Origin of the sequence: Cryptosporangium sp. NPDC048952 (assembly GCF_043197895.1) — a bacterium.
GTDB lineage: Bacteria > Actinomycetota > Actinomycetes > Mycobacteriales > Cryptosporangiaceae > Cryptosporangium.
On the sequence record NZ_JBICTY010000008.1, the window covers coordinates 436832 to 477264 of the forward strand.

Genomic DNA, 40433 nt, shown 5'->3' on the forward strand with positions numbered 1-40433 from the left:
TGTCGCGGGAGGTCGCTTTCAGGAACTTCTCGCGGGTGTGCGGCGCGGTTTCGGCTTCCGGCGTGGTCAGCCACACCGAGCCCGTCCACACGCCGGCTGCGCCGAGCGCGATCGAGGCCGCCATCTGGCGCCCGGTCACGATGCCGCCCGCGGCCAGCACCGGTACCGGCGCGACCGCTTCGACGACCTCGGGCACCAGCACCATCGTGGTGACCTCGCCGCAGTGGCCGCCGGCCTCGGTGCCCTGCGCGACGATGATGTCGACGCCGGCCGCGACCTGCCGGATCGCGTGCTCCTTGGCCCCGACGAGAGCCGCCACCGGTACCCCGGCGGCCCGCCCGCGCTCGAGCATCACCGCGGGTGGCACGCCGAGCGCATTGGCGATCAGCTTGATCGGGTGGCTGAACGCCACGTCGAGCAGGTCGTCCGGCGACGGCACGTTCCAGGACGCGGTTCCCTCCGCGGCGGGCCGGACCCCGTGGGACGTCAGGATCTCGTCGACGTAGGCCCGGTGCTCGGCCGGGATCGCCGCCTCCAGCGCACTCATGTCGACGGCGACGCCCGGCTGCATCGCGGCGGCACGCTCCGGAACGATGATGTCGACGCCGTAGGGACGGCCCTGGACGTGCTCGTCGATCCAGGCCAGCTCGGTCTCGAGTTGCTCGGGGGTGAACATCGAGCCGCCGAGGACGCCGAACCCGCCCGCCAGGCTGACTTCGGCGACGACGTCCCGGCAGTGGCTGAACGCGAGGAGAGGCAGGTCGATCCCGAGCATGTCGCAGATGGCGGTCCTCATGCGGACCATCGTGAACGCCGTCGTTCATGTTGTAAAGTCTCGTTCACGATGAGGGTCTACGGCGGATTGAGTCCGGAGGAGCGGGTCGCCCGCCGCCGGGAGCAGTTCCTGGATGCTGGGGTCGAGGTGTTCGCCACCAAGGGCTGGGCCGGCTCCACTGTCGCCGACATCTGCCGGGCCGCGAAACTGTCGCCGCGCTTCTTCTACGACGAGTTCCCGAGCCGCGAAGTGCTGTTCCTCGCGACCACCGACCGCATCGCGTCGCAGGTGGAGCAGGTGGTCCGCACCGCGCTCGCCACCGGTTCCGGCGACGTCCAGGCCCAGGCCCGGCACGTGCTGACCGCGCTGGCCGAGTACTTCATCGCCGATCCGCGGACGGTGCGGGTCGCGTTGATGGAGTCGCTCGCGACGCCGGAGTTCCGCGAGCAGCGGCGGCTGCTGCAGGCGAGCTTCGTCGAGCTCGCGGCCCGTCTGATGCGTCCGCTCCGAACTGCCGATGTCGACGTCGCCAAGCGGAGCGATCTGCTGTCGGCCGGGCTGCTGGTGGGCGGCGTGGTCGAGGTACTGATCGCCGGCGCCACCGCGAACGAATCCGGTTCCGGCCCCACCGACCTCGGCGCGCTCGTGGTGCGGCGGCGCGGCGCCGAGGAACTCGTCGAACACCTCACCGCACTGTTCACCGCTGCTGCCCACCTCGGAGAGGCACGGACATGAGGAACGACCGGCTTCCCGTTCTCGTCGGCGTGGGCGAAGTCCGCGCGAACCGGAAACGGATGGTCGCGGAGGCGCGGGAGCCGCTGGCGCTGATCCTCGAGGCGCTCGACCTCGCGGGCTCGCCGCAGCTCGTGGCCGCTGCCGACGCGATCTACACCGTCCGGACCGCCAGCTGGGCGTACGACGAGCTGTCCGTGGACGTCGCCGTCGCGGTCGGGGCCACGCCGAGCCACCGCGACGACAGCCCGATCGGTGGGCAGTGGCCGATCCGCCTGCTCGACCGGGCGGCGACCCGGATCGCGTCGGGCGAGAGCAGCGCCGCGCTGATCGTCGGAGGAGAGGCGACGGCTTCGGCGACCGCGCTGCTCAAGGCCGGTGTCGACCCGGTCGCCGACCTGGGGTGGAGCACCCGGCCCGGCGGCCCGACGCCGATCGACGGCACCGACCTGGGAAGCCGGGCCATGCAGACCGCCGGGCTCCTGCTGCCCACGCGGGTCTATCCGCTCTACGAGAACCGCCTGCAGGCCGACCTCGGGTTGACGCCGGCGGAGAACGCGGACTGGTCGGCACGCCTGTACGCCGACCTGAGCGCGGTCGCGGCCACGAACCCGGTCGCCTGGAACACCTCCGCGCTGAGCGCGGAGCAGGTCGGCACGGTCACGCCGAAGAATCGTCTGGTCTGCGAGCCCTATCCGCTGTCGATGAACGCGCTCCCGTTCGTCGACCAGGCCGCGGCCGTCATCGTGACGTCCCTGGCTGCCGCGGAAGCCGCCGGAGTGCCGGCCGACCGCATCGTGCACCTGCATGCCGCCGCCGGCGCCGACGACCTCCCCGACGTGCTCGCCCGCCCGAAGCTCGGCCGCTCGACCCCGCTGGCCGACGCGCTCACCGGTGCCATCGACCGCGCCGCGGTGCCGACGGCCGACCTGGACTTCGTCGACGTCTACAGCTGCTTCCCGGTCGTCCCCAAGCTGGCCGGGCTCGCGCTCGGTCTGCCCCGGGAGACGGTGCTCTCGATCACCGGGGGCCACTCGTCGTTCGGCGGCCCGCTGAACAGCTACTCGCTGCATTCGCTGGCCCGGGCGTACGCGCGGCTGCGCGGCACTGACAAGAAAGGCCTGGTGCACGCCAACGGGGGCTTCCTGAGCTATCAGCACGCGGTCGTCCTCGGTGGACGCCCGTCGGGGTCCGAGTACGGAACCGGCGAGGTGACGACCCGCGCGGACGGACTCGAGGTGGCGGACGCCCGCGACCTCGGCGGGACCGACGTCGTCGTCGAGACCGCAACCGTCGAGTACGACCGGGACGGCGCCCCGAGGCAGGCGTTCGTCGTCGTCCGCACCGAGGACGGCGTCCGGGCCGCGGTCGCCACGCCGCGCGGGGACGCCACGGCCGCCGCGGAGTGGTCGCTGACGGCCCGGCCGACCCACGTCGGGCAGCAGGCCCTCCTGACGGTCAACGGCGGTGTCCCTCGTCTGGAGGTGCGTGATTGGGCCTCTCGGACATAAATCCGTGATCGCCTAATTCCGTAGAGCCACTTTGGTTAGCGTGCGAGCTGTGATGCGCCAGAGAGTCCTGCTCGCTGCCGTGTGCGGCGTTCTCCTGGCGGTTGCGGCCTGCGGCGGCGAGAAACCGAAGGCTCCGGCCCCGACGACGCCGGCCAAGCCTCCTCCGGCGGCCCCGGAGCCGGTCCTGTTCGATCCGCCGGGCCGGTTCCAGAGCAGTGGCCAGCGGCTCGCCAAAGCCCCGCGCCGCGCCGACGACTTCGGCGCACCGCAGGTCGCGGCCGTCCTCATCGACCAGTCGGTCGTCTACGTCGACGGGGCAACGCTGGCCGGCCGGGACGTCGTCTCCGGCGACGAGGAGTGGGTCACCAACATGCCGGGCGTCTCCAGCGCGGAGGCTTCGGTGGTGACTACGCCGGTGCTGTTCGAGGGGCGCGTCTACGTGGCGGCAGCGATCACGATCACCGGCAGCACCCGGGTCACCGGCTACCGGGCGATCTCGCTGGCCGCGCTCGATCCGCAGACCGGCGCGGTCATCTGGTCGGCGACGATCGACGCGATCCCGGGCGATCCGGTGCAGGACGTCCGGCTGGTCGGCGTGACGCTGGACTCGATCGTCGTCGACACGTCCACCACCACGTACGTCGTCGACGCGCAGACCCGCCGCACCCGCTGGAAGGTGCAGTACTTCGAGCCCACCGTCGTCGACGGCACGGTGGTGGCTGGCCAGCTCGGGGACGAAGCCACCGAGACCAGGACGTCCACGGTCGGGCTTCGCCTCACCGACGGCGTCCAGCTGTGGAAGAGCGAAACACCGCTCCAGCAGGGGCGCTCGTTCCCGCTCGGTCCCGGGCTGATGGGGGTGCAGGGGCGCGAATTCACCAGTGCCGACGCGTACTTCGACTTCGTCGACCCCGTCACCGGTGCGAGCCGCTACTCCGGTGACCCCGCCGACCTGCGTGCGTTCGAATCCTGCTGGTTCGACGCCCGGACGACGGTGGTCTGCTCCGGCACCGCCACGACGCCGGTCGTCGTCGGCTACAACGCGTCCGACCTGCGGGAGATCTGGCAGTTGCCGGTGGGGGAGCGGCGGGCTCCACGGGTCACCGCGGCCTGGCACGGAGCGGTCTACGGCCTGCTCAGCGACAAGCCCACCACTCTGGACGGACGAACCGGCGCTATCCGCGGTACCAATGCCGGAGCGGCGCCGGAGCTCGTCAATGAGTACGCCGGTGTCTCGGCTGCTTCGGGTTCATTGACGCTGTTTCTCGCAGTGGGTTGACACCAATGCCCCGCACGCCAGGACGGTGGCGTACGGGGCATTCGTGATAGATGCTCGCAATTACCGGATGTTCAGCACCCAGGTACCGCGGCAGCGCCAGTCGTTGCTGCCCCACTTGTTCCAGCTCTGGTGCCAGCCCTTGTAACCGCGCTTGGTGAAGTCGCAGTCGTAGGAGTCCCACCAGCCCTTGTGCACGCCGCGCTTACCGGCCGCCTTGCAGGCGCGGTAGCTGTGGTGGAAGCCCTTCACCTGGTCACGCTTCCACTTCGACTTGCCGTGCTCGTGACCCTTGTCGTGGTCCTTGTGCCAGCCCGGGTTCTTGTCGCACTCGTCGTCGCAGTCCGAGCCGTGGCCGTGGTCGTCCTTGACCCAACCGGCCTTGACCTTGCCGGCCGAGTAGTCCTTCTTCTTGTCCGCCGCTGCCCACTTCACCTCGGTCTTCTCGATCTTCGTGTAGGAACCGGCGACCGCGGACGAGGACTCGTGGTCGGAGCCGTACTCGGCCTCGTACCCTCCGGCGGCGTAGTCGTCACCGGCGTGCGTGGACGCGGATGCGGGCGCGGCCATTCCCATCGTGGCGCCGCTGGCCAGTGCCAGTCCCGCAACAGAAAGAGCCGTCCGTCGTGCCTTGCTTCCCATTTACTGCCTCCTCTGGTGTTTCAGGCGGAATGAGCAAAGCAGGCACATCGGTGTTAATTCAGCCCCGATTGGGCTCTACGGCATTCACTAATTGCGTAAATAGGGAGGTTTGCCCGGCAGAGTGATCCGCGCAGATCCGTTCGGAAGGAAGCGGATGTCCGTTCGGTCGATTTTTCCAGGATGCCCGTTACCTCACCGGATGCGGAGTCCCATTGATCGCGCGTGAGTGCTGTTCATTCGGTCATCGGGCACAAAAAAGACGGGCCGGAGAAGTCCGGCCCGTCTCGAGGGGGAGGAAAGCTAGTCCGCCGCGGAATCGACGACCTGGATCGTGCCGCCGGCGGACGTCGCGTTGTGGAGCAGCGCCCGACGCAGGACGTCGTTGGGGGCCAGGTGCGACCAGGTCGGAACGACGATCCCCGACGCCTCGCGCAGGTAGAGATGGCGCAGACAGGCCGAGAAGCCGGGACGACGCGCGTCGTCGTCGGTGACGTCGTCGCGGTGGACCCGCAGCAGGGTCAGGCCCCGATCGCGGGCGTACCGGGAGATCGCGGCCACCAACGGGGCGGTGAGGTCGTCGTCGACGTCGTCGGTGCCCCTGGCCAGCGCGGTGAGCGCGTCGATCGGCGTCGACGCGGCCCGGATGTAGCCGACCACCACTCGCGACACGTCAGCGAGCGGGGGTGCGGCCTCGGGCAGCGGCATCGCTGCACCGGTGTCGACTGAGGTCAGTAGACGGAACGGGCCCACCGGGCCGTCGGACTCGCCGAGCGCGGGCGTGGGCCACGCGGTCGGGGCCACGGGGGCAGCCGGAAGGGTGACCGGCGCCGCGAGTCGGTGGCCTACGCCGGGGTACATGTACGTCGGTGCTTCTTGCGCGTTCACGGTCGATCGCTCACGTTCTGGCGGGCGCCGGGTCGTCCGACGGCCGCGTGAGAATCCCACTGCAGCGCCGTGGAGCTATCTGAACGTCCGTATGGGACGCGTACACGTAGGCGACAACATTCGTGGCCATTCGGTCTCTCCGGGTCTCGAAGTGCTGGGCACGCGTCATCGCCTGAGCTGTGCACATGCGATGACACCTCGGCGGTCCCGGTAGACGCCGCGGGTCACATGCTGACGACCTCTGTCTCGATAGTGCATCCGTGTCCCCTGCAATGCAACTCCCACTTCGGCGTGGTGGCATATCGAGGCTGGTGTGCCAGTTCGGGTAATGCCACACTCTCGCCGTGTCAGGAAGCCCCACGGTTCGTCGCCGTCGCATCGCCAGAGAACTCCGTCACCTCCGTGAGAAGGCGGGGATGACGCTCGAGCAGGCCGCCCGTCAGCTCGACATGTCCAGGAGCAACCTCTCCCGGATCGAGACCGCCCAAATCGGAATCAAGCCTCGAGACGTCCGGGCCGCGCTCGCCCTGTACGGCGTCACTGGCGAGGATTCCGAACCGCTCATCGAGATCGCACGTGGTGCACAACAGCGAGGTTGGTGGCAGAACTACGGCGACGTGCTGCCGGCGTGGTTCGAGTTCTACGTCGGGTTGGAGGCCGAAGCGGTCAAGGTCAGCACGTACGAGGCCGAGGCCGTCCCGGGTCTGCTCCAGACCGAGGCCTACGCCCGTGAAGCATTCCGTGCCACTGCGGGCGATGACGACGTCGATCGCAAGGTTGCTGCCCGCCTGCGCCGCCAGGACCTCCTCCGGGGTGAATCGCCTGCGGAGTTTTCAGTCGTGCTCAACGAAGCAGTCCTGTTGCGGCCGTTCGGCGGCGTGACGGTGATGTGTGAGCAACTTGAGTACATAGTCGAGCTAGCGGCGCTACCGAATGTAACTATCCAAGTGTTGCCATTCTCAGTCGGCGGGCACCCCGCGATGACGACACCCTATGTCATCCTTAGTTTCCCCGATCCGGACGACAATTCTGTCGTGTACCTGGATAACCTCACTGTGGGTATCGCTCTCGAGGAACCGGATCAGGTGGAGGGGTATACCCTCGTGCACGAAAAGCTATGTGGCATAGCGCTCACACCGGAGCAATCCGTACAACGGATACGCGATGCCGCTGGTGACATGTCGTAGTCGGCAGGAAGCTGAGGCAAGATATGGCAAACATCGATCTCACTTACGCTCCGTGGCACAAGAGCAAGGCGAGCACGGGCAACGGCAACTGTGTCGAGGTTGCACTGATGGAGTCTGTCGTCGCGGTGCGTGACACCAAGGACCGTGGTGGGCCAGCGTTGGTGCTGCCCGCTTCGGGATGGACGTCGTTCATCGCGGGCGCCAAGTCCGGCGAGTTCAACCTGGCCTGAAACAGCAAGAATTACCCAGTCACCTGGGCTCACACGCGGAAACCGTGGCCGGCCGGTCAAGCCGTGGCCGGCCCCGGCGGCGGGGCGGTAGTCGACCAGCCGGGTAGCGCTGGTCGAATACTCCGCCGCCCAGCGGTCAGTTCGCCGGGCGGATCACGAGGTTGCGCAGCGCTGCGCTTCCACCCCAAGCGCTGAAACGCACCGCGCCGCATCCTCCGGCAACCGGAACCGCTTTGCTCGTCATCGGCTGCCCGTCGAACCACACCTCGGCCTTCGAGTCGTGGACGTCGACCCGAACGCTCGGCTCCGGCGCCGCGCTGATCAGCGATCCCACTGTGGTGCCGTCCGCCGTCACGAGGCGAGCCTGCTGGTCCTCCGGCGTGTACAGAATGGAGAGCGGGGGCGGCGTCGCCGGATCGGAACTCGCTCGGATGCCGAGCACCAACCCGGACGGTGCCCCTTGAACCACGGCCACCGCATCCGCGGTGTCTGCCGCAGTGTCCGGTCGCGCGCTCACCGCATCGATTCGGACGCGCGTCTCGAGCCGACCGTCGCAGTACCGGGCATCGGCGATGTACGCGCCGGCGGGGTAGGTGGCCGTCGCCGTCGTCTCCGCCGGGGTCCGCACGCTCAGCCCGCTCTGCGGATCGCCACTGACGACGGCGTCACCGAAGGGCTGTGCGGTCGTCGGCCGCAGCGCGACCGGGGTCTTCTGGTCGTCGGACCGCGGATTCGTCAGGTCGTGGGCCCGTAAGCCCACCATCAGGGCGAGCAGCATGACGATGCCGGCGACGATCGCACCCATTCGAGCGGGTGCGCCGGGGCGCGTGCCGCGCAGACTGAGCAGGACCAGCAGGCAGATGGCCACCACGACCCCTGCCACGAGAATCTGGTCGGACTTGCTCAACGGCTCCACGATCGCCTCCTCGGCTCCCGGAGTTCAATGCCCGCTGAGGCGGCGGTGTTAACGCTTTCACCAGACCGCGGGGCGGAGCCGACCCCGCCCCGCGACCAGTCGGAGATCGTTGGCCAGGGCGGACACCCGCTCCTGTCCCAGGACGTCGATCCAGGATGCGACGGCCTCGGTGGCTGCCTCGTCGGCCGCGCGGGTGCAGGCCCAGCCGTGCCGGGTGAGGACGACGACCTTCGCGCGGGCGTCGGTGGGGTGGCGGTGACGCTCGACGTAACCCTTGCCGACCAGTTCCTCGACGAGTTGGCTCGCGGCCTGCTTGGTGACGCCGAGGTGCTCGGCGATCTCGCTCACGGTGGCACCGTCCGGGGCCAGGCGGGCGAACACGAAGCCGTGGGTGGGGCGGAGGTCGGCGAAGCCGCGCCGGGCCGTGCCCTCGTGGATCGCTTCGACGATCGTGGTGGCCGCGCCGAGGAGGAGCGTCGAGAGCGCGAGTTCGTCTGCCATGGGTTCAGGTTGACATGCTCGTCAGCTTGCTTGACTATTTAGTCAAGCTGCTTGACTAACTGGGAGGTCTGGAATGCCCGTGGTGGATGCCGCTTCGGCGGAGCAGTACGAGGTGCACGGGAGCCGGTTCACGTCCTATGTGCGGCCGGCGACCGGCAGTGCGCAGTTGTGCGCGTGGCGGTTGGACGTGCCGGCCGGGACGACCGGTGTGCCGCACCGGCCGAGCCGCGAGGAGGTGTTGGCGGTGCTGGCCGGATCGGCCCGGGTGACGCTCGACGGCTCGCAGTTCGCCGCGGCTGCGGGGGACGTCATCCTGGTGCCCGCCGGTGCCGAGTTCCAGGTCGACGTCGTCGGCGACGAGCCCCTGCGGGCCTGGGTCACGACAACGGTCGGCCTGACGGCGACATTGGCTGACGGCACCACGATGACGCCCCCCTGGGCCTCGTGACGAGCGGTCCCGTTCGGGCGGGCCCTGACCGGCCCGAACGGGACCGCTTCGCCGGTGGGCCCCGGAGTGGTCCCGTTCGGGCGCGCCCTGGCAAGTCCTAGCGGGACCGCTAGCGGCGGGTCACCACGAGGCGGCCGCGGGTGTTGCCCCAGGCGGAGCGCCAGGCGGAGGCCAGGCGGGCTCGGTCCGCCTGGTCGACCTTGATGCAGCCGAGCGTCCGGTAATGACGAAACGGCGCCCCTGGGGCTCCGCTCGAGTGGATGAACAGGTCGTTGCGCACCGTCTTTCGATTGCGGCAGACGTGATCGGAGACCCGCCAGACGTCGCCCCGCACCGCGGGGTTACCGGCCCGATAGTTCGGCCGGAACCGCACCGTGTACCGCCCGACCGGCAACACGCCCCGATTCTTCGCGCATTCGTCCAGCGTCCCTTGGCCGCTACCTGCCCGCACCGTGACGAACCGGCGTGCCCGATCGAACCGTGATGAGTAGTACAGCGTCAACCGGCTGTTCTGTGGCACACGGACGTTGATGACGTAGTGGAATTGCGGCATGGTCCGCGTCGAATACCGGTCTTGGACGCCGGCGATCTGGGTACCTGCTGCGGCGGGTGCCGCGTCGATCCCCAGGATGGCCACTGCGGTCAGCGCGGCGGCCACGACGGTGCGAATCGTTCTCACCCTGATTCCCGTTCTCTTCGCGCGCACGATTAGCGCGTGAGAGAACAGGACACATCAGGGCGAATGCATCTTCCGGAGCGGGTCGGCGTTCTCGATATGTCGACACGGTACTTTCACCAATGACCCGTACTACGTGACTTTGGAGACGGACATGGCACTGACCAGCACCGCGACCGCGCACTGGGAAGGGAGCCTCTTCGAGGGCAAGGGGTCGGTCAACCTTGACTCCTCGGGCCTTGGCTCGTTCGACGTCAACTGGAAGGCCCGCTCGGAAGGCGCGGCGTCGACCACCACGCCGGAGGAGCTCCTCGGCGCGGCCCACGCGGCCTGCTTCTCGATGGCGTTCTCGAACGGACTGGCCCAGAAGGGCACGCCGGCCACCGCGCTGAACACCACGGCCGACGTGACGTTCCAGCCGGGCACCGGCATCACCGGCATCAAGCTGACCGTCCGCGGTGAGGTTCCCGGCATCTCCGCCGAGGACTTCGCCGCCGCCGCGGCCGATGCAAAGGCCAACTGCCCGGTGAGCAAGGCGCTCGCCGGCGTCGAGATTTCGCTCGACGCCGCGCTGGCCTGATGTGGACGGCCCCGGGTCACGCCCGGGGCCGGTCACAGCACGGGGCTCTCACAGCACGGGCCTCTCACAGCACGGCGAGGATTGCGACGACCGCGTCGTCGATCTCGGCGGCAGCCTGTTTGAAGTCCTGTTCGGTGCCGCCCATCGGGTCGCGGACGTCGAACTCGTCCGGCGGCGGTGGGCGCAGGTAACCACGCCGCATCCCGGCGGCTCGTGGAAGGTTCCGCACGCGGTCGGTGAGGTGCTCGCCGCGCACGATCGTGTTGCCGAGCCCGTCGACGAGCCAGGCCAGTTCCCGCCAGGTGAACACCCGCCCGAGCAGGGGCGGGTTCGCGGCGATGATGCGGTCACGGTGCCGGCGGGTCGCGGTCAGCAGCAGATCGGCGCGTTCCGCGGCCTCCGCCTCTAATCGGCGCGCGGAGAAGTCGCCCGACCCGACGCCACGCTTGGTCAACTCCGCGGCGGCCAGCGGATGGATCGGCTGGCCGACCGGCGCCGACGTGCCGGCGCTGGAGACCACCACGGTGTTCGCGACGTCGCCGTACCGGGCGTGCAGACCGGCGTCCATCAGTCGTTCCGCGATCGGTGACCGGCACAGATTTCCCGTGCAGACGTGCAGTATCCCGCCCATGGCTCGCCTCCCCCCGTTCTGATGGTTACCGACGGACAGGCAGACGTCCACGGCCCCGGGCGGAAAAACTCGGGTGAACTGGACGTGAGTCTCGGCCGTTAACCGGGTAGCCCTTCCAATGCCACCTGGTGAGGAGGGCAGCCATGGAACGGCCGCCAACGCATTTCGACGTCGGGAAGTCCGACGACCGCACGGTCATCTGTGTCGTCGGGGACCTCGACTCGGATTCGGCGCCGCAGCTGCGCACGATGCTCGCCAAGGAGTTCGACGCGGGCCGGAACGTGATCGTCGACCTCGCCGGGTGCCCGTTCCTCGACTCGGTCGGCATCGGCGTGCTCGTCTACGGCTGGAAGGCCGCCGACACCGAGGGAGCGGACTTCCACCTGCGCAACGTCGGACGGTATGCCCAGCGGGTGCTCGACCTGGTGGGGCTCAGCGATCTGATCCCGGTGGCCTGACATACGACAGCGCCGGACCTCGACGAGGTCCGGCGCTGGTTCCCGTCCGCGTCAGTCGAGGTTGAAGAACGACGGCTTGTACTCCGTGGAGTACCGGCTCGGGTGCTGCTCGAACGCCACGACGACGTCGTGCGCGGCCGCCTGCAGCTCGGCGATCTCCTCTTCGCTGAAGACGTGCGGCGTGGAGTCGATCACGCAGTGGGCACCGAGGACCTGACCGGACGGAGCGATCAACGGCGCGCCGGCGTAGGCGCGCATCCCGTCGAGCTCGACTATCGGGTTCGTGCACTGGGCCGGGTCGCGGGTGGCGTCGGTGACGATGTACGGCTCACCGGTCAGGACGGTCTGCGTGCACAGCGACCACTCGGCGGGGCCGCCGGGGCCGCCGCGCAGCCAGCCCTCGACGTTGTGGCCGCCCGCGATCATCGTGGCGTTGTCGAGTACCAGCGTGGTGAGCGCTGTCGGCATGTGCATGTGCATCGCGGTGCGCATCGAGATCGCGTCGAGCTGCTGCTTGAGGTGCGGGTCGTCGACGTCGTAGCGGGCCAGGGCCTCGAGGCGCTCACGACCGGCCAGGCGGTGGTGGAGGAGAGTGCTCATGCGGGGCTCCCGATCAGTTCCCGGTCGGTGGAGATCGCGTCGAAGGCCGCCACCCGGATCGCCAGCGACCGGCCGCACAGAGCGGTGATCGGATCGCCGGATTGCATGGCCTCGATGACCCGGTCGAGCGAGTCCGGGTCGGTCTCGCGTCCGGAGAGCCCCGTCTCGTGCAGGATCTGGGTCCAGATGCGGTCGGTGATCTCGGCGTAGATCTCGGCCAGGGCCTGGTGGGCCTCGTCGAGGTCGGGCCTCGGCAGGCCGTACGGCCCGGACGTCGCGCCGGGCGGGGGGTGCGGCAGATCGATCATGGTCGTCCATCCTCACGTTCCGCCACCAAGAAACTACTAGCGGTTACGAGAATGATCGCCCATTTTCCCGATTTAGCCAACCGTGTAGCGATTCCTAACGCCTGCGACCTGGCAACTGGGCGGTGTTGCCGTAGAACGACTCGATCTGGACTACCACGCCCTCGAACTCGGAGAAGTCGACGGGCTTGGTGACGTAGGCGTTCGCGTGCAGGTCGTACGAGCGCAGGATGTCCTCGTCGGCCGAGGACGTCGTCAGCACCACCACGGGGATGCTGGCCAGCTCGTCGTCCGCTTTCAGCTCCTCGAGGACCTCGCGGCCACCCATCCGCGGCATGTTCAGATCGAGTAGCACCAGATGCGGGCGCGGCGCGTCCTTGTGCTCCCCTTCGCGGCGGAGGAACTGCATCGCGACGACGCCGTCCGGCACCACGTGCAGCGTGCTGCCGATGCCGTGCGTGACCAGCGCCTCTTCGATGATCATCACGTCGCCCGCGTCGTCGTCGACGATCAGTACCTCGAACGGGGTCGGCGGAGAGAGTTGGGCCATCGGGAGCCTCCTACGGGCAGCGGGGCAGGAACGTCCCGCGGCCGCTGCTGGACGGGAGACTGGCGCTCATCGTACGGGCCAGCGGACCCCCGGCGGTATAGCGGTCAACGTTCCTGGGTAGGCCTCTTCGTTGGGCCTTCGACCGGCACGGTGACGACCACGGTCGTGCCCGGATGGCCGTGGCGCACCGTGATGGTTCCGCCGTGTCGGTCGGTGATCGCCTTGGCCAGCGGAAGGCCCAGACCGGTGCCGGTGAGGCCCCGGTCCGTCCCGGCCGTCGACCGGAAGAACCGCTCGAACAGCTGCGGCCGCTCGGCCTCCGGTATACCGATTCCGGCGTCGGTAACCGTCAGCTCGGCGCGTTCACCCTGCCGCTCGAGGCACACCAGGACGTCGCCCCCGTCGGGGGAGTACTTCACCGCGTTCGAGAGCAACTGGTCGACCAACTGCCGCAGTCGCGCCGGATCGCCGCGAACCGGCAGCACCCGCGGAGCGTCGATCTCGATCTTGACGTCGTTGGATTCGGCCGTAGGCCGGATGGCGGTCACCGACGCACCCACCAGTTCCGCGACGTCGACCTGCGCCAGGTCGAGCGGGAGGTCGCCGGACTCGAGGCCGGCCAGGTCGAGCAGGTCGGTGACGATCGACCGCAGTGCGTGCGCGTTGCGGTCGACGGAGGAGAGCAACGTGCGGTTGTCGCCGGTGATGGCGTCCTCGTCAGCGAGCAACAGCTCGGTGTGCGAGACGATCGACGTCAGGGGCGTGCGTAGTTCGTGCCCGACGAGCGCGAGGAAGTCGTCGCGGGTGCGGGTCAGCTCCAGCGCGAGGTCGTGGGCTCTTCGCCGGACCAGGAACTGGCCGACGTGGGCGGCGACGCCGCTCAGCAGCGCGAGCAGCGACTCGTCCGGCTCCTCGACGCACGAGCCGAAGAGGGCCAGCACTCCGATGAACTGCTCCGGTGTCCGGATCGGGACGCCGACCGCCGACCGGAGCCCGTAGCGCCCCGCGGTGGCGACCAGGCTCGGGTGGCCGCTGGTCGTGACGTCGGAGTACCAGCACGGAACGCCGGTCGCCCAGACCTCGCCGGGCAGCCCGGTGCCGCGGGGCAGCCGCTCGGGGAGGGGGTCGGAGGGCTGGTGGCCGGGCGCGACCCAGCGGGCCACCGGGTGCAGGGTCTCGTCCGCGTCGTCGGCCAGCCAGAGCTCGCCGTACGGCCAGGACAGGCGGGTGCCGACCGCCGCCAGTGCGCCGGCGCCCGCTTCGGCCAGCGTCGCTTCGAGGACGAGTGCCTCGCCGACGGCGAGTTCGCAGTCGGCGAAGCGGGAGGCCAGTCGGCGTTCGGTGACGTCGTGCAGGGCGAGCAGTGCGCCGGTCAGGCGGCCGTCCGGGTCGAAGACCGGACCGCCGTTCGCGCGGTACGTGCGCGGCCGCCGTCCGTCCGTGCCCAGGTGGAGCTCCACGTCGCGGATGTGTTCGCCGCGCAGAGCCCGACCGAGCGGCAGCTGACCGCGCACCACCCGGGAACCGTCGGGGTTGCGCAGGCAGCGGGTGATCCGGCTGAGTTCGGTGCCCACCCGCAGCTCGTCGGGTTGGCAGGCGCCGGCCATGGCGGAGTTGAACAGCAGGATCCGCCCCCCGGCGTCGCACAGCACGACGGCCGTCTCGAGGTGTTCGAGAAGCGCACGGAAAAAGGGGGGAGACGTGCCGAGCTGCGCCATCTCCGGGACATTAATCCACAAACGGCGTAATTCTCGTCCCTACCCGTTGCGACCGACGGGTATGCAGACACGCCGAAAATCAACGGTAGTGATCGGGGGCGACCGGTGCGACCCAGCGCAACAGCGCCCGCGCTGCCTTCAGCACCAGCGACCGCTCGTACGTGAGCACGTAGTCGAAGCGGCGCTCACCGTCGGGGCCGGTGTCGCCCAGGTCGCGGGCGACCAGCGCGCCGGCGAAGTGTGGACCGACCACGATGACGTTCCACTCGTCGCGCAGCGGGTCGTTCGCCCCCAGCGCTGCTCCCCGCACGCCCGGAGCCGGCTCGGCCGACACGCTCTCGCCGAGCGCGGCCACGAGACCTGCGGACGCCGCGAGCTTCGCGAACCGCTGCCGGGTCGCCGACGTGAGGTAGCGGTCGTGCTGGAAGCAGCTGAGAACGACCGGTGGCTCCTCGCTGTCCAGGCCTTTCGTCTCCAGGTACCGGCTGATCGTCAGCAGCGACTCCTTGGTGCCACGTCGGGGCGACCGGTTCTGCGACAGGATCTCGAACGGCGTACCCGTCGGTTCCTCGACGGCGTTGCGGTAGAGCCGGTCCGGCGGCAACGACGGGGCGTGCTCGACCGGGAGCGGCGCCGGGCGCCCGGTCAGGTAGCCCTGCACGATCGATGCGCCCATCGTGCGGGCGGTCGCCAGGTGCTGCGCGGTCTCCACACCCTCGGCGAGAATCGCCGCGCCGGAGCGCTCCGCCTGCGCGATCACGCTGTTGACGACCCGCGCGGTGCTCAGGTCGTTGGGGTGGCGCACCAGGTGCATGTCGAGCTTGATGACGTCCGGGTCGAGCAGCGGCATCAGCGCCAGCGAGGCGGGAACCGCGCCGACGTCGTCGAGCGCGATGCCGCAGCCGGCGGCACGCAGCGTCGCCGCGGCGGTGAGCAGCCCGGCGGGGTCGGCGGCGATCGACCGCTCGGTCATCTCGACGACCAGGTGCAGCCGACGCTCGGACTCCCGGATCGCCGGCAGCAGGTCGTCCGGGCACGGGGCCGCGGCGGCGAACGGCTCGGCGTTGACGAACAGCGCGGTGGACCGGTCGAGACCGGCGCTGATCGCGGCGCGGCCGATGCGGGCACGGCAGGCCCAGTCGAGCTCGGCGAGGCGGCCGACCTCGGCGGCGGCCGCGAACAGGGCGTCCGGGGCCTCCCACGGGGTGCCCGCGGGGCCGCGGCTCAGGGCTTCGTAACCGACCAGCGCCCGGTCGTCGGCGCGGACCAGCGGCTGGAACACCGGGAAGATCGCGCGGGCGTCGAGTACCGCGTCGATGTGCGGGAACCGATTCGTGGCACGGTCGGCGCGGATCGGACGGGGCGCGCCGACCGCGCCCGCCCGGGCCTGAGCGGCGATCGATCCGGGGCGCGGCACGACGCGAAGCGCGCCGGCCGCGCCGGGCAGTGCCTTGGCGGCGGGCCGGCGCGGGATGCGAGTGTCGGTCATACCGGCTAGATCGGTGGGCCCGGGCGCCCGGCGAGTGGCGCGCGGTTGCAGTTCCGGTGCGGGCCCCGCCGCGCGCCCGCGCCGCCGCGCGCCCGCGCCCGCCGCACCCGCACCCGCGCCTGCGGCGCACCCGCGCCCGTGCCCGCCGCGCGAGCGGCGCATCCGCGCCCGCACCCGCGCCCGCCGCGAGGGGCACGGGCCACGCTGGTGGGAATGATTTTCACAACCGTGAGGTTGTTCAACGGTGGCTGCCGGGCGCCTGACTCTCGGCGCGGGATCCGGAATAGGGTGGAAAGCGTGAGCACACACTTCGATGTCGTGGTACTGGGCGCGGGCCCGGGTGGTTATGTCGCCGCGATCCGAGCCGCGCAGCTCGGCAAAAAGGTGGCGATCATCGAGAAGCAGTACTGGGGTGGGGTGTGCCTCAACGTGGGCTGCATCCCGTCCAAGGCGCTGCTGCGGAACGCCGAACTGGCCTACATCTTCCAGAAGGAGGCCAAGCAGTTCGGCATCACCGTCGACGGCACGGTCTCGGTGGACTTCAAGCCCGCGTTCGACCGGAGCCGCAAGGTGGCCGACGGTCGCGTCAAGGGCGTCCACTTCCTGATGAAGAAGAACAAGATCCAGCAGTACCAGGGCTGGGGAACGTTCACCGACGCGAACACGATCGAGGTCGCGCTCAACGACGGCGGCAGCGAGACCGTCACGTTCGACAACGCGATCATCGCGGCCGGCGCCACCACCCGGCTGCTGCCGGGCACGCAGCTGTCCGAGCGGGTCGTGACGTACGAGGAGCAGATCCTCACCGACAACCTGCCCGAGAGCATCGTCATCGCCGGTGCGGGTGCGATCGGCGTCGAGTTCGCGTACGTCATGAAGAACTACGGCGTCGACGTGACGATCGTCGAGTTCCTCGACCGGCTGGTGCCGCTGGAGGACCCCGAGGTCTCTGCCGAACTCGCGAAGCGCTACAAGAAGCTCGGCATCAAGGTGCTCACCTCGACCCGGGTGGAGTCGATCGACGACTCGGGTTCCAAGGTTCGCGTCACGGTCACGAAGGACGGCGAGCAGCAGGTCCTGGAGACCGACAAGGTGCTGCAGGCGATCGGGTTCGCGCCGCGCACCGAGGGCTTCGGCCTGGAGAAGACCGGCGTGGCGCTCACCGAGCGCGGCGCGATCGACATCGACGAGTTCTGCCGGACGAACGTCCCGCACATCTACGCGATCGGTGACGGCACCGCCAAGCTCATGCTGGCGCACGCCGCCGAGGCGATGGGCATCATCGCCGCCGAGACGATCGCCGGTGCCGAGACCCAGTCGGTCGACTACGTGATGATCCCGCGGGCGACGTACTGCCAGCCGCAGATCGCCAGCTTCGGCTACACCGAGGAGCAGGCGCGTGAGAAGGGCTACGACGTCCAGGTCGCGAAGTTCCCGTTCACCGCGAACGCCAAGGCGCACGGCCTGGGCGACCCGGGCGGCTTCGTGAAGATCCTGTCCGACGCCAAGTACGGCGAGCTGCTCGGTGCCCACATGATCGGCCCGGACGTCACCGAGCTCCTGCCGGAGCTGACGCTGGCCCAGCAGTGGGACCTGACCGTGCACGAGGTCGCGCGGAACGTTCACGCGCACCCGACGCTGTCGGAGGCCGTCAAGGAAGCCGTCCACGGCCTGGCCGGGCACATGATCAACTTCTAGGTCCGCGACTGGGCGCACCTTTCTTCGACTGGCCGTCGGCTGACGCTCCCTCGAGCGCCTGGTCGGCGGCCAGTTTCATGCTGTCTCCGCCCAACTCTCTGCGGCGTTTCGGTCAGTGGAACGGTGGTGTTTCCGGGGGCTCGGGTCGGGCACGGGTGCAGTCACCGCCGCGCCACCGGGAGGTCGCCGTGCCCGATCGCATCGCACGTACCGTTCTTGGGCTGTGTTGGTTCGTCGTGCTGCTCGAGGGGTTCGATCTCTTCGTCTACAGCACGGTGATCCCCGACCTCCTCGACGACCCGGACTGGCACCTGACCGCCTCCGAGGCCGGCCGGATCGGTAGTTACGCCACGTTCGGGATGCTGATCGGCTCGCTCACGATCGGCACGGTCACCGACTGGATCGGTCGCCGGTGGACGATCATGGCCTGCGCGACCTGGTTCTCGGTGCTGATGGCGTTCTGCGCACTGGCTCCGAACCCCACGGTGTTCGGAATAGGGCGTTTCCTCGCGGGGCTGGGGCTCGGCGGGTTGATCCCCACCGCGATGCCGCTGGTCATGGAGTACATCGGTGAGCGTCGCCGGGGTTCCGGTGCGACCTGGATGATGACCGGCTATCACGTCGGGGGCCTGGTCGTGGCCGCGCTGGCGATCGCGATCCTTCCCGCGTTCGGGTGGCGCGCGATGTTCTGGGCCGGCGCGGTCCCGATCGTGGTCATGCTGCCGCTGCTGTGGCGCTACCTGCCCGAGTCGGTCGAATTCCTGCTCGCTCGCGGCCGTGAGGACGAGGCCGCCGAGGTCGCGCGTCGCCACGGAGTGGACCTCGACGCCGCCAGGACCCGCGTTGCCGGCGCCTCCACGGATCGGTCCGGAGCGCTCCGGACGATCTTCGGCCGGGGGTACCTCCCCGCCACGCTGCTGTTCTTCGTCGCGTCGTTCTGCGGGCTGCTGCTGGTCTACGGGTTCGGCACATGGCTGCCGCAGCTCATGCGCAGCTCGGGCTACGGACTCGGCTCGGCGCTGTCGTTCCTGGTCGTGACGAACGTCGGTGCGGTGGCCGGCCTGTTGCTCACCGGTCCGATCGCCGACCGGCTCGGCACGAAGCGCGCCTCGGCGATCTGGTTCCTCACCGGAGCGGTGTTCGTCGGGCTGATCAGCATCCGGATGCCGTCGGTGCTGATCTACCTCGCCGCCGCGCTCGCCGGGTTCTTCCTGTTCACCGCTCAGGTCGTGCTGTACGCGCACGTCGGCAACCACTACCCCGCGGCCACGCACGCGACAGCGCTCGGCTGGATCGCCGGGATCGGCCGGATCGGCTCGGTGATCGGGCCGACGCTCGGCGGGGTCCTGCTGGATGCCGATGCCGGCGTCTGGAGCTTCTACGTGTTCGCGCTGGCCGGCTTCATCGGCGCAGTCGCCATGTGGCTCGCCCCGCGCTCGCCCCTGGCCCAGGCCACCTCGTGCTGGCCGGTCTCCGACGGCGCCGGGTCGCCAAAACCCGCCTGAGCGATGGTTGTCGGGACAACCATCGCCTTGACCTGAAGCGAGCTTGAGGTTGCAGGCTGAGCTGCATGCGCGCGATTCAGCTGATCCGATTCGGCGATCCCTCGGTATTGGTTCCGATTGAGCTGCCCGACCCCGTTCCTGCAGAAGACCAAGCACTGGTCGACGTCGAAGTGGCGAGCATTTCGTTCGTCGAGACCCAGATCCGCGCCGGGCGCCCGCCCCGCGTCTTTCCGTTGCCGGATCCGCCGTTCGTGCCAGGAAACGGCATCGGCGGTGTGATCAGCGCGGTCGGGCCCGGTACTGACGAGAACCTGGTCGGGCAGCGGGTGTTCGCCACGACCGGCGGCTCGGGCGGCTACGCGTCGAAAGCTGCGGTGAACGTCGCCGACCTGATTCCGATCCCGGAGGGGCTGTCCACCGCCGACGGCGTCGGGCTGGCCACGGACGGGCGCACGGCGGTGGGGTTGTTCCGGCTCGCCGCACCGGTAGCCGGGGAGTGGGTACTGGTCGAGGCGGCGGCCGGCGGGCTCGGAACCCTGTTGGTTCAGCTCGCTCTGAGTGTCGATGCCCGCGTGATCGGCGCTGTGGGTAGCAGCGGCAAGGTGGACGTCGTCAATAAAAAAGCAGTAGCCGTGGAGTACGGGAAGTCCGGCTGGGTGGAGCGGGTCCGGGAGCTGACCGGTGGTCTTGACCTGGTGTTCGACGGCGTGGGTGGAGAGATCGGGGCGGGGGCGGCTGGGCTTGTGAAGCCCGGAGGGCGGTTCGTGATCCACGGGGGTGCGGGTGGGGCGATGACGGATCCGCGCACTGTCGCCGGACGCGTGTTGACTCTGCGGGACGTCCAGGGAAGCCCCACTGAGCTGGCAAAATCCGCGCTGTCCTCGGGGCTCGACCCGCTGATCGGGCAGGTGTTCCCGCTCGAGCGCGCTGCCGACGCGCACGCCGCGATCGAGGCTCGCGCCACCGTCGGGAAGACGCTGCTGATCGTGTGAGCGAAGATGGGTGGGTGATTCCGAATGTTCTCGCCGCCCGTTACGCCTCGCCCGAGCTGACCCGGATCTGGTCGCCCGAGCACAAGATCATGCTGGAGCGTCAGCTCTGGATCGCGGTGCTGCGTGCTCAGCGCGAGCTGGGGGTGCCGGTGCCCGACGGCGTCATCGAGGCGTACGAGGCGGTCGTGGACAACGTCGACCTGGCGTCGATTGCCGAACGTGAACGCGTAACACGGCACGACGTGAAGGCGCGCATCGAGGAGTTCTCGGCGCTCGCGGGCCACGAGCACATCCACAAGGGCATGACCTCGCGCGACCTCACCGAGAACGTCGAGCAGCTGCAGGTCAGGGCGTCGCTGGAGCTGATCCGCGACCGGGTCGTGTCCTCGCTGGTGCGCCTGGCCGCGCGGGCGGTCGAATTCGACGCGCTGGTGCTCACCGGCCGCTCGCACAACGTGCCGGCGCAGGCCACGCTGCTCGGCAAGCGGTTCGCCTCGGCGGCCGAGGAGCAGCTGCTGGCGTACGAGCGGCTCTCCGAGCTGTTGAACCGCTACCCGCTGCGGGGGATCAAGGGACCGGTCGGTACCGCTGCCGACCAGCTCGACCTGCTCGGTGGCGACCCGCTGAAGCTGGCCGCGCTGGAGGAGGCCGTGGCGCGGCACCTGGGCTTCGCGCGCGTGTTCACCAGCGTGGGGCAGGTGTACCCGCGGTCGCTGGACTTCGACGCGGTGTCCTCGCTGGTCGTCGCGGCAGCCGGGCCTTCGAGCCTGGCGACGACGATCCGGTTGATGGCCGGTCAGGAACTCGTGACCGAGGGGTTCAAGGCCGGGCAGGTCGGGTCGTCGGCGATGCCGCACAAGATGAACACGCGTTCGTGCGAGCGGGTGAACGGCCTGGCAGTGATCATTCGCGGATACGCGTCGATGACCGGTGAGCTGGCCGGCAACCAGTGGAACGAGGGGGACGTGTTCTGCAGCGTCGTCCGCCGGGTCGCGCTCCCGGACGCGTTCTTCGCCGCGGACGGGCTGTTCCAGACGTTCCTGACGGTGCTGACCGAGTTCGGCGCGTACCCCGCGGTGGTGCAGCGTGAGCTCGACCGGTACCTGCCTTTCCTAGCGACGACGAAGGTGCTGGTCGCCGCGGTGCAGCGCGGAGTCGGGCGCGAAGTGGCGCACGAGGCGATCAAGGAGCACTCGGTCGCGGTGGCGCTGGAGATGCGGGAGAAGGGCATCGAGCGCAACGACCTGCTCGAGCGGTTGGCGTCCGACGAGCGTCTGCGGCTCGACGCCACGACGGTGGCGTCGCTGGTCGCCGACCCGTCGGCGTTCACCGGTGCTGCATCGGCGCAGGTCGCGGAGGTCGCGCGCCGGGTGGGCGAGGTGGCCACCCGCCACCCGAAGGCGGCCCTGTACACGCCCGGTGAAATCTTGTAGGAATGAGTCCGTTCGGACGACTGCACAGTGGAGGGAGGTGAAACACACTGGATGGCATGAGCCTAACTGCTGACATGCTGCCGTCTCGCTACGAGGGGGCCGAAGAACGAGTTCCGCAGTCGTTCGACGAGTTTTACGGCCCGACCTCGGGCGTTGTTCAACTGCCGAATTTCCTTGCCTGGTCGGGCATGACCGCTTTCGACGTCCTGGTGGACGTTGAGCGTGTGCACATGTATCAGATCCTCATCGACGTCGGCCGGCGCATCGACGTGGCGAAATTCATGGACGCGGGTCTGCTGCAACAGGACTGGCCGATGCTGCGGCGCCTTCTGCCGAAGCAGATGATCGTGATCTGGGAGTCGCGGCTTCCGCTCGCATCGGCGGTCTGACGATGCCGATGAATCCGCTGCACCGACGGATGCTGGACATCGGAATTTCGGCGACCGCCGAGTTAGGCCTCGTGCTGGCGGGCGGATACGCCGTGCAAGCACACGAGTTGGTCGACCGGCCGTCGAAGGACGTCGACTTCGCCTACTGCGAGACGACCCCGGTCGCCGAGGTCGTCGAGACGCTGGTTGCGGCCTATCGCAACATGGGGTTCGACGTCGACGTGATCCAGGTGAACGCACGTCTGGCCCGGATGGACGTGCACACGCCGGAGGGCACCTGCGAGGTGGACGTCATGAAGGAGGCATTGCAACGGCCGACAAATTCAGCGTTGGGGCCGGTCGTTAGCTTCGAGGACGCAGTCGGACTCAAAGTCAGGGCGATTGCCGGGCGGACCGTGCCACGGGACTTCATCGACGTGCACGCGGCCAGCAAGCACTTCACGTGGCGGCAACTGGAGCGTCTCTGCGCTCGACATGACCCCGGTTTCGAGCTCGCCGACTTCGCTGATCGAGTCGGTGCCGCCGAGCACCTCGACGACATCACGTTCCGGGCTTACGGGCTGGACGACGAGCGGATCGCCGACATCCGGCGGTGGGCGGTGGCTTGGCGGGACGACATCAAGGTGCGATTGGCGTCGGACCCGGACGGGAAGGACGACGGGCCGCAGCGATTCAACTGGGATCGCTACCTGAACGAGCGGGAGGGTGGTTAGGGGGTGGAGACGGTGTCCAGAGCCCAGCGCATGCGGGGAACCGCGGTCTCGGGGTGGTCGCCGAACTCGGCGGCAAGGCGCTGAGCGCACCCCGACGGCCCGCCGAACTGCTCGAGGCTCGACGAGATCGCAGCCTCCAGCCGAGCCTCGCTGCAATCCTCCGACGGCTGAACGGCACTGACAAAAAGCGCCTCGGCCTTCACGGTGAGCGTCATGATCTTCTCCTGACCTCGCCTCCCCCGAGGCGACACTGCAACCGTGCGACCGCGAAGGAGCGCCACAAGTGGCAGGTCGGTTGCCGTTCGGGTGCCGGTGACCCGGAGGTCGCGCGCGCACCCCGCGCGCTGAAAGACTGAGCGCATGTCATGGATCCGGAACGCAGGGGCCGCGTTCCTGGTCGTGCTAGGTCTTTCGGTGATCGTGTATGTGCTGGTAGCGCCGCCGAAAGATCCGCCGCCGTACACGAGCCCGCCCGGGTTCGACGAGGCAGCCAGCGCGTCCCCGTCGGCCCAACCATCCGCGTTATTCGTCGGCGACGACTACCTCGCCGGTGCCCGCAACGACGGTCCCGCCGGCTCGGACGACGAGGCCACGTTCGCCGAGCTCGCTGCCGACCAACTCGGCTGGGTCGCGAACGTCGACGCCCAGAACGGCACCGGCTACACGATCAAGGCCGGTGACGGCACCGCGGCGTTCACCGGTCGCCTCGCCGCCGACAAGAAGGCGTTCTCCGCGGGCGTCGTCGTCATCTCGAGCGGTCGGCACGACCTCGAGGACTCCGAGCTCCGGGAAGGTTACGACGACGCCGTCCGTGCCTACTTCCGCGACGTCCGGATCGCCTACCCGAAGGCCACGGTGGTCGCACTGGCCCCGTTCTGGCCCGGTAGCGACCCGCCCCAAGGCTTGATCGACGCCCGCTTGGCGGTCAAGGAGGCGGCTGCCGCGACCGGCATCCGTTACGTGAACACGCAGGGCTGGGTGGCTGAGTCGGCTATCTCGTCCGATGGATCGCACCCCACCCCGGCCGGTCAGAAAGCGATCGCGCAGCGGGTGGTCGCCGTGTTCAAGCACGCGTCAACGCCCGGCGTCTCGCCCTCGCCCAGTGCCTGACCAGCGGTCCTCCAGCGGGGAGGGGGGACCGTCGGTGGCTGCACGCATCATCTCGACGCCGTTGCGGTAGGCAGCGCACTCCCAGTTCGTGTGACAGACCGGACACTCCGCCGACCCGTCGACAGGCAGATGCGCCGACCGCAACTCGTAGCCGGCGAGCCAGAGCTCGGTGTTGCCCGCGTCAGATGGCGGGCTCGTAGAGCTCACTATCGTGGGCCGCTCGACGGGCTCGGCGGACGCGGACCGGCCGGCCGCGGGCGCCCGGGACGGGGTCTGGTCGCGCTGTCTCCGTGCGGACGCGACTGAGTTGTGCGAACGCGTGCCATCGGCCCTCCGATCGCCCTTACGGAGTGTGGGGCACCGCGCGACAACGTTGGCGCTCGGCACCCACCCCCGAGGATGACTGCTTTCGCCTCTGAAGTTCAAGAAATTGCGAGAAATAGCTTCGAGGTACCCCGTCCGGGGTTGGGATTTTCTCGACCTTTAGCAACCATTTGTGTCCTCAGTGCCGTGCCGCATGGCGCTGGGCAGTTCAGTGTGGACCCGGGGGGATAAATCATGAAGCTGACATTCCGCGGCACCAACAGTTCCTACGGCTCGTGTCCTTCGGTCTACGAGACCGACCGCGGCACGCTGGTCGTCCAAGGCTGGCGCGTCACCGACGCCGAGGCCATCGCCGCACTCACCGAGCGTGGCCTACCCGCCCACGAGACCGCGGTGGAGATCCCGTTGGACCTCCTCTGCTACTTCCCGTCTGACCGCGGTTTGGGGTCTTCTTCGACCCGAACCTGATCCGGAAGCCGACCCCTGTGGCTGCCGGAGGCCACTGAGGACTGTGGGGTCGCCAAAGGCGGTGGTCGGTGTCCGGGTGGTCGGACCCCGACCGTTACCCTCGTGCCAGGAGGGAAGACCGGTTCCGTGGCCAAGCCCCATGACGCTCTGCGCGTCTTCGGATTGCAACTGCGCCAAGTGCGCGAAGACGCCGGACTGACCGGTAGAGCGGTCGCGGACCGCACCGGCTGGCCGCATTCCAAGGTGTCCAAGTTGGAGCGCGGTCAGCAGACCGCGACCGCGTCCGACGTGGACGCGTGGGTTCAGGCCACCGGCGCGGGGGACGACGACGCGGAGCGCCTCCAGGTCGCGCTCCGCAAGGCGCGCATCGAGTACACCGAGTGGCGGCAACGTCTGTCGACCGGCACCCGAGCGCGCCAGGTCCAGCGCCGCGAGGCCGAGGCCGACGCCACGTTGATCCGCGCGTTCGAGCCCGGCGTGCTACCCGGCTTACTGCAGACCGCTGACTACGCCCGCGCCGTTTTCCAAGGACTCGTCAGTACCTACGACATTTCTGACGACGTCGAGGACGGCGTGCGCGCACGACTCAGCCGACAGGACGTGCTTCTCCAGCCACATCGGCGATATCACTTCGTTCTTGCCGAAACGGCGCTGTATTGCCGCATAGCCGATTCGGCGACCATGCGTGCGCAGCTGGAACGCTTACTCGCGGTGGCGCGCATTCCGACCGTCGATCTCGCAGTGGTGCCGTTGGGAGCGCGGTGGCCCGTGGGGCCGCTGAACGGTTTCTGGATCTTCGATCGGGACTACGCGTTGGTGGAGACGCTCGGCGCGGAGCTGACGCTCCGTGAACCCCACGAGATCGCGGTGTACGAGCGCATCTTCGAGACGTTCTCCCGATTGGCCGTCCGAGGCTCGGCCGTCTCGGACCTGATACTCGGCGCAACCCGTCGGTACGCAGGGTGACCTCGGCATCCTGCTATTCGGCCATCCTCACCCCGGTCCGTCGCGCTAGTAGCAGGCGGTACGTATTCTGGGCGCTTCTCGGGAGAACGAAACCTTCCGAGTGACTTCAGTGTGACCACGGGGAACGGTGATGACCCAGTATCCGGCCGGCGGCGGCCAACCGAGCGAAGGCGAGCATCCCGGCGGAGAACCTGGCTGGACGCTTCCACCGGAGCAGTCGCCGAGCGGACCACCGGCGCCGAGTCAGGCGTCAGGTCCGCCGTCGTACGACCAGCAGTCCTACGGTCAGCAGCCACCGGCCTACGGGCAGCCCGCGCAGTTCGGTCAACAGCCGCCCCAGTACGGCCAGCAGCCGGGGGAGTACGGCCAGCCCCAGTACGGGCAGCCGGGTCAGTACGGCCAGCAGCCGCCCGAGTATGGGCAGCAGCCGCCCCAGTACGGGCAGCAGCCGCAGCCATACGGTCAGCCCGAGTACGGGCAGCAGCCGCCTTATGGGCAGCCCGCGCAGTACGGGCAGCAGCCGCAGCAGTACGGCCAGCCCCAGTACGGGCAGCCGCAGCAGTACGGTCAGCCCGAGTACGGCCAGCAGCCTGTCGAGTACGGGCAGCCTGCCGAGTACGGGCAGCCTGCCGAGTACGGGCAGCAATACGGGCAGCCGCAGCAGTTCGGCCAGCCGCAGGAGTACGGCCAGCAGGCCCAGTACGGCTCCCAGTACGAGCAGCCAGCTCAGTACGACCAGCAGGCGCAGTACGAACAGGGGGGTCAGTACGGGCAGCAAGGGCAGTACGACCAGCAGGCCGCGTATGGCCAGGAGGGCGCGTACGGCCAGGAGGGCGCGTACGGCCAGGAGTACGCCGCCGGCCCCCCACCAGCCCCGCCCAAGAAGAAGCGCTCCCTCGTCGGCATCGCGCTCATCGTCGTCTTAGCGTTGGTAGTTGTTGGTGGTGGCGGTGGCACTGCCTACTACCTGATGAAGGACGACGGGAAAGCCGACACCGCGGCGGCGCCGGCGGACGAGAAGAAGGGCTGTGCGAGCGGCACGGTAGCGGTGGTCGGTGACACCGGCGGCTCGGCGGACGATCCGGGCGAGGCGGCGGTCGCGATCACGACGCTCGCGGCGGAGGAGTACAACGCCAAGAACCCGGACTGCACGGTCGCGGTCCGCGAGTTCGACAGCGGCGGCGAGGAAGGCAAGGCCAAGCTCCTGGCCGACAAGATCATCAAGGACAAGTCGATCCTGGGTGTGGTCGGGCCGCTGTACTCGAAGGAGGCCCTCGCCGCGTCGCCGCTGTTCGACAAGGCCGGCCTGCCGATGGTGAACCCGACGACGTCCACGGTGTCGCTCGGCGAGATGAAGATGAAGTACTTCCACCGCACGGTGGGCACGGACGGCGACTCGGGCGTCGCGATGGCGAAGTACATCAAGGGCGCCGATCCGGCCGCAAAGGTGTACGTCGTCGACGATGGGACGCCGTACCCGAAGTCGATGGTGGCCACGGCGAAGCAGGAGCTGGGCGATCTGGTGGTCGGCACCTCCACGGTGAAGACCGGGCAGACGGACTTCACGCTGCTGGCGTCGTCGGTCGTCGACGCCGGCGCGACAGTGGTTGCCTTCGCCGGGTTCGCCGCGGAGGGCGCGGGGATCCGGAACGCGGTCACCGCGGCCGGTGGAAAAGACATCGACCTCGTTGGCGGTCCGGGGATGATCGACAGCGCGTACGTCACCGAGACCGAAGACACGGGTAAGGACACCGTGATCGTGTGCGCGTGTACTCCGGGCGCCGGTCTGTCGGAGGAGTTCCGCAAGAAGGTCGAGGACAAGACGACCACTCGGCCGAACCTCTACGTCGGTGAGATGTACGACGCGGCTTCGGCGCTGATGGCTGCGTTCGCAGCGGGGAACAAGACCCGCGCGGACGTCAACAAGTTCCTGTCGACGTACAACGCGCGGGGCGTCACGGGGCAGATCGCGTTCGACGCCAACGGCGAGCTCAAGGGGACGCCGCCGGAGTGGTACTTCGTCGTCGGTACCGATGGCTTCCTCGGCAAGAGCCGGATCCAATAGTGGGGTGTTCTCACCCCTCGTGAGCGTGGAGTTCGTGTTGCTGGCGCCGCGCCCCCAAGTGGGGCGCGGCGTGATTTTTGTCGGGTAAAGATCCCGTAAACATGGCCCCTCGGTGGGCTAGTTGACCCATCAATTAGCGTCATGCGACGTACGAAGCGATCCCTCGGGGCCACCGGCGTGCTGGCCCTCGGTCTTGCTGTGGTGGCTGCGGTGTGTTGCCTGTGGTCGTGGATGGCGTACACGTACCTGTTCGGGCGTGCGGTGTCGGTGAGTATCGGGGACGAGTGCCTCGGGAAGTACCAGAGCGGCGTCGACGGGACGATCGAGTGCTGGGACGCTTCGTGGCCGTTGGACGGTGGGGAGCACTTCGGGTCGTTGGTTGATTACCGACAAAGCGGCGGGGCATTCGAGTACGACGTGATCGAGGCGCGGGCATTCGGTGACAGCGCGCGTACGGAGCCATCCGCATTGCCGTACGTGGCCGGCCTTGTTGGGCCGGCGCTGTTCGTTGTTGCCGGTGGGGTGTTCGTGGTGGGGCGGCGTGGGGCGAGGCGCAAGGAGATTCAGTACTACTGATAGCGGGCGCGATACGTCTTATTTTCTCATTGTGAGCGTTCGCGCTGAATCGTGGGGCGCTTGGCGCTGACCCACTTTCGCTATAGCCGACGTCAGTCGGAATGTCTTACTTCTATCGTCGATGCTGGCACCTAAAACTTTGCTGTGCATTCGAGGATTTGGTTGATCCGCGCACCTTACTCGTTCCAATCAAGGGCGTGGAATGCGGCGATGGTTCGCTGACCTGCGGAAACGTGACGTTAAACCAATCGCGACAAACTCGTTGATTTTTCCATGTGTATTGGGTTGCGCCGGATTTGACCAACATGCGATTGTTCGTCCGGCTTCACTCGATGTCGCCGTCGGCATACGGGGTCTCTAGCTTCGTGCGGGAGGGGAAACTTCCGCAGCTCGGCAATCCATTGACGCGCTCGCCGCGTCATGCCGCGCTGCGGTAACTGCTCGTGCTCACGACCCGTATTCCGTATGTCAGTTCATTTCAAATTCCTGGCGCCGTCGCCAGGAGCAATTGGGGGATTTACATGAAGACGTGGGTTCGCAACGGCCTCGCCGTCAGCATGCTCGCCGCCGGAATTGCTGGCTCTACCGCCGTCATCGGCGCCTCGGCCGCCCAGGCCGCCCCGTGCACCACGCCTGGCTGCACCAATGTCGGCGGGCTCGGCGACGACAATGGCACTACCGTTGGTGCTGCGGACCGTTCGTGGCGGCGAGGTGGCACTAACCAGGGTGGCGGAACTATCAACTCGATCAACGTTCCCGCTGCCAACTTCACTGGAACTGTCAACGTGGGGGGAATCGGCTCCCGGAACCAGGCTGCAACGGCCGCTGACTCGTTCCAAACTGGCTTTGTAGCCTCAACCGGGGCCATGCGAGGCGCTGCTCAGACCGGAGGAATCGGATCGGACAACGGCACCGTCGGTGCCGCGAATCAGTCCTTCGAAACCGGATCGATCGCCGTCACGGGTTCACTCGGCACCACGGGTGCAGTCACCACGGGCGGCATCGGTGACGCCAATGGCAGTGGCGGGAATGCTCTGCGGTCCTGGAACACAGGCAGCTTCACAAGTAACGGAACCTACAACGGAACCACCACGATCGACGGCATCGGAAATGGGAACGTCAGCGCTGGCGACGCCACTGACGCATTCGGCAGTGGAAACGTCAACCTCTCCTGACGAACCGCAGCGGTACGTTGTCGGAAATCTAGCGCAGGGCTGAAGCGACAGGCGCCGTCCCATCTCGGGGCGGCGCCTGCGGCCATGAGGATAAGCGAACGCGCAGTGCTTAAGAGAGCGTTGTAATGGGCTTGTGGGGTTCGGGGAGTGACGTACGATTTGGGTATGTGATCCGATTCCATCGGCTTGCGGTCTTGCAAATCGTTTCGGACGACGCCTTCTGGTGAAAGGCGGGCCGTGAACCTACGCGCACGCGGATTGTGATCGGTATACTCGCTTCCGTGTGTCGGAATCGGTCTCCCCTTGCAGGCAACTGAGGAGATGGCCATTCTATGGGATCATTCAAGAATTCAATTACTGTCGGGTTGTTGGCGATCGGAATTCTTACGACTGGGGCCACGGCGGCGCAAGCCGGCATTACTAGCGGTGATCCCGCGGGTAAAAGCACTGATCGGTCGGAAGGCGTGGCGCAGCGGGCATGTTCGGTTGAGGTCCGAACCGGCGATGGCGCTAGTAATCAGGTAATCGTCGGCGATGTGGTCGGGTATGGGAACGGCACGGGCGTATCTGTCACGCGTGACTGTGTTTCGCGTGGTACACCGCAGGTCGTGCCGCGTGTTGGGCGGGCGGCTCGACCCCGCATCGATTGCCGTGAAGTTCCGCGATCGAGGGCTGCGGAGTGCCTGAAGTACGTGGAGCTGCTCCGAATGACGCTGCGGCGGCAGGTGATTCGAGGCGCAGCGGAACGTTAATGTGACTGTGATTCACCGTCCGGTTTCTTCGCATCCATTCGGGGTTGCGAAGAAAATCCGCCTCTGACAATGTTCGTGCTGGCTTCCTCGTGAGGCGGTGCAGCAAATTCCTGAATTCCCGTGCCGTTGCTGTTGAGGAAGACGCCTGGCCCGACGCCGTACCGGCTTGTTGGGCGCGTCAGGTCGGGTCTGCGGGTGATCGACACCCGTTCAGATTGCCAATCCATTCATTCCTCATTGCAATTGCATGGGGAGATTTCGGGGGTACTCCTTCATGAACACCTGGGTCCGGAACAGTCTTGCCATCTCGATGGTCGCTGCCGGAATCGTCGGTGCTGCTGCGTCTTCGGCGCAGGCTGCGGACGACGACTGCAAGCCCTGGAGCAAGCGCTGCGCCGAGACCGGTTCGATCGGAAACGACAACACGGTCAAGGACAACTCGTACGACTCGTTCGAGACCGGTGGCATCAACATCGACAAGGACTTCAAGGGCCGCGCCACGACCGGCAGCATCGGCAAGAAGAACAAGGTCGGCGACGATGCGTATGACGCCTTCCGGACCGGCGGTATCTATGTCAAGGACGAGTTCAAGGGCCGCGCCACGACCGGCAGCATTGGTGACCGCAACGAGGTCGGCCGTGACGCTGACAACGCCTTCACGACCGGTCGGATCCACGTGGGCGACGACCTTCGCGGCAAGGTGACCACCGGCAGCATCGGTGACGACAACTACGTCAAGAAGGACGCCAAGGACTCGTTCCAGACCGGCGACGTGTGGGTCAAGGGCGACGTCGAGGGCAAGGTGTCCACCGGCAACGTCGGTGACGACAACACGGTGAAGGGCAACTCGCGGGACTCGTTCACCAGCGGCAGCGTCCGCGTGAACGGCGACCTTGAGGGCACCGCCCGTACCGGCAACGTCGGTGACGACAACTTCGTCGGTGGAGACGCCAAGAACTCCTTCAACTCGAAGGGGATCGACATCGACGGTGACTTCGAGGGTCACGCCAAGACCGGCAACGTCGGCAGCGACAACTGGGTCGGCGGGGACGCCAAGGACTCCTTCAACGCCGGCGGCATCAAGCTCCGTTGATTCACCCGCGGCCGCGGGCGCGCTGATCGCGCGCTCGCGGCTGTGGATCGAATGACTACGACGTGAGGAGGACGGCGCATGGCCAGAGTCTGGACGTCTGTATGTGCGATCGCTGGGTTGGTTGCCGTGGGGGTGACGGTGGCTTCGTCGTCAGCCAGCGGTGACGGCCCTGCCCCCAGCGAGAAGGACCGTCCACTGGCGGTCTCCACCGGCTCTCCGCAGCTCAGCACCAAGATCGAGCCTGACGTCGAGGCTCGGCCGGGCACCGCGCTGCGGCCTGACGCCGAGGCTCAGCCTCGGGCCGCGATCCCGCCTGCAATCGAGGCTCAGCCTCGGGCCGCGATCCCGCCCGGCACCGAGCAGCGGTCCGGAGCAGAACGGCAGTCTGGCAGTGAGCGGGGCGGGGTGGAGAAGCGGGTGAGGAAGGTCGAGTGCAAGCCGCCGGGACGGATTCGGGTCACGGTGGGCAAGGTCGGTAGTGGTAACCGGGTGGGCGGGCGGAACGAGGGATCGTTCCAGACCGGCAAGGTGGTCATCGGTGGCAAGGTGATCGAGGCCGAGCCCGGGGAGACGGTGGACGTGCGGGTTCCGGGAAAGTGTGTGCCGAAGGCGAAATCCGCGCCCGCTTCGAAGAATCGTTGAACATCGGTCGACGCCCGTTCCGGGGCGTCGACCTTTGTGTTCTTCCTGAGTATTTTCGAGACCGAGTTTCACTGTTCTACGCCGCAGTGAAAATCGCGAGCGAGCAAATTGCATTTTAGCGGTCGGCCGGGGTTGAGGCAGTACGGCGGATCGTGAAAATTTGGCGTCTAGTCGAACCCCCTTCGTACCGAATTCCTCTTTCGAAAGTTGGTTTTGTTGTGAAGTCGTGGATCCGTCGGAGTGCCGGTGTCGGCATCATTGCTGCCGGAATTGTTGCGGCCGGCGCCACCACCGCCCAGGCCGCCCAGGTCTCGGCCGACCACTACCGGCCCTGCAAGTCGTGCCAGCAGGAGTCGGCCCCCAAGGTCACCAAGCTGAAGACCGGCGACGGTGGCAGCCACACCGACGTGCTGGGCAGCGTCACCAGCTCGAACAACGGCGAGGGCTACACCGGAACGGTTTACGGCCCCGTGACCACCGGAAACGGCGGGGACGACAACTACGTCACCGGCAATGTCTCCAAGTCGTACAGCGGTGGGAACTACAGGGGCAACTCCACCGGCCCGGTCAACACGGGCCGCGGCGGTGACGACAACGTCATCGGTGGAAAGGTGTCGTACTCGTACAACGGCGGAAACGTCGAGGGCAACACCAAGGGCTCGGTGAAGACGGGCCGCGGTGGTAGCGGAAACGTGATCGTCGGCGATGTTCGCGGCTCGTTCAATGGCGGTGGCTACAAGGGCAACACCGACGGAAACGCCACGCTCGGCGACGGCGGAAGCTACAACACCGTAGGCACGAGCAATAAGCGCAGCGACGCTGTCGACTCGTTCAATGGTGGCGACTTCACCGGCACGGTGAAGGGTGACGTCAAGGCCGGAAACGGTGGCAGCAACAACAAGGTCTACGGCGACGCGCTCGGTTCGTACAACGGCGGGGACTTCAAGGGCACCGTTTACGGCGACGCCACCGCCGGAAATGGCGGCAGCAACAACACCATTCTCGGCGACTCGTCTGAGTCGTTCAACGGCGGAGCGATCGTCGGCAAGGTCGGGGGCGACGTCACGACCGGTAGCGGTGGCAGCAGCAACAAGGTCTACGGCGACGTGAACTCCTCGTTCAACGGCGGCGAGATCGATGCCCGCAAGTTCTGACCACTTAGCCCTCGGCGGAGCCCCCGCACCTTCCTGGCCGGTTGGCCACACGAAGAAGGGAATTGTCGTGAACACCTGGATGAAGCGCGGTGCGTGCCTCGGTGTGCTTTCCGCGGGTCTGGTCGCTGCTGCCGCTGGTGGTGCCTCCGCTGCTCCGGAACCAACTGGAGCGGAGAACCCCGTCGCGGCGGTGACCGGTGCGCTCGGCGATGCCCTGCCCGTGGCCGCTGGCCAGGGAGGGAGTGGGGGTGATGGGGGCAGTGGCAACAAGGTCGGCCCGGAGCAGGCCGTTGCTCCCGGGGAGCGGGCTGTCGGCCGGGTGGCGGCTCCTGCGGGGCAGAGCATCGCCCCGGCGGAGCAGCAGGTCGGCAAGACGGTGGACCCCGTGAAGCAGTTGGTGGCTCCGGTGAAGGAGAGCGGTACTCGGGTTACGGATCTGCTCGGGATCCCGGGGGCGCAGCCGGCGGTGCCCGACGGGATCCCGGGGCTCCCCGATGTGCTCGCCATGCCGGGTACGGGTCCCGCCGGCGGTAAGGGCGGCGACGACAACGAGGTCTACGGCGCCGGGAACCGCATCGGCAACGGCGGCAGCGTCACCACCGAAGGCGGCGCTGCCCAGGGTGTCGACGCTCGAGGCGCCGACGCCCGAGGCGCCGGCCCCAGCGGCGGTCCGCGTACGACCTGGCTGACCGCGCTCGGTCTCGACGGCTGATCCCATTCGGAGCGGGCCGGCCGGGCGCTTCGGCCGGCCCGCACCCACCCCTCGAAAGGAACAGAACCCATGAACCCCTGGATCACTCGCGGCGCCCAGGTCGCCGCGCTCTCCGCCGGTCTGGTGGCCTTCGGCGCGACCGGCGCATCGGCGGCTACCGACTTAGACGGTGGCGGCAACGTCGTCGGCAACGGTGGTGACGGAGGAGCTGGCGTCTACAACGAGGCCGGCAGCGTGAACCTGATCAACCTCGGATTCGGCGGCCGCGGCGGGAACGGTGGCCAGAACAACGTCAGCGACGGTGGAGGCGACGACGCCGTCGGCAACGGAGGAAACGGCGGCGTGGGCATCTACAACGCTCCCGGCAGTTACAGCCTGGTCAACGTGAGCATCGACGGCCAACCGGGCACGAGCGTGCTCGACGCAGGTAGCTTGACCGGCGGGAACTTCCTACCGAGTACCCCGGTCTCACGCCGCACCGGTCTGCTGGGCTTCCACCCGGGTCAAGACGCGACGGTCACCGCTCGCCCGACCGACGCCGGATCGTTCATCAACGACAACAAGCAGTCGGCGACGTCAGCCCTGGGCACGCTGTACCCGCCCCGCACCCCCTCGTAGCCCGTGCGGTAGCGGCCGGTGTGGGGCTTGTCGAGTAGGCGCGGCGGTCGGACGATCGTCCAGTCCAGGCCGCTCGCGCGGATCGCCTGCTCCATGGCCTCGGTGTCCCGGAAGTTCTCCCGGAGGAACAGCCGCACCAATGGCTTCGCGACGAGCCGAGTCACCAGGTCGTCGTCCTTCTCGGTGTAAGCGCCGCTGGCGCTGACGAACAGCACCCGACGGATGCCCACCTCCGACGCCGCCCTCACCAGCGCGTTCGCCCCGTCGGCCAGGACGGTCGTCGGTCCGCTGCCGCGGTGGCCGAGCGAGGAGATCACCGCATCGCGGCCCGCGATCAGGGGACCGAGTTGCGCCGGGTCGAGAGCGTCGGCCTGGACGACGTCCAACCGTGGGTGGGTGGGAACGGACAGTCGTGCAGGGTCGCGTACCACCGCGGTGACCCGGTCGCCATCGGCGAGCGCCTGGGTGACGACGCATCGGCCGACTCCGCCGGTCGCGCCGAGCACTGTGAGTTTCATCGGAAGTACCTCCTGGGATGGTTAGTAAGTACTCACCCACCTAGACTGGGCGGTGACACCGACCGTCGTCAAGGGAGAGTTCGCTGAGCACCCGGGATCGGATTCTCGACGCCGCCGCCGCTGTCATGCGCGAGCGTGGCCTGGCCCATGCCACGACCAAGGAGATCGCCAAAGCGGCCGGATTTTCCGAGGCGACGCTCTACAAGCACTTCACGGACAAGACCGAACTGTTCGTCCAGGTGCTGTCGGAGCGGTTGCCGCGGTTCGTGCCGGTCGTCAAGGCGCTCCAGCCCGGGGAAGGGGCGGTGCTCGAGAACCTTCGCGGGGTGGCCGCCGCGGCGATCGAGTTCTACACGGACAGCTTTCCGATCTCGGGGTCGATCTTCGCCGAGCCGAAGGTGCTGGACGCGCACCGTGTCGGGCTGCGTCGTACCGGGTCCGGGCCGCACAAGGCGAACGAAAGTCTCACCGCGTACCTGCGGGCCGAGCAGGAGCTGGGCCGGGTACGGGCGGACGCTGACCCGGCTTCGTTGGCTGCGCTGTTGCTCGGCGCGTGCTTCCAGCACGCCTTCCTACTGCAATTCAACGACGACGACGCCAAGGCTGACGTCGAAGCGACCGCCGCCCGTTTTGTCACCACCCTGGCCCCGGCGATCGAGGCCGGGCATTGACAGTTCGACGCGGATTGCCTGGTTGCGGCTCACAGTTGGCGGGGTGCCGGAGCGACTTCCAGTCAATCCGCGCGCCGGGCCGGGTGCGTCGGCCGCCTCGTCCGGAGCGGTCCCGATGACGCTGGCTCCAGCGCGCCGAAACGGGACCGCATTCTCGCCAGCCGTGTGGGCCCAATCCGGCGGGTTCCGCGGCGCTGGAACGGGACCGCTTCGGGCGGTCGGCGGGGCTCGAGGGTGGGGAACACGCCGGGTGGCGCGCCGGGGGCTTGGCGTGCGGGTGGCGGTCACTCCGAGGTACCGCGCGAACCTCGGTAGGCTGAATCGCAGATTGCGCAGCAGCCCGTCCATCCTCTTCCAGGAGTTTCCGTGCCCGCGTCGACCCGCGTCGTCGTCGATGTCATGCCCAAGCCCGAGATCCTCGATCCGCAGGGTCAGGCCATCGCCAACGCCCTGCCAAGCCTCGGCTTCTCCTCGATCGCCAGCGTCCGTCAGGGCAAGCGTTTCGAGGTCGAGATCGCCGGTGAGGCGACCGAAGAGGCGTTGGACGAGGTGCGTCGTGCCGCCGCGACGCTGCTCGCCAACCCGGTGATCGAGGACTTCGAGATCCGTGTCGAGGTCGCCCAGTGACCGCTCGGATCGGGGTCATCACGTTCCCCGGCTCGCTCGACGACCGCGACGCACTGCGCGCGGTCAAACTGGCGGGCGGGGAGCCGGTTGCCCTCTGGCACGCGGACGCCGACCTGCACGGCGTCGACGCGGTGATCCTGCCGGGTGGCTTTTCCTACGGCGACTACCTGCGGTGCGGTGCCATTGCCCGCTTCGCTCCCGCGATGACGTCGCTCATCGACGCGGCGAAAGGCGGCATGCCGGTGCTCGGCATCTGCAACGGCTTCCAGGTGCTGTGCGAGTCGCACCTGCTGCCCGGGGCGCTTCGCCGCAACCACCACCTGCACTTCCGCAACCGCGACCAGGTGCTGCGGGTCGAGTCGACGAGCACCCTTTGGACGCAGGACTACCAGCAGGGCCAGGAGATCCTCATTCCGCTCAAGAGCGGCGAGGGTGCCTACATGGCCGACGAGAAGACGCTCGACGCGTTGGAAGCCGAAGGCCGCGTGATCGCCCGGTACGTGGGCGGTAACCCCAACGGTTCGCTGCGTGACATCGCCGGCATCAGCAACGAGGCCGGGAACGTCGTCGGCCTGATGCCGCACCCCGAGCACGCCACCGAGGCGCTGACCGGGCCGTCCACCGACGGCCTCGGCTTCTTCACCTCCGTGATCCGGGCGATGGTGCCCGCGTGACCGACTCGGTGAACAACGCGAATCAGACTCCCGAGGAGCAGCAGCCGTACCTCGAGCTCGGACTCAAGGACGACGAGTACGCCCGGATCCGCGAGATCCTCGGCCGTCGCCCCACCCAGACCGAGCTCGCGATGTACTCGATCATGTGGAGCGAGCACTGCTCCTACAAGTCGAGCAAGGTGCACCTGCGTCAGTTCGGTGAAAAAGCTCCTAAGACCGACGCTCTGCTGGTCGGCATGGGAGAGAACGCCGGAGTGGTGGACGTCGGTGACGGTCTCGCTGTGACGTTCAAGGTCGAGAGCCACAACCACCCGAGCTTCGTCGAGCCGTACCAGGGTGCGGCCACGGGCGTCGGTGGCATCGTCCGCGACATCCTGACGATGGGCGCCCGCCCGATCGCGGTGATGGACCCGCTGCGCTTCGGCGCGGCCGACCACCCCGACACGGCCCGGGTGCTGCCTGGCATCGTCGCGGGCGTCGGTGGCTACGGGAACTGTCTCGGGCTGCCGAACATCGGTGGCGAGGTCGTCTTCGACCCGTCCTACCAGGGCAACCCGCTGGTCAACGCGCTCTGCGTCGGTGTCATGCCGCACGACCGCATCCAGCTGTCGGCTGCGAAGGGTGTCGGCAACGTCGTCGTGCTGCTCGGCGCGAAGACCGGCCGGGACGGCATCGGCGGTGTGTCGGTGCTGGCCAGTGCCACGTTCGACGAGGGCTCGGAGACCCGGCGCCCCGCGGTGCAGGTCGGCGACCCGTTCGCGGAGAAGCTGCTGATCGAATCCTGCATCGAGATGTTCGACCGCAAGCTGGTCGTCGGCATCCAGGACCTCGGCGGCGCGGGCCTGACCTGCGCCACCACCGAGACCGCGGCGGCCGGCAAGGTCGGCATGCACGTCTGGCTCGAGCGGGTTCCGCTGCGCGAGGCGTCGATGGAGCCGCAGGAGATCCTCGCCAGCGAGTCGCAGGAGCGCATGCTCGCGATCGTCGAGCCGTCGAAGCTCGACGAGGTGCTCGCGCTCGCCGCCAAGTGGGGCGTGCTCGCCACCGCGATCGGTGAGGTCGTCGAGGGTGACCGTCTGGTGATCACGTGGCACGACGAGGTCGTGGTCGACGTTCCGCCACGCTCCCTGTCCGACGAGGGGCCGGTGTACGACCGCCCGATCGCGCAGCCCGCCGACTTCGAGCTGGTGCGCGCCGACCGGGCCGAGACGCTGCCTCGGCCGCAGAGCGGTGACGAGTTGCGCGACACGCTGCTGAAGCTCGTCGCGAGCCCGAACCTGGCCGACAAGACGTGGGTCACCGAGCAGTACGACCGGTACGTCCAGGGCAACACCGTGCTGGCGCAGCCCGAGGACGCCGGTGTGATCCGGCTCGACGAGGAGAGCGGGCGCGGCATCGCGCTGGCCACCGACGGCAACGGCCGGTACGCCAAGCTCGACCCGTACGCCGGGGCGCAGCTCGCGCTGGCCGAGGCGTACCGGAACGTGGCGACGACCGGGGCCGCGCCGCTGGCGGTCACGAACTGCCTCAACTTCGGTAGCCCGGAGGACCCGGGTGTGATGTGGCAGTTCCAGCAGGCCGTGACCGGTCTGGCGGACGGCTGCGCGACGCTCGGCACGCCGGTCACCGGTGGCAATGTCAGCTTCTACAACCAGACCGGATCGACGGCGATCCACCCGACGCCGGTGATCGGCGTGCTGGGTGTGTTCGACGACGTTTCCCGGCGCACGCCGATCGGTTTCCAGGACGACGGGGAGTCGTTGATCCTGCTCGGGTCGACCGAGGAGGAACTGTCCGGGTCGGAGTGGGCGTGGGCGCTGCACGGTCACCTCGGTGGGGTGCCGCCGCGCGTCGACCTGGCTCGGGAGAAGCTGCTCGGTGAGATTCTGATCGCCGGGTCGCGGGACGGGATGCTGTCGGCTGCGCACGACCTGTCGGACGGTGGGTTGGCGCAGGCCTTGACCGAGGCGACGCTGCGGTACGGGGTTGGCGCACGGATCGTGCTGCCGGAAGGTGCTGACCCGTTCGTGTGGCTGTTCTCGGAGTCGGCCGGGCGGGTGTTGGTGTCGGTGCCGCGCACCGAGGAGCTGCGGTTCACGGACATGTGCACGATGCGGTCGCTGCCGTGGGCGCGGGTCGGGGTCGTCGACAAGGTCGGTGGGGCGCTCGAGGTGCAGGGGCAGTTCTCGATCCCGCTCGACGAGTTGCGTTCGGCGTGGACGGGGACGTTGCCGGCGTTGTTCGGCTGAGTCTTTCGCTCTCACGGAACCGGCCGCCGAGGGTTACCTCGGCGGCCGGTTCGTTGTTTTGCTGGTCAGCGTTGCGGCGGGTACTGCTGCTGATCGTTCTGATCCGGCGGGGGCGGCGGGTACTGGCCCTGGGCGGGCGGCCCGCTCATCGGCGGTCCGCTCATCGGCGGGGCCGGGGGCTGGTAGTCCTGCGGGGGGTACTGCGGGTAACCCGCGGGAGGTGAGGGCTGTTGCCACTGCTGCTGGGGCGCCGCGCCGTAGTTCGGGTAGTTCGCCGGCGGCGCGGAGGAGGGATAGCCGTTGTTGTAGCCGGCGTTCTGTCCCGGCGGCGGATAGTTCGGTGACGGGTAGTTCGGTGCCGCGGGGGGCGCCGAGGCGGGGTAAGCCGGGTAGTTCGCGGGCGGCGCTGACGCCGGGTAGTTCGCGGCCGGGGGTGCCGACGCCTGGTAGTTCGCGGCGGGCGGTGCCGAGGCCGGGTAGGACTGCGCCGGCCACTGCGCGGTCGGAGGGCCGGCTGGGGCCGGATAGCCCGGGGGCGGGTAGCCCGGAGGCGGGTAGCCCGGTGGGGCCGACATCGGCCGACCCGGGACGGGCGGGCCGGACATCGGCGGGGCCGACATGGGCCGGCCAGACATCGGGGGACCGGACTCGGGCATCGGCGGGGCCGACATCGGCATGGGTGGCGCGGACATGGGGGGTGCCATGGGCGCGGGGGGAGTGTCCCAGCCGGCGAGGGGCGCGCGGCTGGAGTCGTTGGGGTAGCCGGCGACGCCGTAGTCGGGTGCAGGGGCGCCGTAGGCGGGGCGGGTGCCCCAGCCCTGCTCTGCGCCGGTGCCGACCACGGGTGGGGCGGAGGGCGTTCCGGGGACCTCGGTCGGAAGCGCCGAGGCGTACTGGTCGCCGAGTGGGCCGGCCGCGCGGGTGTACGGCGCACCTGCCCAACCGGCGTCATTCATTGCCGGCCACGCCGTCGTCGGGTCGCTCGGCGCGATCGGCCGGCCGGACACCGAAGCCGCGCCGGACACCGAAGCCGCCCCCGAGACCGGCATCGCGCCCGGCGCGGATGCCGCGCCGGAGACCGGCATGGCGCCGGGCACGGACGCTGCGCCGGAGAAGGAGGCCGGGCCTGAGACGGGTACGCCTGAATACGGGACGCCGGAAGCGGGCGTGCCGGAGGTGGGGGTGGGGTCCACGGTGGG

43 protein-coding genes and 2 pseudogenes (1 of these 45 cut by a window edge) are annotated in these 40433 nt (G+C 68.4%); 30 read left to right on the plus strand and 15 right to left on the minus strand.

What is annotated here, in order from left to right; translation table 11 throughout:
- Positions 1 to 796, minus strand: partial view of an NAD(P)H-dependent flavin oxidoreductase gene (locus tag ACGFY5_RS39280; protein ID WP_392728962.1) — the 5' portion only. 323 nt of this gene lie to the left of the window's left edge; the window shows 796 of its 1119 coding nt (coding positions 1–796); it begins with the start codon at positions 794 to 796; its stop codon lies off the left edge, out of view.
- Positions 797 to 844: 48 nt separating this feature from the next.
- Here ACGFY5_RS39280 and ACGFY5_RS39285 point away from each other — a divergent pair, with 48 nt between their 5' ends.
- From ACGFY5_RS39285 to ACGFY5_RS39295, 3 genes are read left to right on the plus strand one after another with little or no spacing between them, the layout of a single operon-like run.
- The gene (locus ACGFY5_RS39285; RefSeq protein ID WP_392728965.1) at positions 845 to 1510 is read left to right on the plus strand and encodes a TetR/AcrR family transcriptional regulator; all 666 of its coding nucleotides are present in this window, start codon (positions 845 to 847) and stop codon (positions 1508 to 1510) included.
- Complete coding sequence (locus ACGFY5_RS39290) at positions 1507 to 3018, plus strand: acetyl-CoA acetyltransferase (RefSeq protein WP_392728968.1); 1512 nt, start codon at positions 1507 to 1509, stop codon at positions 3016 to 3018. The genes ACGFY5_RS39285 and ACGFY5_RS39290 overlap by 4 nt, the downstream gene beginning before the upstream one ends.
- 52 nt (positions 3019 to 3070) lie before the next feature.
- Positions 3071 to 4297 carry a PQQ-binding-like beta-propeller repeat protein gene (locus tag ACGFY5_RS39295; RefSeq protein ID WP_392729084.1) on the plus strand — a complete coding sequence of 409 codons (1227 nt, stop codon included), beginning with the start codon at positions 3071 to 3073 and terminating at the stop codon, positions 4295 to 4297.
- A 60-nt stretch (positions 4298 to 4357) separates the two neighbouring features.
- On the opposite strand, the gene ACGFY5_RS39300 is transcribed toward ACGFY5_RS39295, so the two are convergent.
- Together ACGFY5_RS39300 and ACGFY5_RS39305 are read right to left on the minus strand one after the other, a co-directional pair.
- On the minus strand, positions 4358 to 4936 hold the full coding sequence (locus ACGFY5_RS39300; protein WP_392728971.1) for a hypothetical protein: 579 nt from the start codon (positions 4934 to 4936) through the stop codon (positions 4358 to 4360).
- Positions 4937 to 5236: 300 nt separating this feature from the next.
- Complete coding sequence (locus ACGFY5_RS39305; RefSeq protein ID WP_392728973.1) at positions 5237 to 5821, minus strand: recombinase family protein; 585 nt, start codon at positions 5819 to 5821, stop codon at positions 5237 to 5239.
- Between the two features lie 344 nt (positions 5822 to 6165).
- Here ACGFY5_RS39305 and ACGFY5_RS39310 point away from each other — a divergent pair, with 344 nt between their 5' ends.
- On the plus strand, positions 6166 to 7008 hold the full coding sequence (locus tag ACGFY5_RS39310; protein ID WP_392728976.1) for a helix-turn-helix domain-containing protein: 843 nt from the start codon (positions 6166 to 6168) through the stop codon (positions 7006 to 7008).
- Positions 7009 to 7031: 23 nt separating this feature from the next.
- A complete protein-coding gene (locus ACGFY5_RS39315; protein WP_392728979.1) occupies positions 7032 to 7238 on the plus strand; it encodes a DUF397 domain-containing protein in 207 nt (68 codons plus the stop codon).
- A 136-nt stretch (positions 7239 to 7374) separates the two neighbouring features.
- On the opposite strand, the gene ACGFY5_RS39320 is transcribed toward ACGFY5_RS39315, so the two are convergent.
- Both ACGFY5_RS39320 and ACGFY5_RS39325 read right to left on the minus strand, forming a co-directional pair.
- Complete coding sequence (locus tag ACGFY5_RS39320; RefSeq protein ID WP_392728981.1) at positions 7375 to 8154, minus strand: hypothetical protein; 780 nt, start codon at positions 8152 to 8154, stop codon at positions 7375 to 7377.
- Between the two features lie 57 nt (positions 8155 to 8211).
- Complete coding sequence (locus tag ACGFY5_RS39325; protein ID WP_392728982.1) at positions 8212 to 8655, minus strand: MarR family winged helix-turn-helix transcriptional regulator; 444 nt, start codon at positions 8653 to 8655, stop codon at positions 8212 to 8214.
- Between the two features lie 73 nt (positions 8656 to 8728).
- On the opposite strand from ACGFY5_RS39325, the gene ACGFY5_RS39330 reads away from it, so the two are divergent.
- Entirely contained in the window at positions 8729 to 9103 is a 375-nt protein-coding gene (locus tag ACGFY5_RS39330; RefSeq protein WP_392728985.1) for a cupin domain-containing protein, read from the plus strand.
- Positions 9104 to 9212: 109 nt separating this feature from the next.
- Here the strand turns inward: ACGFY5_RS39330 and ACGFY5_RS39335 are convergent, their stop codons facing one another.
- The gene (locus ACGFY5_RS39335) at positions 9213 to 9782 is read right to left on the minus strand and encodes a hypothetical protein (RefSeq protein ID WP_392728988.1); all 570 of its coding nucleotides are present in this window, start codon (positions 9780 to 9782) and stop codon (positions 9213 to 9215) included.
- Between the two features lie 151 nt (positions 9783 to 9933).
- Between ACGFY5_RS39335 and ACGFY5_RS39340 the strand changes: the two genes are divergently transcribed.
- Positions 9934 to 10359, plus strand: a complete 426-nt coding sequence (locus tag ACGFY5_RS39340; RefSeq protein ID WP_392728989.1) for an OsmC family peroxiredoxin — start codon at positions 9934 to 9936, stop codon at positions 10357 to 10359.
- A gap of 64 nt (positions 10360 to 10423) precedes the next feature.
- Here ACGFY5_RS39340 and ACGFY5_RS39345 read toward each other — a convergent pair whose 3' ends face one another.
- Positions 10424 to 10990 (minus strand): low molecular weight phosphatase family protein, encoded by a 567-nt coding sequence (locus ACGFY5_RS39345; protein WP_392728992.1) that lies wholly within the window; start codon positions 10988 to 10990, stop codon positions 10424 to 10426.
- A 143-nt stretch (positions 10991 to 11133) separates the two neighbouring features.
- Between ACGFY5_RS39345 and ACGFY5_RS39350 the strand changes: the two genes are divergently transcribed.
- Positions 11134 to 11448 (plus strand): STAS domain-containing protein, encoded by a 315-nt coding sequence (locus tag ACGFY5_RS39350; RefSeq protein ID WP_392728994.1) that lies wholly within the window; start codon positions 11134 to 11136, stop codon positions 11446 to 11448.
- A gap of 51 nt (positions 11449 to 11499) precedes the next feature.
- On the opposite strand, the gene ACGFY5_RS39355 is transcribed toward ACGFY5_RS39350, so the two are convergent.
- From ACGFY5_RS39355 to ACGFY5_RS39375, 5 genes are all read right to left on the minus strand, one after another.
- On the minus strand, positions 11500 to 12048 hold the full coding sequence (locus tag ACGFY5_RS39355) for a GAF domain-containing protein (RefSeq protein WP_392728996.1): 549 nt from the start codon (positions 12046 to 12048) through the stop codon (positions 11500 to 11502).
- Positions 12045 to 12356, minus strand: a complete 312-nt coding sequence (locus ACGFY5_RS39360; protein ID WP_392728998.1) for a hypothetical protein — start codon at positions 12354 to 12356, stop codon at positions 12045 to 12047. Before ACGFY5_RS39360 ends, ACGFY5_RS39355 begins: the two co-directional genes overlap by 4 nt.
- Positions 12357 to 12450: 94 nt before the next feature.
- Entirely contained in the window at positions 12451 to 12903 is a 453-nt protein-coding gene (locus tag ACGFY5_RS39365) for a response regulator (RefSeq protein WP_392729001.1), read from the minus strand.
- 104 nt (positions 12904 to 13007) lie between these two features.
- Positions 13008 to 14621, minus strand: a complete 1614-nt coding sequence (locus ACGFY5_RS39370) for an ATP-binding protein (protein WP_392729004.1) — start codon at positions 14619 to 14621, stop codon at positions 13008 to 13010.
- Positions 14622 to 14700: 79 nt separating this feature from the next.
- Positions 14701 to 16110, minus strand: a complete 1410-nt coding sequence (locus ACGFY5_RS39375) for an EAL domain-containing protein (protein ID WP_392729007.1) — start codon at positions 16108 to 16110, stop codon at positions 14701 to 14703.
- Between the two features lie 297 nt (positions 16111 to 16407).
- Here ACGFY5_RS39375 and lpdA point away from each other — a divergent pair, with 297 nt between their 5' ends.
- The 6 genes from lpdA (at position 16408) to ACGFY5_RS39405 (ending at position 22840) form a co-directional block, all read left to right on the plus strand.
- The gene (gene lpdA / locus ACGFY5_RS39380) at positions 16408 to 17808 is read left to right on the plus strand and encodes a dihydrolipoyl dehydrogenase (protein ID WP_392729008.1); all 1401 of its coding nucleotides are present in this window, start codon (positions 16408 to 16410) and stop codon (positions 17806 to 17808) included.
- Positions 17809 to 17996: 188 nt separating this feature from the next.
- Positions 17997 to 19313 carry an MFS transporter gene (locus tag ACGFY5_RS39385; RefSeq protein ID WP_392729009.1) on the plus strand — a complete coding sequence of 439 codons (1317 nt, stop codon included), beginning with the start codon at positions 17997 to 17999 and terminating at the stop codon, positions 19311 to 19313.
- A gap of 65 nt (positions 19314 to 19378) precedes the next feature.
- Positions 19379 to 20305 carry a zinc-binding dehydrogenase gene (locus tag ACGFY5_RS39390; protein ID WP_392729012.1) on the plus strand — a complete coding sequence of 309 codons (927 nt, stop codon included), beginning with the start codon at positions 19379 to 19381 and terminating at the stop codon, positions 20303 to 20305.
- 14 nt (positions 20306 to 20319) lie between these two features.
- Positions 20320 to 21738 (plus strand): adenylosuccinate lyase, encoded by a 1419-nt coding sequence (gene purB / locus ACGFY5_RS39395; RefSeq protein ID WP_392729013.1) that lies wholly within the window; start codon positions 20320 to 20322, stop codon positions 21736 to 21738.
- 56 nt (positions 21739 to 21794) lie between these two features.
- Positions 21795 to 22127, plus strand: coding sequence for a hypothetical protein (locus ACGFY5_RS39400; RefSeq protein ID WP_392729016.1), 333 nt, complete (start codon positions 21795 to 21797; stop codon positions 22125 to 22127).
- Positions 22128 to 22129: 2 nt separating this feature from the next.
- Positions 22130 to 22840 carry a nucleotidyl transferase AbiEii/AbiGii toxin family protein gene (locus ACGFY5_RS39405; protein ID WP_392729018.1) on the plus strand — a complete coding sequence of 237 codons (711 nt, stop codon included), beginning with the start codon at positions 22130 to 22132 and terminating at the stop codon, positions 22838 to 22840.
- On the opposite strand, the gene ACGFY5_RS39410 is transcribed toward ACGFY5_RS39405, so the two are convergent.
- Complete coding sequence (locus ACGFY5_RS39410) at positions 22837 to 23055, minus strand: hypothetical protein (protein WP_392729020.1); 219 nt, start codon at positions 23053 to 23055, stop codon at positions 22837 to 22839. The two genes, ACGFY5_RS39405 and ACGFY5_RS39410, sit on opposite strands and share 4 nt — an antisense overlap.
- Positions 23056 to 23200: 145 nt before the next feature.
- Here ACGFY5_RS39410 and ACGFY5_RS39415 point away from each other — a divergent pair, with 145 nt between their 5' ends.
- From ACGFY5_RS39415 to ACGFY5_RS39465, 11 genes are all read left to right on the plus strand, one after another.
- Positions 23201 to 23950 (plus strand): SGNH/GDSL hydrolase family protein, encoded by a 750-nt coding sequence (locus ACGFY5_RS39415; RefSeq protein WP_392729021.1) that lies wholly within the window; start codon positions 23201 to 23203, stop codon positions 23948 to 23950.
- Positions 23951 to 24508: 558 nt separating this feature from the next.
- Complete coding sequence (locus ACGFY5_RS39420) at positions 24509 to 24742, plus strand: hypothetical protein (RefSeq protein WP_392729023.1); 234 nt, start codon at positions 24509 to 24511, stop codon at positions 24740 to 24742.
- 126 nt (positions 24743 to 24868) lie between these two features.
- Positions 24869 to 25708 carry a helix-turn-helix domain-containing protein gene (locus ACGFY5_RS39425; protein ID WP_392729026.1) on the plus strand — a complete coding sequence of 280 codons (840 nt, stop codon included), beginning with the start codon at positions 24869 to 24871 and terminating at the stop codon, positions 25706 to 25708.
- Positions 25709 to 25838: 130 nt separating this feature from the next.
- Complete coding sequence (locus tag ACGFY5_RS39430) at positions 25839 to 27773, plus strand: ABC transporter substrate-binding protein (RefSeq protein ID WP_392729028.1); 1935 nt, start codon at positions 25839 to 25841, stop codon at positions 27771 to 27773.
- Positions 27774 to 27914: 141 nt separating this feature from the next.
- Entirely contained in the window at positions 27915 to 28349 is a 435-nt protein-coding gene (locus ACGFY5_RS39435; protein ID WP_392729030.1) for a hypothetical protein, read from the plus strand.
- A gap of 443 nt (positions 28350 to 28792) precedes the next feature.
- Positions 28793 to 29524 carry a hypothetical protein gene (locus ACGFY5_RS39440; RefSeq protein WP_392729032.1) on the plus strand — a complete coding sequence of 244 codons (732 nt, stop codon included), beginning with the start codon at positions 28793 to 28795 and terminating at the stop codon, positions 29522 to 29524.
- A gap of 1026 nt (positions 29525 to 30550) precedes the next feature.
- Positions 30551 to 31369 carry a hypothetical protein gene (locus ACGFY5_RS39445; protein ID WP_392729034.1) on the plus strand — a complete coding sequence of 273 codons (819 nt, stop codon included), beginning with the start codon at positions 30551 to 30553 and terminating at the stop codon, positions 31367 to 31369.
- A 78-nt stretch (positions 31370 to 31447) separates the two neighbouring features.
- Entirely contained in the window at positions 31448 to 32011 is a 564-nt protein-coding gene (locus ACGFY5_RS39450; RefSeq protein WP_392729037.1) for a hypothetical protein, read from the plus strand.
- A gap of 218 nt (positions 32012 to 32229) precedes the next feature.
- Complete coding sequence (locus ACGFY5_RS39455; protein ID WP_392729039.1) at positions 32230 to 33165, plus strand: hypothetical protein; 936 nt, start codon at positions 32230 to 32232, stop codon at positions 33163 to 33165.
- Between the two features lie 67 nt (positions 33166 to 33232).
- Positions 33233 to 33877 carry a hypothetical protein gene (locus ACGFY5_RS39460; RefSeq protein ID WP_392729040.1) on the plus strand — a complete coding sequence of 215 codons (645 nt, stop codon included), beginning with the start codon at positions 33233 to 33235 and terminating at the stop codon, positions 33875 to 33877.
- Positions 33878 to 33946: 69 nt separating this feature from the next.
- On the plus strand, positions 33947 to 34495 hold the full coding sequence (locus ACGFY5_RS39465) for a hypothetical protein (RefSeq protein ID WP_392729042.1): 549 nt from the start codon (positions 33947 to 33949) through the stop codon (positions 34493 to 34495).
- On the opposite strand, the gene ACGFY5_RS39470 is transcribed toward ACGFY5_RS39465, so the two are convergent.
- Complete coding sequence (locus tag ACGFY5_RS39470) at positions 34381 to 35013, minus strand: NAD(P)-dependent oxidoreductase (RefSeq protein WP_392729044.1); 633 nt, start codon at positions 35011 to 35013, stop codon at positions 34381 to 34383. The two genes, ACGFY5_RS39465 and ACGFY5_RS39470, sit on opposite strands and share 115 nt — an antisense overlap.
- A gap of 101 nt (positions 35014 to 35114) precedes the next feature.
- On the opposite strand from ACGFY5_RS39470, the gene ACGFY5_RS39475 reads away from it, so the two are divergent.
- From ACGFY5_RS39475 to purL, 4 genes and pseudogenes are all read left to right on the plus strand, one after another.
- Entirely contained in the window at positions 35115 to 35684 is a 570-nt protein-coding gene (locus ACGFY5_RS39475; RefSeq protein ID WP_392729087.1) for a TetR/AcrR family transcriptional regulator, read from the plus strand.
- A gap of 366 nt (positions 35685 to 36050) precedes the next feature.
- A complete protein-coding gene (gene purS / locus ACGFY5_RS39480) occupies positions 36051 to 36311 on the plus strand; it encodes a phosphoribosylformylglycinamidine synthase subunit PurS (protein WP_392729045.1) in 261 nt (86 codons plus the stop codon).
- On the plus strand, positions 36308 to 36985 hold the full coding sequence (gene purQ, locus ACGFY5_RS39485; protein WP_392729047.1) for a phosphoribosylformylglycinamidine synthase subunit PurQ: 678 nt from the start codon (positions 36308 to 36310) through the stop codon (positions 36983 to 36985). The genes purS and purQ overlap by 4 nt, the downstream gene beginning before the upstream one ends.
- 2 nt (positions 36986 to 36987) lie before the next feature.
- Positions 36988 to 39231: pseudogene (gene purL, locus ACGFY5_RS39490) on the plus strand (phosphoribosylformylglycinamidine synthase subunit PurL); the annotation flags it as partial.
- Between the two features lie 68 nt (positions 39232 to 39299).
- On the opposite strand, the gene ACGFY5_RS39495 reads toward purL, so the two are convergent.
- A complete protein-coding gene (locus ACGFY5_RS39495; protein ID WP_392729050.1) occupies positions 39300 to 39809 on the minus strand; it encodes a hypothetical protein in 510 nt (169 codons plus the stop codon).
- 256 nt (positions 39810 to 40065) lie between these two features.
- Here ACGFY5_RS39495 and ACGFY5_RS39500 point away from each other — a divergent pair.
- Positions 40066 to 40433: pseudogene (locus ACGFY5_RS39500) on the plus strand (hypothetical protein); the annotation flags it as partial.

Coding starts and splice junctions, on each gene's coding strand:
- ACGFY5_RS39400 (WP_392729016.1), top strand. CDS start 21,795: ATGAGCCTAACTGCTGACATGCTGCCGTCTCGCTACGAGGGGGCCGAA.
- ACGFY5_RS39445 (WP_392729034.1), top strand. CDS start 30,551: ATGAACACCTGGGTCCGGAACAGTCTTGCCATCTCGATGGTCGCTGCC.
- ACGFY5_RS39290 (WP_392728968.1), top strand. CDS start 1,507: ATGAGGAACGACCGGCTTCCCGTTCTCGTCGGCGTGGGCGAAGTCCGC.
- ACGFY5_RS39295 (WP_392729084.1), top strand. CDS start 3,071: ATGCGCCAGAGAGTCCTGCTCGCTGCCGTGTGCGGCGTTCTCCTGGCG.
- ACGFY5_RS39325 (WP_392728982.1), bottom strand. CDS start 8,655: ATGGCAGACGAACTCGCGCTCTCGACGCTCCTCCTCGGCGCGGCCACC.
- ACGFY5_RS39450 (WP_392729037.1), top strand. CDS start 31,448: ATGGCCAGAGTCTGGACGTCTGTATGTGCGATCGCTGGGTTGGTTGCC.
- ACGFY5_RS39465 (WP_392729042.1), top strand. CDS start 33,947: ATGAACCCCTGGATCACTCGCGGCGCCCAGGTCGCCGCGCTCTCCGCC.
- ACGFY5_RS39365 (WP_392729001.1), bottom strand. CDS start 12,903: ATGGCCCAACTCTCTCCGCCGACCCCGTTCGAGGTACTGATCGTCGAC.
- ACGFY5_RS39340 (WP_392728989.1), top strand. CDS start 9,934: ATGGCACTGACCAGCACCGCGACCGCGCACTGGGAAGGGAGCCTCTTC.
- ACGFY5_RS39435 (WP_392729030.1), top strand. CDS start 27,915: ATGCGACGTACGAAGCGATCCCTCGGGGCCACCGGCGTGCTGGCCCTC.
- ACGFY5_RS39315 (WP_392728979.1), top strand. CDS start 7,032: ATGGCAAACATCGATCTCACTTACGCTCCGTGGCACAAGAGCAAGGCG.
- ACGFY5_RS39300 (WP_392728971.1), bottom strand. CDS start 4,936: ATGGGAAGCAAGGCACGACGGACGGCTCTTTCTGTTGCGGGACTGGCA.
- ACGFY5_RS39415 (WP_392729021.1), top strand. CDS start 23,201: ATGTCATGGATCCGGAACGCAGGGGCCGCGTTCCTGGTCGTGCTAGGT.
- ACGFY5_RS39360 (WP_392728998.1), bottom strand. CDS start 12,356: ATGATCGATCTGCCGCACCCCCCGCCCGGCGCGACGTCCGGGCCGTAC.
- ACGFY5_RS39375 (WP_392729007.1), bottom strand. CDS start 16,110: ATGACCGACACTCGCATCCCGCGCCGGCCCGCCGCCAAGGCACTGCCC.
- ACGFY5_RS39420 (WP_392729023.1), top strand. CDS start 24,509: ATGAAGCTGACATTCCGCGGCACCAACAGTTCCTACGGCTCGTGTCCT.
- ACGFY5_RS39410 (WP_392729020.1), bottom strand. CDS start 23,055: ATGACGCTCACCGTGAAGGCCGAGGCGCTTTTTGTCAGTGCCGTTCAG.
- ACGFY5_RS39370 (WP_392729004.1), bottom strand. CDS start 14,621: ATGGCGCAGCTCGGCACGTCTCCCCCCTTTTTCCGTGCGCTTCTCGAA.
- ACGFY5_RS39285 (WP_392728965.1), top strand. CDS start 845: ATGAGGGTCTACGGCGGATTGAGTCCGGAGGAGCGGGTCGCCCGCCGC.
- ACGFY5_RS39345 (WP_392728992.1), bottom strand. CDS start 10,990: ATGGGCGGGATACTGCACGTCTGCACGGGAAATCTGTGCCGGTCACCG.
- ACGFY5_RS39495 (WP_392729050.1), bottom strand. CDS start 39,809: ATGTCGGCCCCACCGGGCTACCCGCCTCCGGGCTACCCGCCCCCGGGC.
- ACGFY5_RS39405 (WP_392729018.1), top strand. CDS start 22,130: ATGCCGATGAATCCGCTGCACCGACGGATGCTGGACATCGGAATTTCG.
- ACGFY5_RS39430 (WP_392729028.1), top strand. CDS start 25,839: ATGACCCAGTATCCGGCCGGCGGCGGCCAACCGAGCGAAGGCGAGCAT.
- ACGFY5_RS39390 (WP_392729012.1), top strand. CDS start 19,379: ATGCGCGCGATTCAGCTGATCCGATTCGGCGATCCCTCGGTATTGGTT.
- ACGFY5_RS39330 (WP_392728985.1), top strand. CDS start 8,729: ATGCCCGTGGTGGATGCCGCTTCGGCGGAGCAGTACGAGGTGCACGGG.
- ACGFY5_RS39350 (WP_392728994.1), top strand. CDS start 11,134: ATGGAACGGCCGCCAACGCATTTCGACGTCGGGAAGTCCGACGACCGC.
- ACGFY5_RS39355 (WP_392728996.1), bottom strand. CDS start 12,048: ATGAGCACTCTCCTCCACCACCGCCTGGCCGGTCGTGAGCGCCTCGAG.
- ACGFY5_RS39470 (WP_392729044.1), bottom strand. CDS start 35,013: ATGAAACTCACAGTGCTCGGCGCGACCGGCGGAGTCGGCCGATGCGTC.